Source organism: Yaniella soli (assembly GCF_054782375.1).
The window spans coordinates 1-42596 of record NZ_BAAGSP010000024.1; the positions used below are offsets into that span (position 1 = coordinate 1).

The 42596-nt window shown below is 55.1% G+C and carries 33 protein-coding genes and 1 tRNA gene; 10 read left to right on the forward strand and 24 right to left on the reverse strand.

Annotated elements, in window-relative coordinates; all coding sequences use genetic code 11:
• Positions 1 to 101: 101 nt before the first annotated feature.
• The 13 genes from ftsZ to mraZ form a co-directional block, all read right to left on the reverse strand.
• The gene (gene ftsZ / locus ACYVJT_RS11790; RefSeq protein WP_343958461.1) at positions 102 to 1280 is read right to left on the reverse strand and encodes a cell division protein FtsZ; all 1179 of its coding nucleotides are present in this window, start codon (positions 1278 to 1280) and stop codon (positions 102 to 104) included.
• Between the two features lie 148 nt (positions 1281 to 1428).
• Positions 1429 to 2454 (reverse strand): cell division protein FtsQ/DivIB, encoded by a 1026-nt coding sequence (locus ACYVJT_RS11795; protein WP_343958463.1) that lies wholly within the window; start codon positions 2452 to 2454, stop codon positions 1429 to 1431.
• A 5-nt stretch (positions 2455 to 2459) separates the two neighbouring features.
• The gene (murC, locus tag ACYVJT_RS11800) at positions 2460 to 3965 is read right to left on the reverse strand and encodes a UDP-N-acetylmuramate--L-alanine ligase (protein WP_343958465.1); all 1506 of its coding nucleotides are present in this window, start codon (positions 3963 to 3965) and stop codon (positions 2460 to 2462) included.
• A complete protein-coding gene (gene murG / locus ACYVJT_RS11805; protein WP_343958467.1) occupies positions 3962 to 5077 on the reverse strand; it encodes an undecaprenyldiphospho-muramoylpentapeptide beta-N-acetylglucosaminyltransferase in 1116 nt (371 codons plus the stop codon). The genes murC and murG overlap by 4 nt, the downstream gene beginning before the upstream one ends.
• Positions 5074 to 6291, reverse strand: coding sequence for a putative lipid II flippase FtsW (gene ftsW, locus ACYVJT_RS11810; RefSeq protein WP_343958469.1), 1218 nt, complete (start codon positions 6289 to 6291; stop codon positions 5074 to 5076). Before ftsW ends, murG begins: the two co-directional genes overlap by 4 nt.
• A gap of 27 nt (positions 6292 to 6318) precedes the next feature.
• Positions 6319 to 7839, reverse strand: a complete 1521-nt coding sequence (gene murD, locus ACYVJT_RS11815) for a UDP-N-acetylmuramoyl-L-alanine--D-glutamate ligase (RefSeq protein ID WP_343958471.1) — start codon at positions 7837 to 7839, stop codon at positions 6319 to 6321.
• The gene (mraY, locus tag ACYVJT_RS11820) at positions 7836 to 8939 is read right to left on the reverse strand and encodes a phospho-N-acetylmuramoyl-pentapeptide-transferase (protein ID WP_343958473.1); all 1104 of its coding nucleotides are present in this window, start codon (positions 8937 to 8939) and stop codon (positions 7836 to 7838) included. The genes murD and mraY overlap by 4 nt, the downstream gene beginning before the upstream one ends.
• Positions 8936 to 10420 (reverse strand): UDP-N-acetylmuramoyl-tripeptide--D-alanyl-D-alanine ligase, encoded by a 1485-nt coding sequence (locus ACYVJT_RS11825; protein WP_343958475.1) that lies wholly within the window; start codon positions 10418 to 10420, stop codon positions 8936 to 8938. Before ACYVJT_RS11825 ends, mraY begins: the two co-directional genes overlap by 4 nt.
• 21 nt (positions 10421 to 10441) lie before the next feature.
• Positions 10442 to 12106, reverse strand: a complete 1665-nt coding sequence (locus tag ACYVJT_RS11830) for a UDP-N-acetylmuramoyl-L-alanyl-D-glutamate--2,6-diaminopimelate ligase (RefSeq protein ID WP_499418421.1) — start codon at positions 12104 to 12106, stop codon at positions 10442 to 10444.
• Entirely contained in the window at positions 12103 to 13887 is a 1785-nt protein-coding gene (locus ACYVJT_RS11835; RefSeq protein ID WP_343958479.1) for a peptidoglycan D,D-transpeptidase FtsI family protein, read from the reverse strand. The genes ACYVJT_RS11830 and ACYVJT_RS11835 overlap by 4 nt, the downstream gene beginning before the upstream one ends.
• Before the next feature lie 42 nt (positions 13888 to 13929).
• Positions 13930 to 14697, reverse strand: a complete 768-nt coding sequence (gene ftsL, locus ACYVJT_RS11840) for a cell division protein FtsL (protein WP_343958481.1) — start codon at positions 14695 to 14697, stop codon at positions 13930 to 13932.
• Positions 14694 to 15719, reverse strand: coding sequence for a 16S rRNA (cytosine(1402)-N(4))-methyltransferase RsmH (gene rsmH / locus ACYVJT_RS11845; protein ID WP_343958483.1), 1026 nt, complete (start codon positions 15717 to 15719; stop codon positions 14694 to 14696). Before rsmH ends, ftsL begins: the two co-directional genes overlap by 4 nt.
• 167 nt (positions 15720 to 15886) lie before the next feature.
• Positions 15887 to 16318: a division/cell wall cluster transcriptional repressor MraZ gene (gene mraZ / locus ACYVJT_RS11850; protein WP_343958485.1), complete on the reverse strand. Its 432-nt coding sequence runs from the start codon at positions 16316 to 16318 to the stop codon at positions 15887 to 15889.
• Between the two features lie 667 nt (positions 16319 to 16985).
• Between mraZ and ACYVJT_RS11855 the strand changes: the two genes are divergently transcribed.
• The gene (locus ACYVJT_RS11855) at positions 16986 to 18917 is read left to right on the forward strand and encodes a hypothetical protein (protein WP_343958487.1); all 1932 of its coding nucleotides are present in this window, start codon (positions 16986 to 16988) and stop codon (positions 18915 to 18917) included.
• Between the two features lie 85 nt (positions 18918 to 19002).
• Here the strand turns inward: ACYVJT_RS11855 and ACYVJT_RS11860 are convergent, their stop codons facing one another.
• Complete coding sequence (locus ACYVJT_RS11860) at positions 19003 to 19383, reverse strand: DUF3040 domain-containing protein (protein WP_343958489.1); 381 nt, start codon at positions 19381 to 19383, stop codon at positions 19003 to 19005.
• Between the two features lie 119 nt (positions 19384 to 19502).
• Positions 19503 to 20777 (reverse strand): DNA polymerase IV, encoded by a 1275-nt coding sequence (dinB, locus tag ACYVJT_RS11865; protein ID WP_343958491.1) that lies wholly within the window; start codon positions 20775 to 20777, stop codon positions 19503 to 19505.
• 96 nt (positions 20778 to 20873) lie between these two features.
• Here dinB and ACYVJT_RS11870 point away from each other — a divergent pair, with 96 nt between their 5' ends.
• Entirely contained in the window at positions 20874 to 21941 is a 1068-nt protein-coding gene (locus tag ACYVJT_RS11870; protein WP_343958523.1) for a polyprenyl synthetase family protein, read from the forward strand.
• A 4-nt stretch (positions 21942 to 21945) separates the two neighbouring features.
• Here ACYVJT_RS11870 and ACYVJT_RS11875 read toward each other — a convergent pair whose 3' ends face one another.
• Complete coding sequence (locus ACYVJT_RS11875) at positions 21946 to 22308, reverse strand: Rv2175c family DNA-binding protein (protein WP_343958493.1); 363 nt, start codon at positions 22306 to 22308, stop codon at positions 21946 to 21948.
• A 230-nt stretch (positions 22309 to 22538) separates the two neighbouring features.
• Between ACYVJT_RS11875 and ACYVJT_RS11880 the strand changes: the two genes are divergently transcribed.
• The 4 genes from ACYVJT_RS11880 (at position 22539) to ACYVJT_RS11895 (ending at position 28411) form a co-directional block, all read left to right on the forward strand.
• Entirely contained in the window at positions 22539 to 24473 is a 1935-nt protein-coding gene (locus tag ACYVJT_RS11880) for a LysM peptidoglycan-binding domain-containing protein (RefSeq protein ID WP_343958495.1), read from the forward strand.
• A 63-nt stretch (positions 24474 to 24536) separates the two neighbouring features.
• Positions 24537 to 25829: a protein kinase domain-containing protein gene (locus ACYVJT_RS11885; RefSeq protein WP_343958497.1), complete on the forward strand. Its 1293-nt coding sequence runs from the start codon at positions 24537 to 24539 to the stop codon at positions 25827 to 25829.
• 184 nt (positions 25830 to 26013) lie between these two features.
• Complete coding sequence (locus tag ACYVJT_RS11890; RefSeq protein ID WP_343958502.1) at positions 26014 to 27465, forward strand: MFS transporter; 1452 nt, start codon at positions 26014 to 26016, stop codon at positions 27463 to 27465.
• A gap of 88 nt (positions 27466 to 27553) precedes the next feature.
• The gene (locus ACYVJT_RS11895; protein ID WP_343958504.1) at positions 27554 to 28411 is read left to right on the forward strand and encodes a LuxR C-terminal-related transcriptional regulator; all 858 of its coding nucleotides are present in this window, start codon (positions 27554 to 27556) and stop codon (positions 28409 to 28411) included.
• Between the two features lie 28 nt (positions 28412 to 28439).
• Here ACYVJT_RS11895 and ACYVJT_RS11900 read toward each other — a convergent pair whose 3' ends face one another.
• Entirely contained in the window at positions 28440 to 29834 is a 1395-nt protein-coding gene (locus ACYVJT_RS11900) for a class II 3-deoxy-7-phosphoheptulonate synthase (RefSeq protein WP_343958525.1), read from the reverse strand.
• 143 nt (positions 29835 to 29977) lie between these two features.
• Here ACYVJT_RS11900 and ACYVJT_RS11905 point away from each other — a divergent pair, with 143 nt between their 5' ends.
• From ACYVJT_RS11905 to ACYVJT_RS11915, 3 genes are all read left to right on the forward strand, one after another.
• A complete protein-coding gene (locus tag ACYVJT_RS11905) occupies positions 29978 to 30769 on the forward strand; it encodes an alpha/beta hydrolase (protein ID WP_499418425.1) in 792 nt (263 codons plus the stop codon).
• Complete coding sequence (locus tag ACYVJT_RS11910; protein ID WP_343958508.1) at positions 30759 to 31208, forward strand: hypothetical protein; 450 nt, start codon at positions 30759 to 30761, stop codon at positions 31206 to 31208. Before ACYVJT_RS11905 ends, ACYVJT_RS11910 begins: the two co-directional genes overlap by 11 nt.
• Positions 31209 to 31312: 104 nt before the next feature.
• Complete coding sequence (locus tag ACYVJT_RS11915; protein WP_343958510.1) at positions 31313 to 33124, forward strand: AMP-dependent synthetase/ligase; 1812 nt, start codon at positions 31313 to 31315, stop codon at positions 33122 to 33124.
• A 67-nt stretch (positions 33125 to 33191) separates the two neighbouring features.
• On the opposite strand, the gene ACYVJT_RS11920 is transcribed toward ACYVJT_RS11915, so the two are convergent.
• Both ACYVJT_RS11920 and ACYVJT_RS11925 read right to left on the reverse strand, forming a co-directional pair.
• Positions 33192 to 34619 (reverse strand): mycothione reductase, encoded by a 1428-nt coding sequence (locus ACYVJT_RS11920; protein WP_343958513.1) that lies wholly within the window; start codon positions 34617 to 34619, stop codon positions 33192 to 33194.
• Positions 34620 to 34674: 55 nt separating this feature from the next.
• On the reverse strand, positions 34675 to 38127 hold the full coding sequence (locus ACYVJT_RS11925) for a pyruvate carboxylase (RefSeq protein ID WP_343958527.1): 3453 nt from the start codon (positions 38125 to 38127) through the stop codon (positions 34675 to 34677).
• A 271-nt stretch (positions 38128 to 38398) separates the two neighbouring features.
• Here ACYVJT_RS11925 and ACYVJT_RS11930 point away from each other — a divergent pair, with 271 nt between their 5' ends.
• Positions 38399 to 39223: a ParA family protein gene (locus ACYVJT_RS11930; RefSeq protein ID WP_343958515.1), complete on the forward strand. Its 825-nt coding sequence runs from the start codon at positions 38399 to 38401 to the stop codon at positions 39221 to 39223.
• Positions 39224 to 39322: 99 nt separating this feature from the next.
• On the opposite strand, the gene ACYVJT_RS11935 is transcribed toward ACYVJT_RS11930, so the two are convergent.
• The 5 genes from ACYVJT_RS11935 to ACYVJT_RS11955 all read right to left on the reverse strand — a co-directional run bounded on the left by ACYVJT_RS11935 (position 39323) and on the right by ACYVJT_RS11955 (position 42415).
• Positions 39323 to 39910 (reverse strand): MerR family transcriptional regulator, encoded by a 588-nt coding sequence (locus tag ACYVJT_RS11935; protein ID WP_343958517.1) that lies wholly within the window; start codon positions 39908 to 39910, stop codon positions 39323 to 39325.
• A 185-nt stretch (positions 39911 to 40095) separates the two neighbouring features.
• The gene (locus tag ACYVJT_RS11940) at positions 40096 to 40713 is read right to left on the reverse strand and encodes a bifunctional nuclease family protein (RefSeq protein ID WP_343958519.1); all 618 of its coding nucleotides are present in this window, start codon (positions 40711 to 40713) and stop codon (positions 40096 to 40098) included.
• Between the two features lie 44 nt (positions 40714 to 40757).
• A complete protein-coding gene (ftsR, locus tag ACYVJT_RS11945; protein ID WP_343958529.1) occupies positions 40758 to 41444 on the reverse strand; it encodes a transcriptional regulator FtsR in 687 nt (228 codons plus the stop codon).
• Between the two features lie 143 nt (positions 41445 to 41587).
• The gene (locus ACYVJT_RS11950; protein ID WP_343958521.1) at positions 41588 to 42040 is read right to left on the reverse strand and encodes an FHA domain-containing protein; all 453 of its coding nucleotides are present in this window, start codon (positions 42038 to 42040) and stop codon (positions 41588 to 41590) included.
• A 301-nt stretch (positions 42041 to 42341) separates the two neighbouring features.
• Positions 42342 to 42415 (reverse strand) — tRNA-Pro (locus ACYVJT_RS11955).
• Between the last annotated feature and the right edge of the window lie 181 nt (positions 42416 to 42596).

A 42596-nucleotide genomic window follows, 5' to 3' on the forward strand; every position in this document is an offset into this window, starting at 1 on the left:
CCCATGAACTCAACACCCGACCCCGCAAAGGCCTAGGCTACCGAACCCCACTCGAAGCCGAAGCCCACGGTGTTGCCTTGACGATTTGAATCCAAGGGGACTTATTTGAGGAAGTCTGGCACATCGAGGTCGTCGTTGCCCTTTTTGGTGGATTCGACAACTGTTGGGAGGGGCTCCACGTTTTGGCGGTCCTCGTCATCTTTGGGGCTGTCAGCTGAGTCTACTGAGGCTGGTATGTCCTCTGACTCTTCTGGGGCACTCACGGGGCTAATCGAAGCAACCGGTGCAACTGGTGCGGCAACCTGGGTGGCAGAACCGTTCTGCCCGCCGTTGACTGGGTCGTCGAAGCCTGCAGCGATCACAGTGACGCGAACTTCGTCACCAAGATTGTCAGAGATGACAGCACCGAAGATGATGTTGGCTTCTGGGTGCGCGACTTCTTGGACCATCCGGGCTGCTTCGTTTATTTCGAAGAGTCCCATATCTGTCCCGCCCTGAATAGAGAGCAGTACGCCGTGTGCGCCGTCGATGGAGGCTTCCAGCAGTGGTGAAGCAATAGCGGCTTCAGTAGCTTCAACGGCACGGTTTTCGCCCTGTGCGGCACCGAGCCCCATGAGCGCGGAGCCAGCTCCCTGCATGACAGACTTCACGTCCGCGAAGTCCAGGTTAATCAGTCCGGCAGTGGTGATGAGGTCGGTGATACCTTGCACACCCGACAGTAAGACTTTGTCGGCCTCTTCGAACGCTTCCATAATGGAAATGGTGCGATCCGAAATCGACAGCAGGCGATCATTCGGGATGACGATCAGCGTATCGACTTCATCGCGCAACGATTCGATACCGGTTTCGGCGTTTGTCGCACGACGACGACCTTCGAATGTGAACGGACGGGTCACGACACCGATAGTCAATGCTCCGAGGGAGCGTGCAACGCGAGCCACAACGGGTGCAGCGCCGGTTCCGGTTCCGCCGCCTTCCCCTGCGGTCACGAAGACCATGTCGGCGCCTTTGAGCGCGGCCTCGATTTCTTCGACGTGATCTTCTGCGGCTTGGCGGCCGACTTCCGGATCGGCACCTGCGCCGAGACCACGGGTCAAATCGCGACCGACGTCAAGTTTGACTTCAGCAGATGACATCAGCAGGGCTTGGGCGTCGGTGTTGATGGCAATAAATTCAACGCCGCGCAATCCGACATCGATCATTCGGTTGACAGCGTTCACGCCGCCGCCGCCGACACCAACAACTTTGATGACGGCCAGGTAGTTCTGGGGTGAGCTCACGATATGATCCCTATTCTGCGTTCGTGGTGGGACGAAGTTCCAGCTGCGTCCAAGTTTCCTTCATTAGCACACGATATGCCCACACTCACCACTGGGCAATGACCCCAAGCAGTGTGTCGGCCCGATACCTTGAAAATACTGCCCGGAATCAACGTGTGACCGGGAAATCCGGGGCAGAAACATCATATTCTGAGATTTCGGCAGACTGCTCGTCGTCGAGCCCCAACAATGCCTGCAGCACATTGACCTTCTGTTCAGCTTCTTCGCTATTTCCCCACATGACGGTACGCCCAGAAGTGAGTTCCAATTCGATTGAATCGATTGATGACCCGGACGCTGCGCGCACTTGGTCACGTAAGTCTTCAGGCAATGACCCCAACACTTCTGTGATCGTATTAAAGACGTCCTCGTCGGCAACATCCGCAGCAGAGGCCACAACCGGTAGCTCAAATTCCTGAGCCTTCTGCGATGTGATTTCTGCCAGCTCGGTACCATCTTCCGAGAAGACCACGTATCCTTTTTCTCGTGGACTCATGGCAATTGGGGTGTACTCGTTGACGATGACTACCAAACCGCTTGGTGGTTCGGCTCGCAGAGTCACATCATCGACAGCCGGATTGCTTTCGAACAGTTCGGTCACGGTGCCTTCCCCTACCTGTGGCAGCGGTCGTCCCTCGAGTTCGGCCGTTCGCTCTTCCGCCTCAGTTTGAGTCACGAGGTCGAGTCCTTCGTGCTGGATTTCGTCGATGGCCAGAATAGGCGAAAAGAACAGTAGCGCCCAGCCACCGATTACCAACACGGCCGCCGAGACGATGCTGATCCAGATTGTTCGTCGACGTTTGGCTTTGCGCTGCTCTGGACTCGGTGGCAGTTCCAAGACCGTCTCGTCAGATTCGGTGCGCTCTTGGGTTGGTGCGTCAGACGCTTTGGCCGCTTTGTTCGGTTGGTGTTTGGACGGCGCTACCGGCTTGCTGTTCATCCTCAATTCTGCAGCCAACGACGTCTCACCGCTGTTAGAGTCCGCGTCCAGGTTGGTTTCGGTGACGGTTTTTTCGTCAGAGTCGACAGGGCGCTCGACCGAAATGGACTTCACCGGCTTCTTTTCCGCAAGACCGGGGAATTTTTTGGCGACCTTGTCTTGATTATCGTGGTCATCCGGCGTGTTTGTGGGCATAGGCGCTAGTCGTTGTGTTGTGTCAGTCCGGTCAGGACGTCGTCGATGAGCTGGTTGACGTCACCCGCCCCAAGGGTCAAGATGATGTCGCCCGGGGTCGCCGCCTGCACCACAGAAGCTACGGCCTCGTCCCGGGAGGCAACCTGTGACGCGTGCGGGTATCGCCCGGTTAGTGCATCTGACAGTTGGGTGGTGATCAATTCGGCTGTCACGCCCTCTATTGGGATCTCTCTTGCGCGATAGACTTCAAGCACTCGAACCGTAGAGGCTTCGGATAACGCGGCCGCGAATTCACCAGCGAAGTCTCTGGTCCGTGAGTATAGGTGCGGCTGAAAAATAACGTGCACCTTATGGCCAGCGGCCATGGTGTGCGCCGCGTCAATCGCTGCGTGGACTTCAGTCGGGTGATGCGCGTAATCGTCATAAACGCGGATGTCGTCATGCATCCCGTGATACTCGAAACGTCGTGCCGAGCCTGTAAAGGCTCCGAGCCCGCGTGCGGCATCTTCGCTCGGGATCCCCGCGATCACGGCGGCTAACAGCACACCTGCCGCGTTGAGGGCATTGTGTGCGCCGGGAGTTTTCAGCGACACTACCTGATAGCTACCGTCTGCGAACTTGTAGGTGACCTGCTGTCCTGCACCGGTGGTATCTGGTTGGATGTCGGTGATCATCACATCAAGGTGGTGCTGATGCGTTGTGGCGACCTGGGCAGGTTGCAGGCTGTTGGCCAAACCATATGTGTAGATACTCGGCGCAACATCGCTTGCAGCGTCCCGGTAGCGTTCCCCTAAGGCATCTGCACCGCTATCGTCGGCGCAGATGATCAGGGCGCCACCGGGACGAATTTGGGCCGCGTAGTCAGTAAAGACCTGGTGTACGGCAGCTTCTGTACCGTAATAATCTAAGTGATCGGCCTCTATGTTGGTGACAATCGAGATGTCAGGGGTGTAGTTCAGCAACGAACCGTCGGATTCATCGGCTTCGGCAATGAACCACTCCCCTGCCCCGTGATCGGCGTTCGTCCCCAGATTGGCAATCGCCGAACCGACCGCATACGAGGGGTAGAAACCGGCGTGGTCGAACGTGACCGCTGCCATGGATGATGTAGTGGTTTTGCCATGTGTGCCGGCCACCGTCAGCACTTTTTTCCCGTCCATGGCGGCCGCCAATCCTTCAGAGCGGTGGTATACCGGGATCCCTGCGGCCTCTGCCGCTTGCCGTTCGGGGTTTTCGGGACCGGCTACGGTGGAAGCAATCACCACATCGATCTGATCACCCGTGTCGGCTGTGGCCCGGGCGATATTTTCTGCAGCGTAGCCTACGTAGATGTTCGCACCGGCTGTCCTGAGCTGCTCCATGACCGGCAAGTCTTTGGCATCTGTGCCAGTCACCGTGATGCCACGCGCTGCCATGATGCGTGCGATGCCTGAGACGCCCACTCCCCCGATACCCAAAAAGTGTGCATGGCGGATGTCTTTGAGCGCAGGAATTGCTGTGTTGTTACTCATCGGGCGACTTTCGTTTCAGTAATGATGGTGGCCATGGTCTCCGCGGCGTCATCGATACCCAAGTTTTTCGCGGTCTGTGCCATATATTCCAACCGTGGCTGATCCCTCAGGAGTTCAGGGAGCCGGGAGGCAACCCACTGCGACGTAAAATCATCATCGGGGATCACCACCGCGGCGCCGGCTTCTTTCAGTCCTGCCGCGTTATATTCTTGTTCACCGTTGCCGATGGGAAGCGGCACTAAGACCGACGGCAGGCCAATGGCGGCGATTTCATGGACGGTCCCAGCGCCGGAACGGGCGACAATGAGGTCTGCAGTTTGGTATACGCGGGACAGGCCGTCGATGTATTCGACCTGGGTATACCCCGGCTTAGCTATCGCGTTGCCCTGCCGATCGGTGACGATCTTTTCTCGCCCGGTCAGATGGAGAATTTGAGCACCGGTCTCCAACAGTTCATGAAGCGCCCCGGCGATTGCATTATTCAAGTTCATCGCACCCGATGACCCACCAGTGACCACCAGCGTTGTTTTATCCGCTGCTAAACCAAGTGACAGCCGAGCTTCAGACTTCATAGTGGGACCTACCGGCAGCTCGGTAATTTCACTGCGCATAGGCATACCCACGTGAATGGCCCCGGGCAGATCCGTGCCTTCAAATGCGCAGGCAACGACAACTGCGAAACGTGCTGCGAGCTTATTGGCGAGGCCGGCGCGGACGTTACCTTCATGCACGATAACCGGGATTTTTTCGGCGCGCGCCGCCAGATAAACCGGGGTCGCTGCGTAGCCCCCGACACCAACGACGACCTGAGTTTGGTGTTCACGCAACAGTTGCCGGGCCTGCTTGATGGCTTTTCGTAAGCGAAACGGGACAGCAAATAAGTCTCGGGACAGGCTGCGGGGCATCGGGACTTTGGGAACCGTGGCAAAACTATACCCGGCATCCGGGATGAGCTGGGCCTCCATACCTTCATTGGTGCCAATCATCAAGATGTCCGCATGGATGTCGGTGTCACGGTATTGTTTCGTGACCGCATCAGCCATCGCAAGCATGGGTGACACGTGGCCGGCTGTTCCCCCACCGGTAAATACAACGTTCATACTGGTGTTCATCGTGTTGATTCTACGCTTTCTTTCCTAGCCGCCGGTGGTCCAGACGCGTGACTTTTCTCCTGTAATTCTTGGGCTTGATGTCTTGCGAACGACAACACGACGCCCACGGCCAGGATCGCCATGAGCAGCGCGGAGCCGCCTGCTGAGATGAAGGGCAGCGGGACACCGATGACCGGCAAGATGCCTGTGACCATGGCAATGTTCATGAATGCTTGCCCGAGCAGCCAGGTCATGATGGCTCCGGTGGAGATTCGAACGAAGTTGTCAGTGCTGTTGTAGGCAACTCGGAACATCCCGATTCCCAGCGTCATGAACAAGCCGATCACCATCAGAGCACCCAGCAGCCCCAGTTCTTCGCCCAGTACCGTAAAGATAAAGTCGTTACCGGCTTCAGGGATATATGACCACTTCTGCCGGGATTGGCCCAGTCCTACGCCGAACCACCCGCCCGAGGCCAGTGCGAACAGGCCCTGTTCATACTGGTAGCACGGATCGGCGGGGTGGTTGCAGTTTCCCATCCAGGCGTCGATACGCATCATGCGGTTGTCCGACTGCATCGTCACCAACGCCACGGCCACAAGGCCGACGAACGCCGTGCCCACGAGGTAGATGGTTCGCATGCCACCCAAATACAGGATGGTTGCGATGATCATCAGCATGATCAGGACGGTGCCGAGGTCTCGGCCGCCCATGACGAGGCCCACCACCAACAACCCAAATGGGAAGACCACGGGCACGAGCAGATTCTTGCCAAATGAGGTGGTCTTGAGTTTTTGACTCAGCGCATAGGCGGCCCAGACGCTAAAGGCGAGTTTGGCGGCCTCGGCGGGTTGGAAGGAAAATCCGCCGAGGCGAATCCAATTTCGGTTACCGTTGACTTCTACCCCCAGCGGGGTGAATACCAAACACAGCAGCACGATGGAGACCAGCAGCATGATCACCGCAAGTTTGTGATAGGTTTCTCGTTGCCATTTTCCCATCCAAAACAGTAAGACAAGACCGATGATGGCGTAGAGACCTTGAGAGCTCAAGGAGGCAAACGAGCCGGCCCCGCCGATGAACTCTACCGATGAGGCAGACAGCACCATGACGACCCCGATAAAGGTCAGGGCGATGGTGGGGCCAAGAATGAGCCAGTACGCTGACTTGGTGGAGTGGACTCCGGTCAACCAATCCCAAACACGAGCTACACGCGGTGGTGGACCGTTGGTCATGTCGTGCTCCTGATGTTCGTTGGTGGTTTAGTATCCCGGGTAGTTGATGTCTGCTAACAGTGCGGCGATAGCTTCGGTAAAGGCATCGCCGCGGGCGTTGTAGTTCGGAAACTGGTCCATGGACGCCGCAGCCGGCGATAACAGTACCGTGTCCCCTGCGTCAGCAAGCTGATGGGCAAGGTGAACAACGTGTTGCATGACCGCCGGACCGTTCGCAACCTCCACTGTAGTGTCTTGGAGGTAGTCACAGTGGACAGGTACAGCGGGTGCGTGTCGCTGCAGTGCCGTGGTGATCGGCGCCTGATCTGTACCAATGAGGATCACCGATTTCAAGTGATCTTTATGGGTTTTCACCAGCTCTTCATACGAAGCGCCCTTGGTCAGTCCACCGACAATCCAGATGATCGGATCATATGTTGCCAGTGCAGCATCGGTTGCGTGCGGGTTGGTACCCTTGGAGTCATCGACCCACAACACATCGTGAAAATGTGCAACCGATTGAATACGGTGCGGTTCGGGTTCATATGTTCGCAGCCCAGCTTGAACGGCAGCCGGTTCCACACCGACGGCGCGTACCAGAGCAGCTGCTGCCAGGGCATTAGACACCATGTGTTTTGGTGTCGGGGACCCAATGTCGGCGAAGTGGGCTAATTCGAGTGCTTGGGTTCCACGTTGGGTGAGGAACGCCCTATCCACGAGGAGATCGTCGACCACACCCACCATGGATCGCTGTGGCGTATCGGTGGTAAAGCCTATTGCACGGCACCCTTCGATGACGTCGGCTTCTTCGACCATGCGCATCGTTTTTGGTTCCTCGTCGTTATAGACAGCTGCAATCCGAGTGTTTTCGTAAATCTTGGCCTTATCGGCCACGTAGTGTTCGAAGCCCCCGTGCCAATCGAGGTGGTCTTCGGCAAGGTTTAGCACAACGGATGCTTCCGGCTCAATGTGGTGTATCCAGTGCAACTGAAAGGACGACAGTTCCACAATCAGCAGATCAAACCCGTCTGGAAAGCGGATGGCATCCAGTATCGGGGTACCGACGTTTCCGACAGCCACAGCGTCGAGCCCTTGAGCACGGGCCATGGACTCTGCCATGGTGGCCACCGTGGTTTTGCCGTTCGTTCCGGTCAGCACGACCCACTTGGCGGTGCGTTTTCCTGCACGTTGACGAACGCGCCAGGCGAACTCGACATCGCCCCAGACTGGAATGTCGGCTGACTGCGCCGCTTGCAGGACCGGGTGGTCTGGACGCCATCCTGGTGAGGTGATCACGACGTCAATTTTGTTGTCGATGGCGGCGGCATCTGGGAGTCCGGTCACGAACTCGTCTCCAAGCAGCACATCTTTGACGCCGACAATCCGCAGCGTATCGGCTGCCTGCCGGTTGTGGTCGTTCTTCAGACTGTCGATGACAAGTACCGAAGCGCCGAGTTCAGCAAGTGTGTCGGCTACTGCAAATCCCGTGACACCGATACCGGTCACCACAACCGAGAGTTGCGACCAGTCTGCATCCCAGCTGGTCAGGGTATCTAAGTTCACACTCATCGCAGGATCACCCATTCGCCATAGAACATTGCAAGTGCCGCAACCACGAAGCCGAGGCCGATGAGCCAGAAGCGCACCACGACGGTGACTTCTGCCCACCCTTTGAGTTCAAAGTGGTGTTGCAGGGGGGCCATCAAGAAGACGCGTTTGCCGCCAGAAAGTTTGAAGTATCCCACCTGAATAATGACGGATGCTGCAATGACGACCATCAGCCCTGCAAGCACAACCAACAGGACCTGCGTTTTGGAGAAGATGGCGAATCCGGCAAGCGCCCCGCCAAGCGCGAGCGAACCGGTATCGCCCATAAAGATTTTCGCCGGCGAGGTGTTCCACCATAAGAAACCCAGCAGAACCCCAGCCAAAATGGACCCCAACAACGCCAGATCCATGGGGTCTCGGACTTCGTAACAGCCACCAGCGTTCGTTGGACCATCACAAGCTTGATTGCTTTGGAATAATGTGATGAGCACATAGCTCACGGCCACCATGGCCACCGCACCGGTGGCCAAGCCGTCGAGCCCGTCGGTGAGATTGACCGCGTTCGTGGTGGCAGTACTGATCAGGTTGGACCACACGACAAAGAGTATTGCGCCGACTGTGGTGCCCATAAACGCGAGGTCCCATGATGTATCGCGGAAGACCGAGATCGCTGTAGATGCCGGTGTGAGCCCTTGGCTGTTGGGAAAGTTTAGGGCGAGCACGGCAAAGGCGATGCCGATGGCACCTTGGCCAATAATCTTGCCCGTGGGGGTGAGGCCGAGGGAGCGTTGATTTGAAATCTTGATGTAGTCATCCAAAAACCCGATGAGTCCCATCCCCGCGGTGAGGAACAGCAATAACAGTGCCGAGACGGTCACCCCCGAATTTTCCAATTCGAGCAGCGTCATGATCCAGTGGGTTAGGAAGTAGACCACCACGAAGTTGAGCACGAGCACGACACCGCCCATGGTGGGAGTGCCGCGTTTGGTTGCGTGTGTGGTGGGGCCATCGTCTCGGATGATCTGACCGTAACCACGTTTGTGGAGCAGTCGGATAAAGAGTGGTGTTCCCACAACCGTGAAGATGACGCCGAGTACAGCGCCCAAGAGTAGTCCAATCACTTACGGCTCTCCTTGTGGCTCACCAAATCTTGACTGGTCAGTGTGTCGGCGAGTTCCCACAGTCGTGTGCCGTTGGAACCTTTGACGAAAATGATATCGCCCGGTCGTGCCCTTTCGGCGAGCAGGTCGAACGCTTCATCGTTGGATAATACGTAGTCGACTTCGTCACCCCAGGAGCCTTCGTTGATGGCTCCGGTGTACAGCGCTCTAGCTTCTGCCCCGACGACGACGAGTTGGTCGATATTCAACCGTACGACGACTTCACCGAGCTGGATGTGTTCTTTGGCATGTTGTGCTCCCAGTTCCAGCATTGGACCAAGGACTGCCCACGTACGACGCCCAGTGTTCCGGCCCAGCATCGTGAGTGTTTTCAAGCCTGCCCGCATAGACTCGGGGTTGGCGTTGTAGGCATCGTCAAGAATGGTGATGCCGTCTGACCGATCGGTTCTGGCCATGCGATGTGCCGATGATGGCCCAACTTCCGGCAGCAACTTGGAGATAGCCTCCAGTTCAAGGCCGGCTGCAAGTGCAGCGGTGGCGGCGGCCAATACGTTGGTAGTGTGGTGCTCACCGATCAGTTTGGCTGTGGTGTCAAAGCCGCGTTGTTCAGCTTCGGTGGCATCCTCGGCGCGGTATTGCAGAGTGAAGTATGGGCTTTCGTTTTCTGTGGTCGTCGCGTCGGCTGCATAGACAACTCGTGGACGTTCAGGGGCAGTTGAAGCTGCCGAGAACCACATTGTTGAGGCTCCGACCGGGACTCTATTGTGCATTGTTGTCACTTGGGTGTCGTCCGCGTTGAGCACGGCAATGCCGCCGGTGGGCAGTGCCTCAACAATTTCACCCTTGGTTTGGGCGATATTTTCCACGGAGCCAAACGATGCGGCATGGGCTGTCCCGACCGTCAACACGACTGAAATATCTGGACGCACGATATTCGTGAGCTCGGCGATGTTCCCGACACGGTCGGCGCCCATCTCAACAATGAGATACCGAGTCTCGAGTGCAGCCGTAAAGATGGTCAGCGGCATCCCGACTTCACCGTTATAGGAGCCTTGGGGCGCAACGGTTGGTCCTTGAGTTGCCAGCAGTGTCGCCAGTGCATCTTTGGTGGAGGTCTTGCCGACGGAACCTGTAATGCCGATGACGGTGGTTTCAGAATGCTGCCTGATCTGTTCCACGAGGTATCGCGCAAGATCCCCCATCGCGGTCGTGGAGTCTTCGACGATCACCGCGGGATCGATATTGCCTTGCGCGTCGGTTGTCTCACGTTCGGCAAGGATAAGCCTCGCACCGGATTGTCTCGCTGAGCCAATAAAGTTGTGACCGTCGGTTGTTTCACCACGCCGTGCAATAAATAGGGAATCCTGGACAAGGTTCCGAGAATCGGTGTCTGCTGAGGTCACGGTCTGGGTCTCATCTACGGTGGATGTCAGACGACCGCCAGTGGCCTGAGCAATCTGGTTCGCATTCAGTGCAATCATGTCGTGTTTGACCTTACCGTTTCAGTCCGAGGCTCGGGGTGATGCTGGGCCGTTTGTAATAAATCCGTGATCCTCGAGAGCTTCACGTAACACCACGCGATCGTCGATTTCGAATGACTGGCCACTGATGTCTTGATGGGTTTCATGTCCCCGTCCGGCCGCCAGAATGGTGTCCTGTGGTGTCGCGATTTGCACAGCATAGGCCAAAGCATCGGCTCGTGGTGCGATTTCCACGACTTCGGTGCCATCATCGAGGACTTGAGCGTGAGCGACGGCTGCTTCGAACACGGGGTGACGAATCTCAGCTGGGTCCTCGTGGTGGGGGTCGTCATCGGTGACAATCACCACATCAGCGTATTCTGCCGCGATTCGTCCCATGAGTGGTCGTTTCGCGGTATCGCGCTGGCCGGTCGCACCAAAAACCATGATCGTACGCCCGCGGCTACCATGATGCTGCACTCGTGATTGGTTCACTGCTTGCAGCGCTTGCGTGAGACCATCTGGGTTATGGGCAAAGTCTACAACCACGGTTGGTTCACTGCCGATGACTTCCATCCTGCCCGGTACCGCCGACGCGAAGGGTCCCGGATTTTTCGCACCGAGGGCTGTACGGATGCGTTCCCAATGCTCACGGTCGTGGCCGGTGAATACCATCACCGCTGCCAACGCGGCATTGGCCACGTTAAATTTGCCGGGCATGTCGACGGTGGTGGTCGCGGTAAATCCAGAGGTATGACGCAGGGTGAATGCATGGCCCAAACCCGCTGGCTCAAGATCCTGGACTTGCCAGGTGGCCTTCGCCTGAGTGGGCTCGGCTACCGGTGCGGCTGGACCTAAATCCAGAGTAACCGCATCATCAACCTGATCAGCAAGCTGCTGACCCCATTGTGGTTCTGCTCCGCCGTTGAGAGTGATCACATGCCCAACAGAATGTCCCTGGGCGAAGAGCAGCGCTTTTGCTGCGAAGTATTCGTCCATACTGCCATGCAAGTCGAGGTGATCTTGGGTCAGGTTGGTAAATCCTGCCACCGCATAGCGCAGTCCGAATGTCCGTTTATATGCCATGGCATGTGAGGAGACTTCCATCGCCGCAGATTCAACGCCCGCTTCACGCATACGTGCAATGAGACGGTGGAGGTCTGGGGCTTCGGGGGTGGTAAATTGCGACGGCACTGAGACGCCTGCGATTCTGGTCTCGATAGTGCCGATGAGTCCGGTGGTTTGTCCCAGCTCCGCTAGCAGGGCGTTCAGAAAATACGTTGTGGTTGTTTTTCCGTTTGTGCCGGTGACACCGTATACGCGGGGGGTCTGAGATTCGACGTTGCCGTAGATCAGTGCCGCAGCGTCAGCAAGTGCGCCCCGTACGTTGTCGACGACGATGGCTGGCACGTGTTCTGGAACGCGTGTCGCGCCGCTGGCATCAGTCAGTACCGCCACGGCACCGGCATCAAGCGCTTGGTTGATGTAGTCAGCGCCGTGATGTTGGGCTCCAGCCAGCGCAGCATATAACTCGCCTGGTCCAACGGTCTTTGAATTCAGCGAGATACCAGCGACGGTGGTCTCGGTATCCCCCGTCGATGTTGGGTGATGACTTGCTAAGTATTTGAGGATTGCTTTGAGCTTTGTATGAAATGTATTTTGTGTTCGCAGCATGATCGTTGTGGCCTTCCCGTGGTGACGGGTCACCACGGCCTTTCCTGTGGATCTTCTGTAAATACATCATAGTGCTGTGGCCCTGTTTCGGATGGAGGCACGGAGTATTTGCTCAGCAGATATTCCATGACGTCAGCCGAGGTGTCGGTGACTTGCCATGTTTCCCAATCTCCCTGGGGTCGATGCACTGCCACGGAGACAATAAATTGGGGGTCATCTAGCGGGACGACGCCGGTAAACGAGGTGGTGTAGCCATCGTAGCCACCTTCACCCGCTGCCTGCCCGGTACCCGTTTTGCCGCCCACCCGGTAGCCATCGACTTGAGCTGCTTGTGCAGAGCCTTCTTCAACGACGCCTTCCAGGAGTTTGAGCATTTCTTCGGAAGCTTCGGCTGATACCACTTGTTTTGGCTCGGTCGGTGCTTCCCATTCGGTCTCGATTCCTTCTTCATCTATATAGGAATCGATGATTCGAGGTGGCATCATTTGCCCCTCGTTGGCCAGTGCCTGGAATATTTGTGTCGTGTGCAGTGCCGTGAGTGAGTAGGCCTGTCCGAATGTCGTCGTGAAGTGTTGACGGCGGTCCCAGTCCTCCCAGGAGGCAAAAAGCCCTTGATTCACCGCGTTGAGACCGATGTCAATTGGTTGACCGATGCCGAAGTCGGTCATGTACTGCCATCGCTCCTCCGACGAGAGCTGTTGGGCAACCTGAACTGTCCCCGTATTATACGAACGCGCAAAGATTCCCGCGGTCGTCATGTCGTAGGTGTCGTGGGGCAACGAGTCATGGATTTCCTCGTTATTGAACGTTTGTGTGCTCGGCACGGTCCACTCTTCCTCGGGTGTGACGACACCTGCATCGAATGCGCTCGCAAAGGTCACTGCTTTGCCGGTCGAACCCGGTTCATATGCCTGGGTGAGTGCGGTGGGTCGCCAAAATAGTGGATCGGTTTCGGTGGGATCTGCGGGATCAACGGTCTCTGAGTCTGCCAGCGCAAGTAATTCACCAGTTTTTGCGTCCATGACGACGATATTGCCCCATTCAGCGTTATACTCATCGACTTTGTCGGCAATCGCCTCCTGGGCGAACCATGAGACGTCCTGGTCTATTGTGAGTCGAATGTCATTGCCATTGATCGCTGGGGTTTCGGAAAATGAGGCGTTTGGGATGCGCACCCCGTCGGCTGAAATTTCGAAGATTCGTTCACCGGTTTGCCCGTTGAGCCGTTCGTTCTGTGCACGTTCGATACCTTCTAGGCCTTGACCATCTTGGCCTGTAAAGCCCAGCACGGATCCAGCTACCGCTCCGTTGGGGTACACCCGGTCGGCAACCGGTTCGGACAGCAGTCCTGGAATATTAATGTCGAGGGCTGCTTCTTTGACTTCTGGTGTGACACGCCGGGAAACAATTCTGTATGGACGGTCCCCGACCATCAGTTCCCGCAGTTCTGGCAGGTTGATTTCTAGCAGCTCGGAAAGCTCCGCGAGTTGCTCATCGATATCCAGCTCAACGTAGCCAGATGTTTCTGGATCCCACACTCTGGAATCTTGCACCAGCCGCTGGTCAACTACAAGGTCATAGCGTTGCACAGACTCGGCGAGGACGTCTTCGTCGCGATCGAGGATGGCGCCCCGCTCCGGCGCGAGCGTTACGGGCCGTGTTCGTCGATCCATCGCCTTTTGGGCCTGGTCTTCAGCATCGATGCCCTGAATAAAGAGGAGTCGGCCACCCAACACCATGAGGCAGACCATAAGCAACGTCATGGTCACTTTGAGCCTGGACTTTTGCATTCCAGCAACAGGTGCTTGGGGCACACAACTCACCTACCTTCAACATAGCCACTCGCAAAGCCGGGACTAGTTGCCGGACGGAAGACTTACCTGGGGTCCTTGAAGACTACCCATCGAAGAAGCGTCGCCACCGCTTGCCACGCCATCTTCGGCTGGCGAATTCGTCACACTTGAGTCTGGTACAGAAACCTGGGGGCTATTAATAGCCACGGTATTGGATTCGGGCCCGGGAACACGTTCGTTATTGACCGTGACTGGTTCACTCTCGTTTTCTACCGGTGCTTCGACTTCAGACGGAATACCGGTACTTGAGCGGACCGTTGGCTCGGATACGAAACTTGTTGGAGTGTTGTCTGCTTCTGCTGCCGTTGCGGTACCAATGACTTCACCGGAGGCCAAGTCAATCGAGGCCGATGTACCAGGCAGCACCATGCCGAGGTCTGCAGCCTGTTGCGCGACAGACTGCGGTGCAGATTTTTGGGAAACTTCTTGAGCCAATGCTTCATTCGACTGCGTGATACTGGTGAGCTGGCTATCTAACTCGACCATTTCGTACTGACGATTGGAGAGCACAATATTGACTACGAGCACGATAAGCAGCGCTATGACCGGGATGGAAAGCACGAAGATGCTATACCCAATGGGTGCGCGTTTGAGTTGGCCAGAAATGACCTTGAATTGGTCGCGGCGTGTCTTCGCGTCTGTATCACCTTCCCCGGGGGTATACCCGGGTTGGGTCTCGACGTTTTGTAGCTGTTCCCCTTCTAAAGGTTCAGCAGTCGAATCCGCTGAGTAGGGGTGCAATACGCGGATGTTCGAGGGGGAAGTTGTCATCCGTTGCTCCTAGTTGGTCGGATTTTTTCTATAGCGCGCACTTTGGCTGAAGCAGCACGGGGGTTCTCTGCGATTTCGTCTTCAGTGGGCTTCTCAGTCCCGCGTGTCAGGACCGTGACGACGGGAGCATGCTCTTCTAACTCAACTGGGAAATCCGGTGGAGTCAGACTGGTAGCTTCCTTTTGGAATGCTTTTTTCGCAATTCGGTCTTCTAGCGAGTGGTAGCTCATGACCACCATTCGCCCGCCGATATGCAATCCCTCTATCGCAAGAGGCAGCGCCCGGCGCAAAATACTCAATTCCTCGTTAACTTCAATACGCAGCGCTTGGAAAGTACGTTTTGCCGGGTGCCCGCCGGAACGCCCTGCAGATATCGGCACAGCATCACGAATTACATCGACGAGATCACCGGTACGCGCGAATGGTTGGTTACCGCGACGCTCTACGACGGCGGTTGCAATACGGCGAGCGAATTTCTCTTCGCCAAACCGTCGGATGAGCTGTTCAAGTTCGCGCTGGTCGTAGTTGTTGACGAGATCTGCCGCACTGAAATGAGCGGTAGGGTCCATCCGCATGTCCAAGGGGGCATCGTATGAGTAGGCGAAACCTCGCTCGCGTTCATCCAGCTGGAATGAGGAAACACCGAGATCATAAAGATAGCCATCGGCCGCATTGACTGATGCAGCCGCCAGCGCACCAGGAATCTCGTCATAAGTCCCGTGGAAGGCTACGAATCGGTCACCAAAGGAAGCTAATCGCTGACCTGCTAGTTCTAGGGCTTGTGTATCGCGATCAATGCCGATGACAGTAACGTCTTCGAAGCGGTTGAGCATCAGCTCGGTGTGACCACCCATGCCCAACGTCGCATCGACAATCACAGGTGTTCTACCGTGGGCTCGAGCAGATTCAATACCGGGGGCAATGACGTCAACGACTCGATCGGCCATCACTGGAACATGACGTTGAGCAGCATTTGGAGCCTCTTGGCCACGTTCCTGACCGTCTTGGTCAAAGGCTGCCATTGTGCTCCTTCGGTTTATGCCGTCACTGTCCGGTAAAAATGATGACTCTTACTCCAGATCCCCATCCGTGCACCTGGCCCAGGGGAAGACAGGCCAGCTGTCCGGATAGAGGTCTGAAATAAGAGTCCCAGTCGTAATTGAGTTGTGTACTGTACGATATCCATGACTTAGAACAACCCCGGAATAACCTCTTCGTCAGTCTCGGAGAATGCCGATTCCTGCTGATTCAAGTATTCGTTCCAGGAGTTCTGGTCCCAGATTTCTGCACGCGTGCCAGCGCCAATAACAGCAACTTCCCGTTCCAGTCCCGCGTAGTCACGCAACGGGGCCGGAATGGTAATCCTGCCTTGTTTATCCGGTTTTTCGTCTGAAGCTCCGGAGAGGAACACACGAATGTAGTCCCTGGCCTGACGTGAAGAGAGTGGGGCTTCTCGCATCTGCTCGTGAACTCGTTGAAATTCCTCCATTGAGAACACATACACACAACGTTCCTGACCCCTGGTAAGTACCAGGCCGTCAGATAGCTCATCTCTGAACTTCGCTGGCAAGATCAAACGAGATTTTTCATCCAAGCGAGGAGTGTATGTACCCAAGAACATTTGGTACTACCTCCACCGTTGTCTGATCCCGATTGCTCAAGCTCTACGATCACCGCCCTCTTTCGAGCTCCACTTTACCCCACTTTCCCCCACATTCAACATCTTCTACACTATTCTCAGGGATTTCCCAAGAATTATCTACCCTCAGAACAGCAACCCGCTCCGACTACTCGCACACGATTACGCGGATTCTACAACCTGAGGAGTAAAGTGGGACGTATTGGGGAGGGCGGTGGAGGGCTTACTTCCCTAGGTGTGAACAATGTGACAAAAGTTCGGAATTTCTTGGCAAGTCCAGAAAGTTCTCGACGCTAAAACCCCACTGCTGCAGCCCAGGGCAGCCGCGTGGAGCAAAGTGGGGTGGTGTTGCCAACCATCGAAGGCCCCCGCAGAAATACCCAACACATCGTGTCGCACTCAGAGCGAATTCTGCGGTGTCTCGCGCACGCCGTCGAACTTCGCTCGCTACGATGGAGCAAGGCACCATCCACCACGGCATGACTCGGCTGCGCGCCGAATGAAAGTTTAGAGTGCAAAGAACATGACCCACAGCCAGAGCCAACCCACGAATCTACGAGGGCCTCGAACACACATCGCGACGCTCTTCGTAGTTTTTGCGGCCCTTGTCCTGAGTGCATGTGGTGCGAATGTCAACACACAGCTCACTTTGCAGAACGACTATTCGGGTCAACGGCAGTTCGTACTGACCATGGCGGACAGTGACGTGGAAACACTATCAGGTGGCATTGAGGCGGCAACGCAGACGCTGGAAGATCATGTGCCCGAGGTACTGAATTTTGACGGCATCGAACAAGAAGACGAAGGCTATAGCGCAACGTTTACGCTCACCTTCGATGACGTGGATGACTATCGACAAAAAATAGCTGCGCTGCTCGATGCTTCCGAAGTCCCGGAATCTGATCGCGGAATGAATATTGAGGTCAGCGAAGAGCAGTTGGTAACGGATATTGTTTTTGAAGAGGACTTCTATAACGACGATCTGATGGGTTGGGCTTCAACCGCCCTTGTTGAAGAAGATGTTGTCTCGGGCAACAGCAGTGTTTTCACCTCGAGTGGTACCGCATCGGTAGTCTTCGACGGTGAGGAAGTAACCAACTCCACTTCACTCCCCCGCATCAACTTCGAGCTCACGGATGATCGCCGCTTCGAAGAGCTCGGAATGGACATTGAAATCCTCGAGTCCGGCAATATCAATATCGCCTTGTCCTATCTTGTAGCCCCAGACAAAACGGCCATCCACAATGAATTCATAGCTGAACGGGTAGATACGCTAAACGACGTGTCAGGGGTAGAAGGCGTGGTCGAGGATTCAGGCGCCGTAGAAAACCATGACGGCGCTACCTCTGAGCCGAGAGAGGTCTCTGCCACATTTTCCTCAGCCGAGGCCGTCGAAGAAGGTATCCAGATTTTGCTGGCCAATGATCAGGCTAATTTTGAGATCAGCGAGGTCCAAGACGAGGGGTCGCCCGATGTCATCACGGAATACACTGGAACAAACTGGTCCTGCGACGCAATTTGCGCTCCTGAAAACGTTGGACAATTAGACGGTGAGAGCGTCTACCCAGAGCACTGGCAAATGGTCGACCAACGCCGTGGCAATGGTGAGTTCTACTTAGAATTTAATCGGGGCATGCCGCTGGACTCTTTGACTTCTACGACACAGCTTGAGCTTTCAGGCGAGATGGTACAAACCTTTGAGTTTGTCGTGAGCCAAGAAACCTTAGACGGTCATGAAGATACGATCGCTGAGCTCTTTGCACCACCTAAGGGCGTCGGCAGCATCGACACGACGAACCGTGCTGAAACCACAGTCTTCACCACGAGCATCCAGGGGGCCGATGCCCAGGATCTTGCACGCAAACTCAACACCTATTTCGAAGACAAAGGGATTACCAACGACGTCAGCGTTACCCACGACCCGTTAAGCGGTATCTGGCCCCGCTACGATATACAAATCGATCTGTCACCGATCTGGGAAATCGCAACAGGTGGAGTCGAAGACACTTCGACATTCCAAGTGGATCTTCCTCCAATGCACTCTGGGGAAAGCGAAAACGCCACTAGCTCAGATGGCACCGTTGTCATGACGGATTCATCAGGCACGCTGCAAGTTAGCGCGAGCGGCCCTACTATGACGACAGTATGGGTAGCCATAGGCATTGTGGCGTTAATCTTCGCGGGCTTAGGCCTGCTGATTTGGCGAAGAAGAGCCGCCAACCCCAGAGCCATCAACAGTGCAAAGAGTGCTCACGAGACCAAACCGTACAACGTACAGGGCCCCAAGGATGACCTAACCGCATCGCAAATTTTTCGTTCACCGTTAGCACCCGGTGCCGGAGCGGAACCCCAATTGTCTACATCTGCTTTGCCAGCGGATTCTGGACCTCAGGCCACTCGGGTCGAACATACCGGACCATTTCCCGACCTGCCACTGCCATCGGCAAAGGACTACCGAGCTACCGAGCCGCAGCGGGATTACGATGATGACTCAACGGTGCCTGACGAGCTATCAGAGCCTGGCCCAGATAACGAACGCCCCACCAAGACGCAAGATCACAACGATGATGAAGAAACGTGACTTCCTCTGCTTACATGCAAAAACCCGCAGCATATTATGCTGCGGGTTCTGCGTGAAGGGCAGGTGCCAGGGTTGGCAAAAACTACTACTGGCGACGGCGCTCATCCCAGCGTGATTCAAGCCCTTCCATAAAGCCTTGGTTCGACTTCGATTGCTGTCCTGACCCACCACGGCCGCTTGATTTACTTGGCGGTGACGTAGTTTGTTTCGAGGCCAGGTAGATACCACCGCCCATAACAACGAAACCTATAATGCCTAGCCAGATCGCATCAATCGTGACGCCGGTTAGCAGCACGACGATACCAACGGTGGCTGTCAGTACGCCAAGCACTATGTTTCGGGTGGAGAATCGGCGAGCCGATTCTTCCTTCCCCAATTGCATTTGCGATGCGAATTTGGGGTCTTCGGAAATCAGCTGAGATTCGATCTCAGCAAAAGCCTCTTGCTCTCTATCTGATAAACCCATGGTTGCCTCCACATGTCCTGCCGAAAACTCGTGTGAATCTCCGGTTGAGTTTGGTTCTATTCTAAAGTTTTTGTCTGACTATTTGCTGAGATTGTCATATGGTGAAGTGACATTCGCTGCTACCCATCTGACATGCGCTGTTGTCGTTCGTGTTGCAACAGTCTTGCCGGTTTTATTGCCGCACTCGGAAACTTCTTGGCTACATCATCTAAAATTTGGTCCGTAGAATACCAGTCCTGATTGGCGTGCGTTTGTGTTGGTGTTTCATCAACGTCAAACAGCGACTCTTGGGTTTCCTGCTGTTCGACCGGTTCTGCAACCCGATCCGCCCGGACCCCGAGTAACCGTACAGGGTGCCAGCGATTCCTCATGAGTTCTTCCACCAACGGCTTGGTGTGGTTGAAAAATACCGCACCAGAAGAGGCTGCAGTTTGGAGACTCATGGATTTTGTCCGGGTCGAAAGATCCACGTCTTTTACCTTGACACTCAGGCCCCAAGCGACGAAGCCATCATGACGCATTCTCCTTGAACACTCGTACGACAGATCTAGAAGATATTTCTCCAGCTCGTGGGCGTTGGTGATGTCTTGTTCGAAGGTGTGCTCGACTGAAACTGATTTCGTGTCGTGATGTGGCTCCACAATGCGGAGGTCATCACCGCGCGCAAGCCCCACAATATGCGGGCCCACAGCGCCCAACCAGCGTTGCATCCGGCGCGTGTCTTGCATTGCGAGATCACCCACAGTGTGGATGTTTGCATTATTCAATCGCTGAACCAACTTCGGCCCAACGCCCCAGATGACGTTCACCGGGAGCGGCGCGAGGTACTGACGTGTCTGCTCCGCAGGAACTACCCCAATACCATCGGGTTTTGAATGGTCAGATGCGATTTTCGCAACAGATTTATTTGCCGCGACCCCCACGGTAGACGGCAGTGCCGTCGCGGCCCGAACCCTGTCCTTAATGAGCGCGGCAATCTGCGCCGGGGTCCCGAGTCTCCGGCGAGCACCTGCAACATCGATAAAGGCTTCGTCGATCGATAGCTGTTCCACCCACGGCGTGATCTCATGCAAGACCGACATCACTTGTTGAGAGGCACGAGTGTATTTCTCACGGCTGGGCTCGATCACGATCAGCCGCGGATACAAGGCCACCGCCTGCGACATCGGCATCGCAGACCGGATGCCATACCGCCGTGCTTCATATGACGCAGATGTCACAACCGACCGCCCAGACTTTCCCCCGACAACCGCCGGCTTCCCCGCCAACTCCGGCTGATCAAGCAACTCGACCGAGAGGAAAAACGCGTCCATATCTATATGGAGCACGGTGGAGTCCCATGATTCGTCGGCCCACTGGGGCCGTGACGCTGAGGTTTGACCCGCTGAGACCATAAATCAATTCTACGCGTTGATCCCGGTAGGGTTGAAGGGAATCGGATTTTTGGCTGAATCGTTTCAGCAGGCAGGAGAATCGAGACCGTGACAAGTATGGATGCAGCGTGGTTCCAAACCAATGTAGAGGAACGAATGCAACAGCTGCTGTCGGATTACCGGCACCGTGCTAGCCGAATCGCTTCATCCTCTGAAACCCTGGTCACGTCCATTGCCACCTTGGTAGAGGGCGGCAAACGGTTGCGCGCATTACTTGCGTGGTGGGGTTGGCAGGGTGCCGGAGGTGCAGCGGATGATCCGCGGATCATTGATGCAGGTGTTGCATTGGAACTGTTCCAAGCGGCAGCGCTGATCCACGACGACATCTTGGACCGCTCCGATACTCGACGTGGTCAGTCGTCAGTACACAAGGGCTTTGAACACCTCCATGATTCGAATCGCTGGGTGCAAGATGGTGCCCACTTTGGCGTCTCAGCGGGGATCTTAGCCGGCGATCTCGCCCTCGGATTGAGTGAGGAAGTCTTCTCGACGACGGCAGATGCTACGGCGTTTGCGGCACCAGCCAGGGATGCATTCCATGCGATGCGTTTCGAAGTCATGACTGGTCAATATTTGGACATCCTGGCAGAAGCGAACATCCCCGATGATCCCTCTGTTGCCTTAGAACAAGCTCGCACCGTCTTGCAATATAAATCAGCGCACTATTCGGCAGTATGGCCGTTCGAACTTGGTGGGATCCTGGCCGGTGCAGACGAGACGACGCTCAGATCCTATCGCGATTTTTCACTGCCACTCGGTATGGCTTTCCAATTAGGCGACGACATTTTGGGAGTTTTCGGGGATCCAGAGCGCACCGGGAAGCCTGCTGGCGACGATCTGCTCGAAGGTAAACGCACCGAACTCATTGCCCACGCTTTGACCGCACTCGATCGAGATGACGCGGAAGCTCTCAACACATTCTTGATGCATCCGAGTACAAGTGCGGCCTCAGTCAGCCAAATCCAGACACTCTTGGAATCATCCGGGGCACGTGCGACCGTCGAAGCTGAAATAGAGCGGCTTGGCAACCAAACGCGGACGGCACTAGATCACCTCGGTGTTGTTCCACACGTCAAAGCCGGTTTAGAGCAGCTTGTCTCGGGATTAATTGGTCGCCAAAACTAACGGTTTACCAACCCATTGCCTGTGCACGTCGACGGATTTCAGTTTTTCGTCCGGCACGCAACGCATCAATAGGTCGACCAGGCAGTGAATCATCTTCGGTGAAGAGCCACCGAATGATTTCGACATCGTCAAAACCAGCATCCTGAAGCACCATAATCGTCCCGCGTAAGGACTTCAGCACACCTTGATCCGTGAGGAACTCCGCAGGTACATAGCGGATCTGCTCCTCCCCGAGCCGCACGTCGATGAGTTGCCGTTCCTTAATCAAATTGTGCACTCGGGTCACAATTACATCAAGCTGCTCTGCGACGTCCGGTAGCGTCAGCCAGCTTCCAACAAGTGCTTCTACATCGTCTCTTTGCTCCACGCCTCTACCGTATCGCAGATTTTCAACATTTTGCGTTTGTATCCGAGTCAATTACATCGATTTCCCTGGCCAGGAAGTAAATTTTCCCTTCCTCTTAACATTTGTCCTGCCAGTCATGTATATTCACATATGTAACATTTTCATCACGTACACCTCGACGCTACTTTTGTCACACAGTGCACATCAGAACTTCCCCTAGCTCGGGTGCCTGACGCAAGAGGATACGTTTAATGACAGACCGTACATCCGGCGCTTCCCGGTTTTACAAATCAGCTGTTGCCACATCGGCTCTGCCGTTAATAGCAATAGGATCCGCAGCCGCGGCAACCCCTGCGGCAGCTGATGCACCACGTACAGCGCTGACACCTAAATCGGCCACAGACGCAAACGTTGCTGCCGCACAGCAACAACTCCAAATCGCACTGAAGCCAGCAAGCGAACTCGCGGTGCAGCTGCCTGCACGCTTTACACAGAACAATTTCCGGGCAGCTCCCACGACCCCCGCAACCTATACGGTGCAGTCCGGTGACACACTGGGCCACATTGCGCTCAAGCAAGAGGTCTCACTGTCGGATCTTCTGAAATGGAATGACCTGAAAGCGTCTACGACCCTCTTTCCCGGTGACGTGTTGAACCTTGGCTCTTCAGGCTCCTCAAGCTCGGCGTCAACGGCAAGTTCCTCGTCAAGCTCTTATACTGTACGAACCGGCGATACACTCTCAGGTATTGCCGCGAAACAAAACGTCAGCCTCTCAACGCTGCTCAACGCCAACGGGCTTTCGATGTCTTCCATCATCTACCCGGGGCAAACGCTGAAACTCTCCGGGAGCACCCCGTCCAAAGCCTCGACAGCATCCAGTACTTCGACAACGAGTGATACCTACAAAGTACAGTCCGGTGACACCTTGTCTGGTATCGCAGCCCAGCAGAACGTCAGCCTCTCCACCCTGCTCAACGCGAACGGCTTGTCTGCCTCCTCGATCATCTATCCGGGGCAGCAACTCAAGCTCTCAGGAAATTCTTCTTCCACGACGTCGTCTTCATCGAGTGATTCTTCGTCGAGTAGTTCGTCGGCAAACAGCCACACAGTGAGGTCCGGTGACACCCTTTCCGGGATTGCCGCCCGCAACGATGTCAGCCTGTCCAGCCTGCTAAAAGCCAACGGATTGTCTCTTTCATCGACAATTTTCCCTGGCCAGACCATCAAATTGTCCGGTAGCACCTCGGATAACTCATCAGATTCAACGGTCTCCACTGCGAGTTCGGGCAGCACCTCATCGTCGAGTGCTACCTCCGGTGGCAGCTACACGGTGAAATCCGGTGACACCCTGTCTGGCATCGCGGCTCGTCAAGATATAAGCCTGTCGACGCTGCTCGACGCCAATGGGTTGAAAAGCACCAGTGCCATCTATCCGGGCGACACCTTGAAACTTTCGGGCTCATCATCCTCGAGCACTAGTAGCTCTGGCGGGAGCACGTCTTCAAGCGCCAGCTCGAATACTTCATCCACCTACACAGTGAAATCCGGGGATACGCTGTCTGGCATTGCCTCCCGCAATGGTGTGAGCTTGCAAGCTCTGTTGGATGCGAATGACATGTCATCAACCACGATCATCAAAGCTGGTCAGACCCTGCAGCTCAGCGGTTCTGGCTCGGCATCGACTGCCTCATCGAACGATGAACAGCTTGTAGGGAACACGTTTCTAGACCGTACCTACCCCGACGAGGTTGTTGCTGACGCCAATGCGAACAAACGCGCATTGCTAGACTCTTCAATGCCTTCCCGAAGCGAGATCCGTCAGCTTGTCAGTCAGACCGCAAGTTCAATGGGCGTAGATCCCGCTCTGGCTTTAGCGCACGCACAAATCGAGTCGGGCTTTGATGCGACTGCCGTCTCCCCCGCGAACGCGATCGGCACCATGCAAGTCATCCCGTCCTCCGGTGAGTGGGCTTCGCAGCTGGTGGGACGCGAGCTGAACATCATGGACCCGCAAGACAACATCACGGCCGGCGTGGCAATTATTCGCCACCTGCAAAACCGCAACCCCGGTGACACTGGCATCGCCGGGTACTACCAAGGTGAAGGCGGCGTGGCCAAATACGGCATGTACGACGACACCAAGGACTACGTGAAAAAAATCAACGACGCTAAGAAGCGCTACTAACCCGAATCCTCTGATAGGAAATCTGTACCCGGTCAGCACCGCTGACCGGGTATTCTATTTTATGTGAACACCCCAGCAGGACCCTCGCTCGTTGGCACCACTGTCGACAACCGCTACGGCATCACGCAGCGGTTAGCCCACGGTGGGATGGCTACGGTGTATCGTGCCGTAGACACCCGGCTCGATCGCGAAGTCGCGCTGAAAATACTTCGCCCGAATATGGCCGATGACCCCGCGGTTATTGAAAAATTCAAAGCCGAGGCAAAGAACACAGCCAAGATAAACCACCCGCACGTCATCAACGTATATGACCAGGGTGTCACACCCGCGGGTGACAGCAACGTCGCTTTCCTCGCAATGGAATTCATTGAAGGCCACACACTGCGCGAAGTCATGCGAGCCGCCGGCGATATGACCGTTGATGCAATGTGGAAAATCGCGCTCCCGGTCATCCGAGGCGTTGCAGCCGCACACCGTGTTGGCCTCATCCACCGAGACATCAAACCCGAGAACGTCCTAGTCTCCAATGATGGCGACATCAAAGTTGCCGATTTCGGATTAGCCCGCGCCGCGTCCAATCACACCGGCACGGGCATGGCGCTCATGGGCACAGTCAGTTATATGTCGCCAGAGCTAGTCACCGGCGAACAAGCAGATGAACGTTCCGATGTGTATGCGCTGGGCATCCTCATTTTCGAAATGCTCACCGGCAGCCGCCCGTATACTGGCGATTCAGCTGTCGCCATCGCGGTACAACATACCAACTCGCGTGTGCCCGCCCCCTCCACCGTGGTGTCTGGCGTCGGAGCAGCCGTAGATGACCTTGTCCTGCACATGACGGAGCCATCACCTGAGGACCGCCCTGCTGACGCCACCGAAGTACTTATCCTTATTCAGCACCTTTTGGACAATCCGGACGCCGCCGAGCAAATGGCGGAGCACAATAGCCCGGATGAAGGCGCGACCGAAGCCTTCACCGATATTGCGACGCAAGCCTACGACCCTGGCGTCACCACTCCTTATGGCGAGGATCTACCCCCATCCGAACGGACCGACCAACCTCCGCCACCACCCCAACCCAATGTCACCGTCCTACCACCAGCAGTCACCGCACAGACGGAACCACCTGGTGAGACCGGTCATTACCAGCCGCCGGTAGCCCGAGACCACCAAGCTGTCACTCCACAACCCCGGGACTTCGGCAATAAAAAGCCACACGAGCCTGTACGTGAATTTTCACCGATCAACACGACCGCAGCAGGCATCAAAGCATTGCTCATCATTATGGCAGCCGCCGCAATGGTCTTATTCGGACGGTGGGCTGGGTCCGCCATTATGAGTTGGTTATTCGGCTAATCACGCCTCCGAGCACCAAGTATGTGTGGCACTAGTCCTGTGCAGTAGACACTAAATAGGTATGTCATCAGGGTGTTTTCCAAGCTCACACACCGAACACCTCCTTCGGGAGGTACTAGCATCTACTGGACAACTGTATTGTGACTCACGTCATAGTTCAGTTTTACGGACCTTAGGAGGGCCCGTGGGCCAGATCTCTTCCCAAGTTGCCAACACGGCGCAACACACACCGGAAAACACAAAACCTTCGATGGCCAAAGTGGCAACGGCTACCACCATCGGGACGACGATTGAGTACTACGACTTCTTCGTCTACGGCACTGCCGCTGCACTCGTTTTTCCCGTGGTGTTCTTCCCAGCCCTGGGAGCCGCTGCAGGCCTGACCGCGTCATTCGCCACATTCGCTGTGGCCTTCTTTGCGCGTCCGGTCGGTGCAATGGTCTTTGGACACTACGGCGATCGACTCGGCCGTAAAAGAGCACTCGTGGCGACCCTGATCATCATGGGTGTCGCCACGGTCGGCATCGGTCTGCTCCCGACGCCTGAAATGCTCGGAACATTTGGTTGGCTCGCACCGACCCTGCTCGTGGCGATGCGATTCTTCCAAGGGTTTGCCGTGGGCGGCGAGTGGGCAGGCGCAGCACTCATGGCTGCGGAATACGCACCTCCGAAATTGCGTGGCTTTTTCGCATCATTACCGATGCTGGGTCCCTCGATTGCTTTCGGTCTCTCGTCAACAACGTTCCTCATCACGAACATCACCCTCGGGGAAGAATCAGAAGCATTCTTAACCTACGGCTGGCGCATCCCCTTTGTCCTTTCAGCAGTGCTGGTCATCATCGGCCTGTGGATACGCATGAGTCTCGATGAGACACCCGTCTTTCGCGAGCAACAAGCGAAGAAGAAGGCAGCTGAAGCACAGGCGGCGGAAAACAACATGGTACCTGCCAAGGAAGCCCTACCGTTGGGTGATGCGTTCCGCAAACAATGGAAAGAAATTTTTGGTGGCGGACTTGCGTTTGCCGCGCTCTTCGCGTTCTTCTACATCGGAACCTCTTTCCTCACCAGTTACGGCACCACCAATCTCTCACTGGGTCGTAATGAAGTACTCATAGCAGGTATCGTTGCATCATTTTTCTTCGCCTTCACCACCGTCATTTCTGGCTTCATCTCGGACCGTATCGGCCGGAAAAGGACACTCGTCATCGCCGCGATTGGCGGGGTCATCTGGTCTGCAGTCATGTTCCCGGTCATGAATATTGGCACCAGCGACGATGGCACAGGTAGCATCTTCTGGTTTACCCTCGGGGTCGGCATGACGCTCGGCGTCGCCGGTCTCAGCTTCGGAACCGCAGGCTCCTTCCTACCAGAGCTTTTTGAAACCCAATACCGCTACACCGGCGCAGGAACAGCTTACGGCTTCGCAGGCGTATTTGGTGGTGCTATTCCTCCCCTGCTTGCCGCGAGCCTGATCGCAGCCTTTGGCGAGGGTGCTGTAGGACTGATGTTGACCTTGGTTGCCCTCATCTCGGCTTTGGTGCTCTTCACACTCCGTGAGACCAAAGGTGGGGCTATGGACGAAACAGTCCCCGATGACACCAACGTCACCGTGACGTCAGCACAGCCTGTCAACTAAGAACGCGTGACCGCGCCTTTTGCAATCAATATGTACTGACGTAGCATACTAGAGATCCTAGTGGCAGTCGTCACATAGAAGGAGTGCCATGTCCGTCTCTCGAAGCCAAGCCCTGTATCGTCCCAGTGATCTCAACTTGGTCAAATCCAGCCTGCGCAATATTCATTCGTCAAGAAGCAGCGCAGTTACTTTTGGCGGGATCTTCCATGGTGATGACCTGGCCATTAGTGAGGTCTTTGGGGGACGGACACGTGCTCTGAATAATGTCACGGTGCCGATTGGTCAGGGCATCGGTGGCCGGGCTGCACTGGAAGGCCGCCCGATTGGGGCAGGCAACTATGTTCGATCCAATCACATCACGCATGAGTTTGATGGAGTCGTGCGTCGCGAAGCCATCATGTCGATCTATGCGATACCTGTCATGGTGGACCTGAAGCCTCGCGGGATGATTTACACTTCAACCCGTGATGGCAATGCTCTTGGGGAACGCATTGTGAAAGAAACCGCAACACTTGCCAACCAGATCGGTCACGAGATCAAAATCCGTGATGAAGTTGATCGTCGCACTGAGCTGCTAGATCAGGCTCAACATCTCAGTGAACCCGACTATCAGGGCATGGTTGATGCTGTTCGAACCGCCTATGCTGAGCTCATCGGGTTGGCAAATTCGACTGTTGATCAGGAAACTGCGGCGACCATACGTGCTATCGCAGGTCAGCTGGAGCGAGGCAGAGAGCGATCTCAGCCCGCCCCGGATTTGACGGCACGCGAACTCGAAGTCTTATCTCAAGTCGCGATGGGGTGCAGCTACGCGGAAGTCGCAAACCGGCTATCGCTCAAGCCCTTGACTGTGAAAGGCTACATGCGCACCATCCTGAGCAAGCTCCATGTACACAATAGACACGAAGCTGTTGTGATGGCGCGCAAGTACGGGCTGATCCCCTAGCCCGTCAAGCCCCGCACCGTTTCGGCGGTTAGCGTGCCAGTGATTCCGCCACGAGGAACGCGAGTTCAAGTGATTGCTGATGGTTCAAACGAGGATCCACCAGAGTCTCGTAGCGTTCATCGAACGCCGACTCGTCTACAGCAACAGATCCACCAAGGCATTCAGCGACATCGTCACCGGTCAGTTCAATGTGCAAACCGCCCGGATGAGTACCCGTGGCCTGAGCTACTTCGAAGAAACCACGGACTTCGCTCATGATGTCTTCGAGACGGCGGGTTTTATATCCATTCGCGGCAGTAATGGTATTACCGTGCATGGGGTCAGTAATCCACAGTGGTTGTGCTCCTTGAGCTTTAACGCCTTCCATAATGGCCGGAAGGTTCTCCCGAATGGTGTCGGCCCCCATCCGAGCGATGAACGTCAAACGACCTGGTTCACGGTTTGGATCAAGCTTTTCAATGAGCGCCATGGCTTGGTCAACCGTCGTCGTTGGGCCAAGCTTTACACCAATTGGGTTACGAATTCGTGAGAGATAGTCGACATGCGCCCCATCAACCTGGCGTGTACGTTCCCCAATCCACACAAAGTGTGATGACGTAATGTAGGGCAGTCCGGTGCGTGAATCCAGTCGAGTCAGCGCACGTTCGTAGTCAAGCAGCAGTGCTTCGTGTGCGGAAAAGAATTCGACGGTTTTCAACGCGTCGAAATCCGCGCCAGCTGCTTCCATAAAACGCACGGCGCGATCAATTTCTGCTGCAAGTTCATCGAAACGCGCATATGCAGGGTTCGACATAAAGCCCTTGTTCCAAGAATGCACAGTACGTAAGTCAGCGAAGCCACCGGTCGTGAATGCCCGGATGAGGTTCAATGTGGAAGCAGCGGTATGGTATGCCTGCACCATACGCCGTGGATCATGTCGGCGAGACTCTTCGGTGAAGTCGAAGCCGTTTACGATTTCTCCACGGAATGATGGCAGGGTGATATCCCCACGAGTTTCCATATTGGATGACCGTGGCTTTGCGAACTGGCCAGCCATGCGACCCATTTTGACGACGGGCATCGAAGCACCGTAGGTCAACACGGCAGCCATTTGGAGAATGGTTCGCACACGGGAAGAAATCTTATTCGCGGTCGCGCCGGCAAACGTCTCAGCGCAATCGCCACCTTGTAAGACGAATGCTTTACCGGCCGCCGCCTGAGCCAAACGCTCACGCAGCACGTCAACCTCGCCAGCAAAAACAAGCGGGGGCACGTGGGACAGTTCACTCAGGCTGTCTTCGAGGACCGTTTCGTCATACCACTGCGGCGCTTGTTGCACATCAAAATTCCGCCATTCATCCAAGCCAGGATAATCCGCGGCACCCTGGGAGAGATTGGTACCGAAAGGCTCAATAGCCTGAAAGTTTTCCGCAGTGTCAAACATCATGCAGACCAGCATACGGCGCAACCACTTGTGTCCGATAGTTCATGACGCTGAAAGCCCAAAATCCCCTGTTGCTAGCAGAAAAACAAGGCGATGCATCCCCACTGTTCATCGGTGGGAATCAGCCAACTATGCTGGTGGTAATGAATACGCAGCAGTCTTCTGTTTTTCTCGCACCGCAGCCTACCGGTCCTCTAGCCAAGCAAGGGGCTCGTTGGGCTGTGCTCTTACTGCACGGTTTCACGTCTGTACCGTCGGCGGTGCTGCCATGGGGACACGCGCTGGCGGCCGCAGGAGCAACGGTTCACATCCCGCTGTTGTCCGGACACGGCACCAGCGTCGTCGACTTGTCGTGCACCACAGCACGGCAATGGCGCATTGATGTCCAGCAAGCACTGGATGGGCTCTTTCGTCAGGGTTTTGACCACATCGCGGTGGGAGGACTTTCCATGGGAGGCACACTCGCTCTCGACGCGGCCGCAAACCGACCCGTTGATGTCACCTTCGTGGTCAATCCGGCACTCAGCTTTAAACCACTCGACTGTGTCGGTGCAATCGCCTCGTCATTCATCCACCGTCTGGTACCAACAGTTGGCCCCCTCGCCGGCGATATCAAGAAACCGGGCGTATCCGAACAAGCCTATGATCGTACTCCCACGGCGGCGGTCCACCAACTCGCGAGGCTTTTTTCCACGGCAAGGCGTCGCTTATCTCGCATTAGCGCACCAGTGAAGCTCTACTGGTCCACACAAGACCACATCGTACCGGCTTCCTCGGCAAAAATTCTCGAAAACAACACGAGTTCAGGGCTGTTTCAAAAGGTCGTTCTTGACCGCAGTTACCACGTGGCAACACTGGACTTTGACGCCGAGGTCATCCACGAGCACAGCGTGGCGACACTTATGCAGCTTTCGGGAGCATCAGATGACTCGTGACGACATGAACCATGACGAAGAGTGGGAAGATATAGTTCGCCGTCTCGGCGGCACCGAACAACAAGCGCAATCAAAACCCGCCAGCGAAGATAACGAACCGCAGCCCTCAGAGGGTTTCGTATCCCAGTCGCTGCCCCAGGCCGGTCCTCGAGATTACACTCTGGCCGACGAAGAGATCGAAGACTTTCAGCCACCCGAGCCAAGCCCGTTTGCCACAGGCAACCCCAGAACTATCTTGTCGTGGAGCGTTGTGATTGGCAGTGCGTTCCTATGGATCCTAGCTGCTCTCGGCGGCTGGCAGCTACCGTGGTGGCTGTCGGCCATTACCCTGGTGGGCTTTTTTGGAGGTGGTCTGAGTTTATTCTTCTTATTGCCAAAGACGTGGGCACATCGAGGTCCGTCTGATGACGACGACTACGGAAACGGTGCGAAAGTTTGACAGTGGTTTTTGACGAGAACTACGCCTGGCAACTCGTCATTAAAGCTACCAGCCAGTAGAATGTGACACATATCTCACGCCACTACCACGCAGAAGGAGCAACGTTGCAAGAAATCATCATTCCACCGGTTGCAGAGACACCACACGATTCAAACGCGACCGATCTCGTCGAGGATCAATACAACCAAGACCCGAACCACGCTTTATTCGCGCGCCAACACCAGGCTGGGGAATGGACCGATGTCAGCGCCGAAGAGTTCCGCGCAGATGTCCAAACGATTGCCCGTGCTCTGGCTGCAAAAGGCATTAAAGCTGGGGACTCAGTAGCCATTATGAGCCCTACTCGCTATGAGTGGACACTCCTTGATCTTGCGATTATGTACGCGGGCGCGGTGACGGTACCAATCTACGAGACGTCCTCGCCATCTCAGATCGCGTGGATCTTAGAAGACTCTATGGTCAAAGCTGCCATCGTCGAGAAGCAAGAACATGCGCGAGCCGTTCATGCCGCTATCAAACGCGAGGGGCTGCCCGACCTCAATGGCATATGGGTCATGGAAGCAGGGCTCGATGACCTCCGGGCACATGCAGATTCAGGACCGGACGCGAATGAAATGGAACAGCGTCGTTCCAAAGCCAACCTGGATGATGTGGCGACCATCGTCTATACCTCCGGTACGACGGGTAAGCCCAAGGGGTGCATGATCACCCACGGAAACCTTGTCAACTTATCAATGAATGTGTTGCGCTCGGAGATGAGCACTGTATTGACGCGTGACAGCAAGACCGTCCTGTTTATCCCGTTAGCGCACATTTTTGCCCGGTTCATTTCTTTCCAAGCTTTAGCCGCCGGTGCCAAAGTCGGACACACACCAGATGTGAAGCAACTTGTACCCGATTTGAAGTCGTATCAGCCCGATTTCTTGCTCGCTGTACCCCGGGTATTCGAAAAGGTCTACAACTCTGCACTGCTCAATGCTCAAGAAGGCGGCAAAGGGAAGATTTTTGAACGCGGTGCTGAGGTCGCAGTCGACTATTCCAAGGCGACAGAAGCCGGCCATGTCCCGGTCGGGCTGCGCATAAAACACTGGGTCTTCGACAAGCTCCTCTACACCAAGATTCGTGCAGCGATGGGTGGCAATGTGAAGGATGCGATCTCGGGCGGTGGGCCGCTCGGTGCCTATCTGAGCCATTTCTTCCGGGGCGTCGGTGTAAATATTAAACAAGGCTATGGACTGACCGAAACGACGGCTCCGGTGACGGTCAATCGTCCCGGAAAGACCCGCGTGGGCAGCGTTGGGTTACCCGTTCCAGGTTGTGGTATTCGAATTGCCGATGATGGTGAAATCCTGGCCTCTGGTGTGTGCGTCTTCAAGGGCTATCGCAATCTGCCAGATAAGACCGCCGAAGAAATGGTGGATGGCTGGTTTGCTACCGGGGACGTCGGCCGGTTAGACGAGCAGGGATATTTAACAATCACCGGTCGTAAAAAAGAAATCCTCGTCACCGCCAGTGGGAAGAACGTTGCCCCAGCCCAACTCGAGGACCAAATTCGAGCAGACAGTCTCATCTCGCAGGTCGTCGTCGTCGGCGATAATCAGAAGTTCGTAGCGGCCATTATCACCCTCGATGAAGAAACCGCCCCTTCCTGGTTGAAACAGCACGACTTGGACCAGGACATGAGCATGGTGGAGATGTCGAAACATCCAGCAGTTGCCGAACATGTCCAGGGGCTCATTGATCAGGCAAATGAATCGGTCTCACGGGCCGAATCGATTCGTGAGTTCCGTATCTCTGCGGAAGACTTCACGATCGAAGCCGGACAAATGACGCCGTCACTAAAGATTCGTCGTGAAGCCATCATGCGTGACTACACGGACTTGATTGACGACATTTATCAGACGGCAAATCAGTAATTGATCTCACGAAACGGCCCGGCCCTTCAATACGAAGGACCGGGCCGTTTTACACATATCAGGGAGATTAGAGCAGACCGGACTCGGGAACATCTAAGCCGAGGAGCGCGTTCTCGACGACTTCTGCCATCGCTGGATGAATCCAGTACTGTCCCCGCGCCATCTGGTGAGCTGTTATCCCAAACGACATGGCCATAATCACGGGTTGAAGCAGATTTGTGGCTTCTGGTCCCATGATGTGAGCCCCGAGTAGCTTCCCGGTAGATGTGTTGGCAATGAGTTTCACAAATCCGTCAGAGTCTTCCATAGCCCAGCCATAGGCTGTATCGCCATAGGCCTGGATCTTTGTAGTGATCGCTTCGCTTCCGTATTGGATCTTTGCCTGGTCTTCGGTTAGCCCGACGGTTGCAATCTGCGGTCGGGTAAACACTCCTGCAGGGATGGCATCCAACGTATCGGGTTTCATATTGTCTGGATGTTCCATATTGTGCGATACGACGCGCTGCTCATGATTGGCCACGTGTTTCAGCATCTGATCATTTGCGATGTCACCGATCGCCCAGACACCTTCCACCGGTTCATCATTCGACAGCACCCGGAGGTATTCATCGCGGGCGATAAAATCGTTGAAGGTGTCTATCCCGGCGGCCTCAAGATTCATGCGATCCGTATTTGGTTCGCGACCGGTTGCCAGCAACACCACGTCCGAAGTGTATGTCCCACTAATCTCGTTCAAGTTCCCGCCGGTTTCACTGACGTTTACACGCAACTGGTGGCCTTCTTGTTCAATGGAGTGCAGCGTTTGGTTCATTTCAAGTTGCCAATGGCCACTGGCTACACGAGTGAACTCATCCGAGATGGTGTGATCGTGGCTGGACAAGAGTCGACCGGAACGGTTCACCTGGATAACTTCTGCGCCCAAGCCGGCAAAAATGGCCGCGAATTCTGAACCAATATATTTTCCACCGACGATGATGATGCGCTTCGGTAGCTCGGGGAGGCGCATCACAGTTTCGGAAGTATGCACTCCTGGCAGGTGGACACCAGGGACGGACGGAAAGCTTGGTCGTGAACCTGCCGCGATCACAATCTGGTCGGCTTCGAGCACGCGACCGGTTTGACTTGTCAACTGTTTGGGTCCGGAAAAATGTACTTCTTCTGTGATCAATGTGGTGTGCTCAAGTTCGACGTCGCGATACCTCTTACCGCCTGCCGAGATTGCATCGATACGCGAGAAAATACGGTCACGAATCTCAGGCCAATCTGCAGATTCGAATGCCATGTCGATGCCAAGCGGAGCGACCTGCTGAGGAGTCGAGGCTAACTGCGCCGGGTAGGCAAACATTTTTGTGGGAATGCAGCCAGCGTTGAGGCATGTGCCACCAAAGATTCCAGCATCAATGATGGCGACTTTTCTGTCGTCCCAATACGGGGTGATAAGAGAGTTACCGGATCCGGAACCGATGATGGCAAGATCGTACTTTTCGATGTTCATGCCAACAGTGTATCGGTTCCGAATCCGGTAGTGAGCTACGAGTTCACATCGAGCGTCATGCTGGATCTATGACCAAAATGAGGTCATTGCCGGCAACCGGTGTTGCCTCGGGTAGCACTACTCGAGAGATGGTTCCGGCTACCGGTGCGGTGATACCTGCTTCCATCTTCATTGCCTCGATCGTGGCAACCGTGTCGCCGACTTCAATCTTGGTTCCCTCATCGACGGACACGGTGACGGTGCCTGAGAAGGGTGCCGGTACATGACCTTGGTTAGCGGTATCGGCTTTCTCGGCTTCACGAACACTAGATTCAACGGAACGGTCTCGAACATCGACTTGGCGTTGCTGACCATTGAGGGTAACCATCACGGTCCGGACACCTTTATCATCGGCTTCAGAAACGGCTTGCAAGGTGGTCAAGAGCCGTACGCCCTTACCCAATGAAATGACGTGTTCTTGACCTTCGACCATGCCGTACAGGAAGTCTCGAGTATGCAAGACAGACGTGTCACCGTATAACCTCACATGCTCTTCGTATTCTGCCGTTGGTCCGGGGAAGAGCAAACGGTTCAGCGTGGTGCGACGAACTTGCCCTGACTCGGACAATTTTTCTGCGTCTTCATTCGAGATCTCCTCGATCTCCACCCCGGTCGCTTTGCGTCCTTCAAGGGCTTTGGTGCGGAATGGTTCTGGCCAGCCACCCGGAGGATCTCCCAGCTGACCGGACAGGAAAGCTATGACGGAATCTGGAATGTCATAGTTGCGTGGATTCTCTTCAAAATCAACCGGGTCCGCATTTGCAGAAACCAATGCCAGCGCCAGGTCCCCAACCACCTTCGATGAGGGGGTGACTTTCACGATGTCACCTAGGATGTTATTTGCTGCCTCGTACATGTTTTCAATGGATTCGAAGCGCTCCCCCAGTCCGAGGGCGATTGCCTGCTGACGCAGATTCGAAAGTTGTCCGCCAGGAATTTCGTGAGCGTAAATACGCCCTGTTGGGGAAGGCAATCCGGATTCGAATGGCGCATAGATTTCACGGACTGACTCCCAGTAGGGCTCCATTCCAGAAACGTGTTCTAAGCTCAGTCCGGTTTCGCGTGACGTATTGTCAGTTGCTGCAACCAGCGCCGACATGGAGACTTGCGAGGTGGTGCCCGCCATAGCAGCTATCGCCGTGTCAACGGCATCCACACCAGCCTCGGAAGCTGCCATCAATGTAGCCAACTGGCCACCTGAAGTGTCGTGCGTGTGCAAATGTACCGGCAGATCGAAGTTCTCACGCAGAGCGCTGACCAGCTTGGTTGCTGCAGCTGGACGCAGCAAGCCTGCCATGTCCTTGATCGCTAACACGTGGGCGCCCGCATTCACCATGTCTTCCGCGAGTCCCAGGTAGTAGTCCAGCGTGTAGAGCTTCTCATGTGGATCCAACAAGTTGCCGGTATAGCACAGTGCTGCTTCAGCAACAGACGCTGTGTTGTCGCGGACAGCACGAATCGCTGGAATGATCTGGTTGACATCATTCAGCGCATCAAAGATGCGGAAAATGTCGACTCCGGTTTCGGCGGCTTCTTCCACGAAGGCCTCCGTTACGCGCTGAGGATACGGTGTGTAGCCAACCGTATTGCGGCCTCGCAAGAGCATTTGCAGTGGAATGTTCGGCATCTCTTCTCTGAAGCGCGCCAACCTCTCCCACGGGTCTTCCGAGAGGAACCGTAGGGCAACATCGTATGTGGCACCACCCCAGACTTCTGCGGAGACGAGGTTCGGCATGAGATGCGATACCGCAGGTGCGGCAGCCAACATGTCTCGGGTACGAATACGTGTTGCCAACAGCGACTGATGGGCGTCACGGAAAGTAGTGTCCGTGACCGCTAGGCCATCGTAATCACGGAGCGCTTGGGCGAAGCCTTCGGGTCCCTTTTTCAAAAGGGTGTCTCGCCAGCCCGTCGGAGGGTCCACCTTGGAGGGCCCGTCAAATGGGCTACGATCTGGCTCATCAGATTTATCCCCGGGGAAACGCGGGAGCTTCTTTCGTGGGTCCATACCTTCGATCCGTGGACCGTATGGTTGATTGACCGTCACATCTGCAAGATACGACAAAGCCCGTGAGCCACGGTCTTGAGAACGACTAATTTGCGTGAGATATGGGTTCTTGTCGATAAAATCGGTGGCGACATCCCCTTCGATGAACTGCTGATTATCGAAGACATTCAACAAGAACGGGATGTTCGTTGCTACCCCACGAACGCGGAACTCAGCCAGGGCACGACGCGCTCGTCGCTGGGCAGTTTTGAAGTCGCGTCCGCGAGCAGACATTTTGACCAGCATAGAATCGAAGTGCGGCGAAATTTCCGCACCCGTGTAAATTGTGCCGCCATCAAGCCGGATGCCAGAACCACCGGCTGAACGATACGCCGTGATTTTTCCGGTATCCGGACGGAAATCGTTGGTGGGGTCCTCCGTGGTAATGCGACATTGAATTGCTGAACCGCGAACATACAGCTCGTCTTGGCGGATATCCAGCTCGTCGAGAGAAGCCCCAGCCGCGATGCGTAGCTGCGTCGCGACAAGATCTACATCAGTAATTTCTTCGGTGATCGTGTGTTCGACCTGGATGCGGGGGTTCATTTCGATAAACACATGTTGCCCGGCGCGCTCCCCTTCGGTGTCGACCAGAAATTCGACAGTACCCGCGTTCCGATAATCCATCGCTTTGGCAAACTTCACGGCGTCGGCATACAGTCGTTCGCGCAATTCGTCGTCGAGGTTTGGTGCCGGAGCAATTTCGATGACTTTCTGGTGACGACGTTGCATCGAGCAATCACGTTCAAACAGGTGAACAACATTGCCATGATGATCTGCGAGGACCTGAACTTCAATGTGTCGTGGGCGCAAGACTGCTTGCTCGAGGAACGCGGTGGGGTCACCGAATGCCGTCTCTGCCTCATGCATCGCCGATTTAAGAGCTTCTGCCAGATCGCTGCTCTGTTCAACTCGACGCATTCCGCGACCGCCACCGCCAGCGACTGCTTTAACAAACAGTGGGAAGCCTATGTCATCTGCTTGTCCAATGAGTTCATCAGCATCAGCAGAGGGCTCAGTAGATTTCAATACTGGCACACCGGCTCGCTCTGCTGCCCGAATGGAGGCAACCTTGTTACCAGTTTGCTCAAGCACATCGGCAGGAGGCCCCACAAATGTCAGACCGTTGGTTTCTGCCTTACGGGCTAATTCGGCATTCTCAGACAGAAAACCGTAGCCGGGGTAAATAGCATCGGCACCGGCCTCCAAAGCAGTGTTAATAATGCTGTCGACATCGAGATAAGCCCGCACCGGGTGGCCCTCTTCGCCAATGCGGTAGGCCTCATCTGCTTTTTGACGGTGAATCGAGTTACGGTCTTCATAAGGAAAGACGCCTACGGTCTTCGCGTCGAGTTCGTGGCACGCGCGGAATGCTCGGACGGCGATCTCGCCACGGTTTGCTACCAATACTTTGCTAAACATTGGTTCACCGCCGTGGCGCGGGGCCGAGTTATCTTGATTTTCAGCCAAGGTACCTCCATGGTGTTTGTGCTGCTGTCTCGATTGTCGACAGACGCTCAGGTAAGTCCCAAGATACCCGTAGTGTATACAAAGAACATATGTGATACTACCCACCTTCAGGTTCATTGCAAAAAATATGTACTCCAGTCCCAGTATCACCGAAGTTCCGTTTTAGCTTGTTAGAATGTGTTATCGACCAAAACTTCTATTCCATAAATAAGGTGCAATCGTAGTGCAGGTTATCTCTATTTCCAGCCTCAAGGGCGGCGTTGGCAAGACTTCCATAACCCTGGGTTTGGCTTCTGCTGCTTGGGCGGCTGGCATTTCTACCCTGGTCATCGATCTCGATCCGCACGCTGACACGACCACCGGCCTGGGAATAAAGCACGATGAATCTGGTCGCGACATCGGCACTATGTTGCGCAAACCAAAGCAGCATCATATAAGCGAACATGTTGTGGCTGCTGGCTGGAGTGACGCGAATCAGCCCGATGGGCAACGCCCCGGGACGCTGCATGTGGCCAAGGGATCCGCGAAGACATCGATGTTCGAGAAAATCTCAACGCGTCGTCGGGATTTGAACCGTTTGGCCACGCTGCTAGATCACGTTGACCAGTATGATCTCGTGCTCGTGGATTGCCCCCCTGCACTCAATGGCATCACCCGGATGGCTTGGGCCGCATCAACCGACGTGCTGTTAGTTGCTGAGCCGAGTTTGTTCTCAGTTGCCGGCACAGAGCGTACCTTCCGCGCGTTAGACCTATTTCAACGCGAATATGCCCCGAATCTGAAAAATTCTGCGGTCGTGGTCAATCGCGTCCGTGCTGCATCGACAGAACATAAGTACCGCGTGTCAGAAATGCGTCGTATGTTTGGCAATCGACTTCTGAGCATCCAGGTACCTGAGACATCGAATTGGCAGCAGATTCAGGGAGCCGCATGGCCTGTACATGCATGGCCGGGAGAGACAGCAACGACAGCTGGCAAGATCTTCGATCAGCTCCTTGAAAGTCTCTATGACGTGAAGCAACCACCACGGCGAGCCCGCCGCACCTGATGTTCGCAAGCCGCACAGCAACAGTCCGCTAGATAACAAAACCCGGTTATGTATACATAACCGGGTTTTTCATAAGAAACGAGTCTTGACGATAGCGTCCTAGGAGGCTGTCTTTCGAGCTTCTCTACGTGCCGCCAACTCATCATCTGGGAAGTCAGCGTCCGTCTGGCCATCCGCAAGGCGTTCCCCCGGAAGTTCCGACAGCGTGCCTTCCACTTCACGCCATACGCGACCCACGGCGATTCCATAGACGCCTTGGCCGCCCTGGACTAGGTCTATAACCTCGTCTGCAGAAGTACATTCGTACACGGAGGCGCCATCAGACATCAGCGTGATCTGCGCCAGATCTTCGACACCGCGCTCCCGCAAATGCTCGACTGCAGCACGAATTTGTTGAAGTGAGACACCTGTGTCAAGTAGTCGTTTGACGACTTTGAGTACAAGGACGTCACGGAATGAATATAACCGGTGCGTTCCAGAACCTTCAGCACCACGTAGTGATGGTACTACCAGCCCGGTGCGAGCCCAGTAATCAAGTTGGCGATAGGTGATGCCCGCTGCCTTCGAAGCGGTTGGGCCACGAAAGCCTCGGTCGTTGTCTAGCCACGGTGCGTCGTCTTTGAATAATACGCCCTGGTTGCCAGCGTCGAGACTCTGGCCATGCCCTGAATCACTTGTGTGAGACACTAGGGGTTCCTCCTGCTGATCTGTTCCATGCGGGGAAGTTTTGTAAGCACATCACCCATAACCGAAAAGCGTCGCGGCTACTAAATCATGATCTCACATATGCCATGGAACTTATAGTCTCCTACGCTATTCTGAGAAATGAGTAGGGTCAAAGACCCCGCCTGAAAAATAGGTTCGTGTCGGAACTATTTTTCGAAATCGTCGGGTTCATTATCAGTGTCCGGATCCAGCTCGTCGTGTTCGAAGAGGGTGGTTGATGTGTCATCCTCGGACATCTCAGTAGAGGACAGAAAATCCTCTGGGTTGAGGTCCTTCAAGAATTCGCGGAACTCATCGACACTTTCTTCGGTAACTTCTGGTTCGATTTCGGGTTGATTGATATGCAGTTCAGCAGCGATATCTCCGTCGTTTAGATCAATACCAGCTGATTCGAGGACACCTTCAGTCGTGAACACTGGAACGTCAGCAAAGAGTGCTGCCGCGACCGCATCAGATGCTCGAGAATCGACAGTGTTTCCGGAAGCCAGGATCAACTCAGCATAGAATACCTCGTCATCCACTTTGGAGATACGAACGGCCCCTAGAGGGTCTCCCGCTTGCACTAAAGCTTCAACCAGGAGTTGGTGGGTCGTCGGCCGTGGAGTATCAACGCCCTGCTGTGCCACCCCTATCGCCGTGCCTTCCGAAGGTCCGATCCATAAACGCAGCAGACGCTGCGAGTCTTGATGCAGAAGCAATAGGATAGGTTGGTTCCCAGGCAGCACTATTCGAATTTCAAGGACCTTCAATACGATGTCGGTCATGGCGAAGCTCCTTTAACGTAGTAGCTAGTACAGCTCGTGCGAGGTTAGTCGCCCATGTCTGCAATTTCAGCACTCACTACTCCTGCATGCAAGCTTAAACATGCCTGAGTAATTTCTCGGGCAGCCTCGGTGACTCGTTCCTTGGAAACTACACCGCTATTCTCACCGAGTCCCGCGGTAGCTTGTTCAACCATTCCCAGTTCTCGATCCGCAGCTATTCGAAACGGGCGCAGATGTCGGGATTCGAAGCCAAAACCCGACAGCGTGACCGCTGCCCTAGCAACTTTCAGGCTGTGGTCATCATATCGGCCAGTTTCATCGGGCCAAATCAGACGGTAGGACTCCAACGTGTGCATGAGCTCGTCAGAAGCGCCTGACATTCCCTGGAGTTCAGCACGTGACATTGGACGAATATGCCCGCTCAGTTCTTGTGCAAGCTGTTGCGAGACGGACTTCGGTTCCAATCGGAGCCCGCCGGGAAGCGAGTCTGGTCGCTTCCCAGCATCAATGGCATCTAGATAGTCTTTGATGACTTTAAGAGGAAGAAATTGGTCGCGTTGCAACGCTAAAATGAAACGCAGACGGCCCACATCTACCTGCGTATATTTCCTATAACCTGCTGCAGTACGAGCAGGCGTGACGAGCCCACGCTCTTCTAAAAATCGAACTTTCGAAGCTCTCACGTCAGGAAACTCAACGTTGATATGTTCTAAAACTTCGCCGATGGTCATGAGCGATTGGCCACGAGGGCCCGTCGCTGACGAGACTGCGTGGGGTTTTGGGCTGGCGGACACTTGACTCAAACCTTTTCAACAAAGCGGACCGAATACAACGAATCACCGGTATCACTACCGACGACTAGACAGGGACAGCACTAATTACTGGTTTGCTGTGTACCTGCATAATACGAGAGACGGAATTTTCCTATCTGCAATTCCATTCCGGTCTGCAGCAGAATCGAGTCAACCCGGTCGTTATTGATATATGTGCCGTTCAATGAGCCAGTATCCACAACACGGAAACCGCTGTGATCACGTTCGAACGTGGCGTGTTGGCGAGAGACGGTGACATCATCCAAAAATATGTCAGCTTCAGGATGACGCCCCACGGTCACTTTGTCCTGGTCCAGGAGGAAGCGCGCACCCCGATTGGGCCCTTCGTGAGCAACCAGGAGTCCAGAACCAACAGGTAACGCCTCGAGTGCTGCACGCTCTTCAGCTTTAAGATCCAAATCTTTGAGAGGTTCAAGCTTGGGCAACCCGACGGTTGTTGGCTCAATATCAGAATCGTCTTCTGAATTACCAGGAACGGGGTTATCTGTTGTCATGCTTGAGCGCTCCTTGTTGTACAGAATAAAAAGCTGGCGACTCGTATCCCTGAGTCACCTTGGCTCACCTAGTTTAGCTGATCAACGCGGCGAATTCACTGCTTGAAGCAGGCTCGTTCTTCCTTAATCAGCTTGTCGGCTTGGTTTTTCGAACATAATATGCTTGCAGTAAAAATCCTAGGGGCAATATCATCGGGTTCGCTGAAATTTTCCCAAGATAAAGCTGTGCTGACATGACGTTTCAGATCGCTACCAAAAACAAAACATCCTTGGTTCAGGTGTAGAACCAAGGATGTATTCGTCGGGCTGACAGGATTTGAACCTGCGACCCCATCTCCCCCAGAGATGTGCGCTACCAAGCTGCGCCACAGCCCGATCTAGCACTCGAATGAGCGCTCGGATACTTAGGACACTTTACACCATGGACCCATAAACACCGAATTTCCATGTTCGTCGAATTGTTCTGAGCGTGTATTTAGTAACAGCTGTCTGGGCTTCGGGAAACAGCGGTCTGACGACCGGGTAACACCCGGATGACCATCCAGTAACAGTGACG

Excerpts from the sequence above, each read along its gene's own strand:
- ACYVJT_RS11795 (WP_343958463.1), bottom strand. The coding sequence starts at position 2,454 with ATGCCCACAAACACGCCGGATGACCACGATAATCAAGACAAGGTCGCC.
- murC (WP_343958465.1), bottom strand. The coding sequence starts at position 3,965 with ATGAGTAACAACACAGCAATTCCTGCGCTCAAAGACATCCGCCATGCA.
- murG (WP_343958467.1), bottom strand. The coding sequence starts at position 5,077 with ATGAACACCAGTATGAACGTTGTATTTACCGGTGGGGGAACAGCCGGC.
- ftsW (WP_343958469.1), bottom strand. The coding sequence starts at position 6,291 with ATGACCAACGGTCCACCACCGCGTGTAGCTCGTGTTTGGGATTGGTTG.
- murD (WP_343958471.1), bottom strand. The coding sequence starts at position 7,839 with ATGAGTGTGAACTTAGATACCCTGACCAGCTGGGATGCAGACTGGTCG.
- ACYVJT_RS11825 (WP_343958475.1), bottom strand. The coding sequence starts at position 10,420 with ATGATTGCACTGAATGCGAACCAGATTGCTCAGGCCACTGGCGGTCGT.
- ftsL (WP_343958481.1), bottom strand. The coding sequence starts at position 14,697 with ATGACAACTTCCCCCTCGAACATCCGCGTATTGCACCCCTACTCAGCG.
- rsmH (WP_343958483.1), bottom strand. The coding sequence starts at position 15,719 with ATGGCAGCCTTTGACCAAGACGGTCAGGAACGTGGCCAAGAGGCTCCA.
- mraZ (WP_343958485.1), bottom strand. The coding sequence starts at position 16,318 with ATGTTCTTGGGTACATACACTCCTCGCTTGGATGAAAAATCTCGTTTG.
- ACYVJT_RS11860 (WP_343958489.1), bottom strand. The coding sequence starts at position 19,383 with ATGGGTTTATCAGATAGAGAGCAAGAGGCTTTTGCTGAGATCGAATCT.
- dinB (WP_343958491.1), bottom strand. The coding sequence starts at position 20,777 with ATGGTCTCAGCGGGTCAAACCTCAGCGTCACGGCCCCAGTGGGCCGAC.
- ACYVJT_RS11870 (WP_343958523.1), top strand. The coding sequence starts at position 20,874 with ATGGATGCAGCGTGGTTCCAAACCAATGTAGAGGAACGAATGCAACAG.
- ACYVJT_RS11880 (WP_343958495.1), top strand. The coding sequence starts at position 22,539 with ATGACAGACCGTACATCCGGCGCTTCCCGGTTTTACAAATCAGCTGTT.
- ACYVJT_RS11895 (WP_343958504.1), top strand. The coding sequence starts at position 27,554 with ATGTCCGTCTCTCGAAGCCAAGCCCTGTATCGTCCCAGTGATCTCAAC.
- ACYVJT_RS11900 (WP_343958525.1), bottom strand. The coding sequence starts at position 29,834 with ATGTTTGACACTGCGGAAAACTTTCAGGCTATTGAGCCTTTCGGTACC.
- ACYVJT_RS11905 (WP_499418425.1), top strand. The coding sequence starts at position 29,978 with ATGAATACGCAGCAGTCTTCTGTTTTTCTCGCACCGCAGCCTACCGGT.
- ACYVJT_RS11910 (WP_343958508.1), top strand. The coding sequence starts at position 30,759 with ATGACTCGTGACGACATGAACCATGACGAAGAGTGGGAAGATATAGTT.
- ACYVJT_RS11920 (WP_343958513.1), bottom strand. The coding sequence starts at position 34,619 with ATGAACATCGAAAAGTACGATCTTGCCATCATCGGTTCCGGATCCGGT.
- ACYVJT_RS11925 (WP_343958527.1), bottom strand. The coding sequence starts at position 38,127 with ATGTTTAGCAAAGTATTGGTAGCAAACCGTGGCGAGATCGCCGTCCGA.
- ACYVJT_RS11940 (WP_343958519.1), bottom strand. The coding sequence starts at position 40,713 with ATGACCGACATCGTATTGAAGGTCCTTGAAATTCGAATAGTGCTGCCT.
- ftsR (WP_343958529.1), bottom strand. The coding sequence starts at position 41,444 with ATGACCATCGGCGAAGTTTTAGAACATATCAACGTTGAGTTTCCTGAC.
- ACYVJT_RS11950 (WP_343958521.1), bottom strand. The coding sequence starts at position 42,040 with ATGACAACAGATAACCCCGTTCCTGGTAATTCAGAAGACGATTCTGAT.